The 56492-nt window shown below is 74.0% G+C and carries 52 protein-coding genes (2 of these 52 only partly in view); 37 read left to right on the top strand and 15 right to left on the bottom strand.

The features are described 5' to 3' along the window. Positions 1-567, top strand: partial view of a glycine betaine ABC transporter substrate-binding protein gene (locus tag K7640_RS15240; RefSeq protein WP_222955459.1) — the 3' portion only. Its footprint begins 435 nt before the window's first position; only the last 567 of its 1002 coding nucleotides appear in the window; the start codon falls outside the window, past its left edge; it ends in the stop codon at positions 565-567. 201 nt (positions 568-768) lie between these two features. Continuing rightward, on the top strand, positions 769-2556 hold the full coding sequence (locus tag K7640_RS15235; protein ID WP_222955458.1) for a hypothetical protein: 1788 nt from the start codon (positions 769-771) through the stop codon (positions 2554-2556). A gap of 75 nt (positions 2557-2631) precedes the next feature. On the opposite strand, the gene K7640_RS15230 is transcribed toward K7640_RS15235, so the two are convergent. After that, a complete protein-coding gene (locus K7640_RS15230) occupies positions 2632-3801 on the bottom strand; it encodes an NADH-quinone oxidoreductase subunit D (protein ID WP_222955457.1) in 1170 nt (389 codons plus the stop codon). Beyond that, the gene (locus tag K7640_RS15225; RefSeq protein WP_255609148.1) at positions 3798-4772 is read right to left on the bottom strand and encodes an SAM-dependent methyltransferase; all 975 of its coding nucleotides are present in this window, start codon (positions 4770-4772) and stop codon (positions 3798-3800) included. Before K7640_RS15225 ends, K7640_RS15230 begins: the two co-directional genes overlap by 4 nt. 195 nt (positions 4773-4967) lie before the next feature. Here K7640_RS15225 and K7640_RS15220 point away from each other — a divergent pair, with 195 nt between their 5' ends. The 7 genes from K7640_RS15220 to K7640_RS15190 all read left to right on the top strand — a co-directional run bounded on the left by K7640_RS15220 (position 4968) and on the right by K7640_RS15190 (position 11790). Continuing rightward, the gene (locus K7640_RS15220) at positions 4968-5939 is read left to right on the top strand and encodes a Rossmann-like and DUF2520 domain-containing protein (protein ID WP_222955455.1); all 972 of its coding nucleotides are present in this window, start codon (positions 4968-4970) and stop codon (positions 5937-5939) included. A gap of 58 nt (positions 5940-5997) precedes the next feature. After that, complete coding sequence (panC, locus tag K7640_RS15215) at positions 5998-6846, top strand: pantoate--beta-alanine ligase (RefSeq protein WP_222955454.1); 849 nt, start codon at positions 5998-6000, stop codon at positions 6844-6846. Positions 6847-6884: 38 nt separating this feature from the next. Further along, positions 6885-7304 carry an aspartate 1-decarboxylase gene (gene panD / locus K7640_RS15210; RefSeq protein ID WP_222955453.1) on the top strand — a complete coding sequence of 140 codons (420 nt, stop codon included), beginning with the start codon at positions 6885-6887 and terminating at the stop codon, positions 7302-7304. 155 nt (positions 7305-7459) lie between these two features. Continuing rightward, positions 7460-8353, top strand: a complete 894-nt coding sequence (locus tag K7640_RS15205) for a septum formation family protein (protein WP_222955452.1) — start codon at positions 7460-7462, stop codon at positions 8351-8353. 61 nt (positions 8354-8414) lie between these two features. Beyond that, positions 8415-10106, top strand: coding sequence for an L-aspartate oxidase (locus tag K7640_RS15200; protein ID WP_222955451.1), 1692 nt, complete (start codon positions 8415-8417; stop codon positions 10104-10106). Positions 10107-10125: 19 nt separating this feature from the next. Further along, entirely contained in the window at positions 10126-11022 is an 897-nt protein-coding gene (gene nadC / locus K7640_RS15195) for a carboxylating nicotinate-nucleotide diphosphorylase (RefSeq protein WP_222955450.1), read from the top strand. A gap of 9 nt (positions 11023-11031) precedes the next feature. Beyond that, positions 11032-11790: a type III pantothenate kinase gene (locus tag K7640_RS15190; RefSeq protein WP_222955449.1), complete on the top strand. Its 759-nt coding sequence runs from the start codon at positions 11032-11034 to the stop codon at positions 11788-11790. Positions 11791-11794: 4 nt separating this feature from the next. On the opposite strand, the gene K7640_RS15185 is transcribed toward K7640_RS15190, so the two are convergent. Then, positions 11795-12535: a class I SAM-dependent methyltransferase gene (locus K7640_RS15185; protein WP_222955448.1), complete on the bottom strand. Its 741-nt coding sequence runs from the start codon at positions 12533-12535 to the stop codon at positions 11795-11797. Positions 12536-12628: 93 nt separating this feature from the next. Between K7640_RS15185 and lysS the strand changes: the two genes are divergently transcribed. The 3 genes from lysS (at position 12629) to K7640_RS15170 (ending at position 17661) form a co-directional block, all read left to right on the top strand. Beyond that, positions 12629-14137 (top strand): lysine--tRNA ligase, encoded by a 1509-nt coding sequence (lysS, locus tag K7640_RS15180; RefSeq protein WP_222955447.1) that lies wholly within the window; start codon positions 12629-12631, stop codon positions 14135-14137. Between the two features lie 110 nt (positions 14138-14247). Further along, positions 14248-14598: an Lsr2 family protein gene (locus tag K7640_RS15175; protein ID WP_308042562.1), complete on the top strand. Its 351-nt coding sequence runs from the start codon at positions 14248-14250 to the stop codon at positions 14596-14598. Positions 14599-15126: 528 nt separating this feature from the next. After that, complete coding sequence (locus K7640_RS15170) at positions 15127-17661, top strand: ATP-dependent Clp protease ATP-binding subunit (protein ID WP_222955445.1); 2535 nt, start codon at positions 15127-15129, stop codon at positions 17659-17661. A 455-nt stretch (positions 17662-18116) separates the two neighbouring features. Here the strand turns inward: K7640_RS15170 and K7640_RS15165 are convergent, their stop codons facing one another. Next, on the bottom strand, positions 18117-19019 hold the full coding sequence (locus tag K7640_RS15165; RefSeq protein WP_222955444.1) for an A/G-specific adenine glycosylase: 903 nt from the start codon (positions 19017-19019) through the stop codon (positions 18117-18119). A 96-nt stretch (positions 19020-19115) separates the two neighbouring features. Between K7640_RS15165 and K7640_RS15160 the strand changes: the two genes are divergently transcribed. From K7640_RS15160 to K7640_RS15150, 3 genes are all read left to right on the top strand, one after another. After that, complete coding sequence (locus K7640_RS15160; RefSeq protein ID WP_222955443.1) at positions 19116-19628, top strand: glycine cleavage system protein R; 513 nt, start codon at positions 19116-19118, stop codon at positions 19626-19628. Then, a complete protein-coding gene (locus K7640_RS15155; RefSeq protein WP_222955442.1) occupies positions 19625-20191 on the top strand; it encodes a peptide deformylase in 567 nt (188 codons plus the stop codon). Before K7640_RS15160 ends, K7640_RS15155 begins: the two co-directional genes overlap by 4 nt. Before the next feature lie 153 nt (positions 20192-20344). After that, the gene (locus K7640_RS15150) at positions 20345-21181 is read left to right on the top strand and encodes a hypothetical protein (protein ID WP_222955441.1); all 837 of its coding nucleotides are present in this window, start codon (positions 20345-20347) and stop codon (positions 21179-21181) included. A gap of 38 nt (positions 21182-21219) precedes the next feature. Here the strand turns inward: K7640_RS15150 and disA are convergent, their stop codons facing one another. The 4 genes from disA to K7640_RS15130 form a co-directional block, all read right to left on the bottom strand. Beyond that, a complete protein-coding gene (gene disA, locus K7640_RS15145; protein WP_222955440.1) occupies positions 21220-22407 on the bottom strand; it encodes a DNA integrity scanning diadenylate cyclase DisA in 1188 nt (395 codons plus the stop codon). Between the two features lie 143 nt (positions 22408-22550). After that, positions 22551-23999 carry a DNA repair protein RadA gene (gene radA / locus K7640_RS15140; RefSeq protein ID WP_222955439.1) on the bottom strand — a complete coding sequence of 483 codons (1449 nt, stop codon included), beginning with the start codon at positions 23997-23999 and terminating at the stop codon, positions 22551-22553. A gap of 106 nt (positions 24000-24105) precedes the next feature. Beyond that, positions 24106-24897: a hypothetical protein gene (locus K7640_RS15135; protein WP_222955438.1), complete on the bottom strand. Its 792-nt coding sequence runs from the start codon at positions 24895-24897 to the stop codon at positions 24106-24108. A gap of 133 nt (positions 24898-25030) precedes the next feature. Next, entirely contained in the window at positions 25031-25870 is an 840-nt protein-coding gene (locus K7640_RS15130) for a UbiA family prenyltransferase (protein WP_222955505.1), read from the bottom strand. Between the two features lie 45 nt (positions 25871-25915). Between K7640_RS15130 and K7640_RS15125 the strand changes: the two genes are divergently transcribed. The 3 genes from K7640_RS15125 to K7640_RS15115 all read left to right on the top strand — a co-directional run bounded on the left by K7640_RS15125 (position 25916) and on the right by K7640_RS15115 (position 29072). Beyond that, the gene (locus K7640_RS15125) at positions 25916-26668 is read left to right on the top strand and encodes a methyltransferase domain-containing protein (RefSeq protein WP_222955437.1); all 753 of its coding nucleotides are present in this window, start codon (positions 25916-25918) and stop codon (positions 26666-26668) included. 46 nt (positions 26669-26714) lie between these two features. Next, entirely contained in the window at positions 26715-27881 is a 1167-nt protein-coding gene (locus tag K7640_RS15120; protein ID WP_222955436.1) for an acyl-CoA dehydrogenase family protein, read from the top strand. 129 nt (positions 27882-28010) lie between these two features. Beyond that, complete coding sequence (locus K7640_RS15115) at positions 28011-29072, top strand: type III polyketide synthase (protein WP_222955435.1); 1062 nt, start codon at positions 28011-28013, stop codon at positions 29070-29072. Between the two features lie 38 nt (positions 29073-29110). Here K7640_RS15115 and K7640_RS15110 read toward each other — a convergent pair whose 3' ends face one another. Beyond that, positions 29111-29863, bottom strand: a complete 753-nt coding sequence (locus K7640_RS15110) for a hypothetical protein (RefSeq protein WP_222955434.1) — start codon at positions 29861-29863, stop codon at positions 29111-29113. 328 nt (positions 29864-30191) lie between these two features. Between K7640_RS15110 and K7640_RS15105 the strand changes: the two genes are divergently transcribed. From K7640_RS15105 to K7640_RS15085, 5 genes are all read left to right on the top strand, one after another. Next, complete coding sequence (locus K7640_RS15105) at positions 30192-30677, top strand: CarD family transcriptional regulator (protein WP_007073334.1); 486 nt, start codon at positions 30192-30194, stop codon at positions 30675-30677. Positions 30678-30731: 54 nt separating this feature from the next. Further along, positions 30732-31427, top strand: a complete 696-nt coding sequence (ispD, locus tag K7640_RS15100; RefSeq protein WP_222955433.1) for a 2-C-methyl-D-erythritol 4-phosphate cytidylyltransferase — start codon at positions 30732-30734, stop codon at positions 31425-31427. Positions 31428-31792: 365 nt separating this feature from the next. After that, positions 31793-32275 carry a 2-C-methyl-D-erythritol 2,4-cyclodiphosphate synthase gene (gene ispF / locus K7640_RS15095; protein WP_222955432.1) on the top strand — a complete coding sequence of 161 codons (483 nt, stop codon included), beginning with the start codon at positions 31793-31795 and terminating at the stop codon, positions 32273-32275. A gap of 9 nt (positions 32276-32284) precedes the next feature. Continuing rightward, on the top strand, positions 32285-33385 hold the full coding sequence (locus tag K7640_RS15090; RefSeq protein WP_222955431.1) for a lipopolysaccharide assembly protein LapB: 1101 nt from the start codon (positions 32285-32287) through the stop codon (positions 33383-33385). Positions 33386-33507: 122 nt separating this feature from the next. Then, positions 33508-34548, top strand: a complete 1041-nt coding sequence (locus K7640_RS15085) for an NAD(P)-dependent alcohol dehydrogenase (protein ID WP_222955430.1) — start codon at positions 33508-33510, stop codon at positions 34546-34548. 93 nt (positions 34549-34641) lie between these two features. Here K7640_RS15085 and K7640_RS15080 read toward each other — a convergent pair whose 3' ends face one another. Continuing rightward, the gene (locus K7640_RS15080; protein WP_222955429.1) at positions 34642-35808 is read right to left on the bottom strand and encodes a homogentisate 1,2-dioxygenase; all 1167 of its coding nucleotides are present in this window, start codon (positions 35806-35808) and stop codon (positions 34642-34644) included. A gap of 95 nt (positions 35809-35903) precedes the next feature. Here K7640_RS15080 and K7640_RS15075 point away from each other — a divergent pair, with 95 nt between their 5' ends. The 7 genes from K7640_RS15075 (at position 35904) to K7640_RS15045 (ending at position 41238) form a co-directional block, all read left to right on the top strand. After that, on the top strand, positions 35904-36761 hold the full coding sequence (locus tag K7640_RS15075; protein WP_222955428.1) for a hypothetical protein: 858 nt from the start codon (positions 35904-35906) through the stop codon (positions 36759-36761). Beyond that, entirely contained in the window at positions 36758-37954 is a 1197-nt protein-coding gene (gene fahA / locus K7640_RS15070; protein ID WP_222955427.1) for a fumarylacetoacetase, read from the top strand. The genes K7640_RS15075 and fahA overlap by 4 nt, the downstream gene beginning before the upstream one ends. Before the next feature lie 92 nt (positions 37955-38046). Further along, complete coding sequence (locus K7640_RS15065) at positions 38047-38256, top strand: DUF397 domain-containing protein (RefSeq protein WP_222955426.1); 210 nt, start codon at positions 38047-38049, stop codon at positions 38254-38256. An 83-nt stretch (positions 38257-38339) separates the two neighbouring features. Continuing rightward, on the top strand, positions 38340-38822 hold the full coding sequence (locus tag K7640_RS15060; RefSeq protein WP_222955425.1) for an SRPBCC family protein: 483 nt from the start codon (positions 38340-38342) through the stop codon (positions 38820-38822). Positions 38823-38896: 74 nt separating this feature from the next. Further along, a complete protein-coding gene (locus tag K7640_RS15055) occupies positions 38897-40144 on the top strand; it encodes a PQQ-binding-like beta-propeller repeat protein (RefSeq protein ID WP_222955424.1) in 1248 nt (415 codons plus the stop codon). A 46-nt stretch (positions 40145-40190) separates the two neighbouring features. Next, on the top strand, positions 40191-40298 hold the full coding sequence (locus tag K7640_RS30995) for an LPXTG cell wall anchor domain-containing protein (protein ID WP_222955504.1): 108 nt from the start codon (positions 40191-40193) through the stop codon (positions 40296-40298). A gap of 61 nt (positions 40299-40359) precedes the next feature. After that, positions 40360-41238, top strand: coding sequence for an NAD(P)-dependent oxidoreductase (locus K7640_RS15045; RefSeq protein WP_222955423.1), 879 nt, complete (start codon positions 40360-40362; stop codon positions 41236-41238). A gap of 142 nt (positions 41239-41380) precedes the next feature. On the opposite strand, the gene hisC is transcribed toward K7640_RS15045, so the two are convergent. The 3 genes from hisC to hppD form a co-directional block, all read right to left on the bottom strand. Beyond that, the gene (hisC, locus tag K7640_RS15040) at positions 41381-42484 is read right to left on the bottom strand and encodes a histidinol-phosphate transaminase (protein WP_222955422.1); all 1104 of its coding nucleotides are present in this window, start codon (positions 42482-42484) and stop codon (positions 41381-41383) included. Continuing rightward, the gene (locus K7640_RS15035; protein ID WP_222955421.1) at positions 42481-43467 is read right to left on the bottom strand and encodes an RDD family protein; all 987 of its coding nucleotides are present in this window, start codon (positions 43465-43467) and stop codon (positions 42481-42483) included. The genes hisC and K7640_RS15035 overlap by 4 nt, the downstream gene beginning before the upstream one ends. 187 nt (positions 43468-43654) lie before the next feature. Next, positions 43655-44860: a 4-hydroxyphenylpyruvate dioxygenase gene (gene hppD, locus K7640_RS15030; protein ID WP_222955420.1), complete on the bottom strand. Its 1206-nt coding sequence runs from the start codon at positions 44858-44860 to the stop codon at positions 43655-43657. Positions 44861-45001: 141 nt separating this feature from the next. Here hppD and K7640_RS15025 point away from each other — a divergent pair, with 141 nt between their 5' ends. The 3 genes from K7640_RS15025 to K7640_RS15015 all read left to right on the top strand — a co-directional run bounded on the left by K7640_RS15025 (position 45002) and on the right by K7640_RS15015 (position 48798). Next, positions 45002-45508, top strand: a complete 507-nt coding sequence (locus K7640_RS15025; protein WP_222955419.1) for an Lrp/AsnC family transcriptional regulator — start codon at positions 45002-45004, stop codon at positions 45506-45508. A gap of 103 nt (positions 45509-45611) precedes the next feature. Then, positions 45612-47063, top strand: coding sequence for a PQQ-binding-like beta-propeller repeat protein (locus K7640_RS15020; RefSeq protein ID WP_222955418.1), 1452 nt, complete (start codon positions 45612-45614; stop codon positions 47061-47063). Between the two features lie 67 nt (positions 47064-47130). Then, the gene (locus K7640_RS15015; RefSeq protein WP_222955417.1) at positions 47131-48798 is read left to right on the top strand and encodes a fumarate hydratase; all 1668 of its coding nucleotides are present in this window, start codon (positions 47131-47133) and stop codon (positions 48796-48798) included. On the opposite strand, the gene K7640_RS15010 is transcribed toward K7640_RS15015, so the two are convergent. Beyond that, positions 48779-49969, bottom strand: a complete 1191-nt coding sequence (locus K7640_RS15010) for an acyltransferase (protein WP_222955416.1) — start codon at positions 49967-49969, stop codon at positions 48779-48781. The genes K7640_RS15015 and K7640_RS15010 overlap by 20 nt on opposite strands. Positions 49970-50376: 407 nt before the next feature. Here K7640_RS15010 and K7640_RS15005 point away from each other — a divergent pair, with 407 nt between their 5' ends. The 3 genes from K7640_RS15005 (at position 50377) to K7640_RS14995 (ending at position 55543) form a co-directional block, all read left to right on the top strand. Then, positions 50377-53358 (top strand): BTAD domain-containing putative transcriptional regulator, encoded by a 2982-nt coding sequence (locus tag K7640_RS15005; RefSeq protein WP_222955415.1) that lies wholly within the window; start codon positions 50377-50379, stop codon positions 53356-53358. Between the two features lie 35 nt (positions 53359-53393). Further along, the gene (locus K7640_RS15000) at positions 53394-54803 is read left to right on the top strand and encodes a class II fumarate hydratase (protein ID WP_222955503.1); all 1410 of its coding nucleotides are present in this window, start codon (positions 53394-53396) and stop codon (positions 54801-54803) included. 167 nt (positions 54804-54970) lie between these two features. Beyond that, positions 54971-55543: a GNAT family N-acetyltransferase gene (locus K7640_RS14995; RefSeq protein ID WP_222955414.1), complete on the top strand. Its 573-nt coding sequence runs from the start codon at positions 54971-54973 to the stop codon at positions 55541-55543. Here the strand turns inward: K7640_RS14995 and K7640_RS14990 are convergent. Next, positions 55503-56048, bottom strand: coding sequence for a CGNR zinc finger domain-containing protein (locus K7640_RS14990; protein WP_222955413.1), 546 nt, complete (start codon positions 56046-56048; stop codon positions 55503-55505). The two genes, K7640_RS14995 and K7640_RS14990, sit on opposite strands and share 41 nt — an antisense overlap. Before the next feature lie 79 nt (positions 56049-56127). Here K7640_RS14990 and K7640_RS14985 point away from each other — a divergent pair, with 79 nt between their 5' ends. Further along, positions 56128-56492 carry the 5' end (the start) of a DMT family transporter gene (locus K7640_RS14985; protein WP_222955412.1) on the top strand. 598 nt of this gene lie beyond the right edge of the window, so 365 of the gene's 963 nt are visible here — the first part of the coding sequence; its start codon is at positions 56128-56130; its stop codon lies beyond the right edge, outside the window.

Genomic DNA, 56492 nt, shown 5'->3' with positions numbered 1-56492 from the left:
ACCATCGCCGAGCTCTACAAGATCGCGCTCACCGCCGCCGGCTACCAGGTCAAGGTGCAGACGATCGGCAACCGCGAGCTCTACGAGCCCGCGCTGGAAAAGGGCGAGATCCAGGTCGTCCCGGAGTACGCGGCGACGATGGCCGAGTTCCTCAACACCAAGGCCAACGGCCAGAACCCGCCGCCGGTCTCCTCGCCTGAGCTGGACAAGACCGTCACCGCGCTGAAGGCGGAGGGCGACAAGGTCGGCATCGTCTTCGGCACCCCGTCCGCCGCGCAGGACCAGAACGCCTTCGCGGTCACCAAGGCGTTCGCCGACAAGCACGGCGTGCGGACCCTCTCCGACCTGGCGAGCAAGTGCTCCGGTCAGGCGACGGTGCTCGCCGGCCCGCCGGAGTGCCCGCAGCGGCCGAAGTGCCAGGCGGGCCTGGTCGAGGTCTACGACTTCAAGGCCGGCTCGTTCAGCTCGCTGGACGCGGGCGGCCCGCAGACCAAGACCGCGCTGCGGCAGGGCCGGGCGAGCGTCGGCCTGGTCTTCTCGTCCGACGCGGCGCTCGCCGGCAGCTGACCGGCGTCCGGCCACCGGTGGTTCCGGCCACCGGTGGCCGGAAGTCGCCCTCGGGCCGCGGTCCGGTCTCCGCCCGCCCGTCTGACCAGCCCGAAGGGCGATCAGGCCCGGTCGCCGGCCGGCCCGACGGTCGTCGCCGGTCCGGTTCGGGGCAACTGCCCCGTTCCCTCACCGGGGTGACTCTCGGTAGGCTGCGTTGCCGTGTCCACCCCGGTTGCCCCCACAGACAGGCGCGCGTCCTCGCTGCTGACCGTCCTCTTCTGGATCGGTGTGGCGTTCGCGCCCGTCGCGGCCCTCATCCTGCTCTTCGCCGACGGCAACGGCCTGCTGCGCTTCGGCGCGGTCCTCGCCGTCCTGGCCGTGGTGCTGATCGGCCTCTCCATCGCGCTGCGCGGCGACGGGACCGCCGGCCGGGCCGTGGACGAGCAGGTGTGGGAGGAGATCGAGCAGCTGCGCCGCGAGCTCCGGGCGGAGATCGTGGCCGCCGCCCAGCGCGGCAACCAGGCGCTCGACCAGGCCCAGCGGGCCCAGGACACGGTGGACGGGCTGCGCGCCCGGATGGACGCCGTCGCGGTGGCGGTGGCCGGCGGGACCCCCGCCCCGGCGGGTGAGCCGGCCGGCGCCGGCCGGGCCCGGGTGCCCGGGTACGACGACGGGGCGTCCGCGCGGGCCCGTCAGCCGGTCCGGGACGACGCCCGGGGCGGCTGGGGCCGGGCCGTGGCCACCCCCGACGACGCCGCCGAGCCGGCCCACCGGACGGCCGATGAGGACAACGAGCGCCCCGCCCCCCGGCCCACCGGTTCGTACGGCTCGGGGCAGTACGGCGCCGGGGAGCCGGTCGGCCGCTCCGCCTCGCACGCGGCGAGCGCCCGGGTGCCGGAGCCCGAGCCGCGGCCGGTCGCACCCGACCAGCCGGCCCGGCCGGCCGGCGTCTACCGGCACACCGAGACCGTGCACGTCACCCGGCATACCGTCGTGGATGGCGGTGACCTTCCCGGTGGCCGGCACGGCGGATACGCCGGCGGTTGGTCCGCGCCGAGCGGGGAGGACCGCCCGTGGGGCGGCGAGCGGTCCGCGACCGGCGAGCCGGACGCCCGCGGCCGCGACGACCGCCCCAGGACCGCACCGGTCGGCCCGCCCGCGGCCCGCGGCTGGCCCGACCGGGCCGACGGGCCGACCGACCGGGGCTGGGCCGGCCCGGATCAGGGGTCCGGTGACCGGGGCTGGGCCGGCCCGGCCGACGGGCCCGCCGGCCGGGGCCGGGCGGGACCGGTCGAGGCGCGCGGTGAGCGAGGCTGGTCCGGTGCGGCCGACGAGCCGAGCGACCAGCGCTGGGCCGGAGCGGGGACCGCTCGCGACGACCAGGGCTGGTCCGCCCCGCGTGACGACTTCGCGGGGCCGGGAGCGGCCGCGGACCGGCGGGGCCCGGACCGTGGCTGGCCGGGCGGCCACGACGACGGCGGCTGGTCACCGGGCGACGGCCGGACCGCCGAGCGTGGTCACCGCGCCGCCGAGGCGACCTGGGGCGCGCCGGCCGACGGGCCGGAGCCGGCGTGGCGTCCCGCCGAGCGGGACCGGTCCGCCGCGCCGGATGCTTCCCCGTCGGGTGAGTACTGGTCGGCGTTGCGGACCGGGGACCGGTGGGCCGAGGTGCGCGACGACGAGCACGGGCGGGAGGTACGGGTCGGCGAGCGCCGGGCCGAGGTGCACGCCGACGGCAGTGGCTACCGGATGCGGGACCGGTGGGCGGCCGTCCGTCAGGAGCACGACGAGCCACCCCCCGGGTACGGCTGGGCGGAGGCCCCGCCCGCCCTGCCGGCCGGCGGGGTGCCGGTGCCGGGGGAGTGGCGTGCGCCGGCGCAGCAGCCCGACCGGTGGGGGGCCGGCCAGCCGGAACCGGACCGGTCCGGCCGGCGCCGCGCCGAAAGCGAGCCGTACGGTAACCCGCCCCGGGACGACGTGCCCCGCGCCGGCGACCGCTGGCGCTGACCGCCCGTCCCTCGACGGTCCGGCCGCGGGGAAGCCGGCGGCCGGGCCGAACTCCGGACCGACGGCCCGGGCGGGTCACTTGTCGATGTCGCCGACCACGAAGAACATCGAGCCGAGGATGGCGATCAGGTCCGGCACCAGGCAGCCGGGCAGCAGCGTCGCGAGCGCCTGCACGTTGGCGTACGACGCGGTGCGCAGCTTGAGCCGCCAGGGGGTCTTCTCCCCCCGGGACACCAGGTAGTAGCCGTTGATGCCGAGCGGGTTCTCGGTCCAGGCGTAGGTGTGCCCCTCGGGCGCCTTGAGCACCTTGGGCAGCCGGGTGTTCACCGGCCCGGTGAGCCGGTCGACCCGGTCCAGGCACTGCTCGGCGAGGTCCAGGGAGGCGTACACCTGGTCGAGCAGCACCTCGAAGCGGGCGTGGCAGTCCCCGGCGGTCTTGGTCACCACCGGGACGTCCAGCTCCCCGTACGCCAGGTAGGGCTCGTCCCGGCGCAGGTCGAGGTCCAGCCCGGAGGCCCGGGCGACCGGCCCGGACGCGCCGAACGCGGCGGCGTCGGCCGCCGAGAGGACGCCCACCCCGACGGTGCGGGCCAGGAAGATGTCGTTGCGCCGGATCAGGTTGTCCAGGTCCGGCATCCGTCGGCGCACCTCGCCGATGGCGGCCCGGGCCCGCCCGGTCCAGCCGGCCGGCACCTCCTCCTTCAGGCCGCCGACCCGGTTGAACATGTAGTGGATCCGGCCGCCGGAGACCTCCTCGAGCACCGCCTGGATGGTCTCCCGCTCCCGGAAGGCGTAGAACATCGGCGTGATCGCGCCGATCTCCAGCGGGTACGAGCCGAGGAACATCAGGTGGTTGAGCACCCGGTTCAGCTCGGCCAGCGCCATCCGCAGCCAGGTCGCGCGCTCGGGCACCTCCATGCCCATCAGCCGTTCGACGGCGAGCGCCACGCCCAGCTCGTTGGAGAAGGCGGACAGCCAGTCGTGCCGGTTGGCCAGCACGATGATCTGCCGGTAGTCGCGGACCTCGAAGAGCTTCTCGGCGCCCCGGTGCATGTAGCCGATGATCGGTTCGGCGGAGACCACCCGCTCGCCGTCGAGCACCAGCTTCAGCCGGAGCACGCCGTGCGTGGACGGGTGCTGCGGGCCGATGTTGAGCACCATGTCCGTGCCGAGCTGCTCGCCGCCGGCGCCGGTGCCGACGGTCAGCTCGCGGAGGTCGGCGGCGTCGGTGGTCATGCCCGTCATCGTGCCATGGGCGGCGGCAGCGCGACGCCGACCGGTTGCAGCAGCCACCGGTGCCCGCCGAGGCCGGCCGGGTCGGTCAGCTCGGCCACCGCCGACGCGGCGGCCAGCGCCCGCAGATAGCCGGCCGGGTCGCGGGAGGCCAGGGCCAGCGGCGGCCGGCCGCCGTCGGCCCCGAGCGCGCGCAGCGCCTCCCGCTGCGAGACCAGGGTGTACGCGCACCCGGCGACCCGCTCACCGGCGGCGGCGACCGAGTCCATGGCGACGTGCGCGGTGACGTCGCAGGACCCGTCGGGCACCGGCGGCACCTGCCGCCCGTCCCGGTACCCGGTCAGCGTCCCGTCCACCGGCCGCTCCCCCCGCAGGTGCCCGTAGTCCACCGCCACCGCCACCCCCCGCGCCACGTTCCCCACCGCCCCCGCCCACGCCTCATCCCGCGCCCGCCCGATCTCCCCCCGCCGCACCGCCCCGGGCCACCAGTGGTGGAGCCAGTGCGCGTCCTGGGGGGTCAGCGGGGGGCCGGGGCGTTCGTTGCCGGTGGTGGGGTCCACCAGGAGGTAGTGCCAGCCGGTGGGGGTGGGGGTGGCGAGGTCGAGGGGGACGTTGTCGAGCCATTCGGTGGCCAGGAGGAGGCCGGTGATGTCGGCGGGGATGTCCGGGCGCCAGTCGATCTCGGGGGGCAGGTCGGCGGGCCGGGGGGCCTTCTCGACGGCGGTGAGGCGTAGCCGCCGGGCGAGCGCGGCCGGCGACTGTCCGGCGGCGAGCGACAACGCCCGCAACAGCTCGCCCCGGCCGGCCCCCACGTCGACCACCTCGAAGCGGGCGGGCCGGCCGAGCGCGCGGTCCACCGACTCGACCAGGCGCAGCAGGCAGGCGACGAAGACCGGCGACGCGTGGACGCTGGTGCGGAAGTGGGCGGCCGGTCCCCGGCCCGCGACGAAGAAGCCCCCGGGCCCGTACAGCGCCCGGTCCATCGCCACCCGCCAGGGCAGCCACTCGGTGGAGGTCACCCGCCGACGGTACGGCCCCCGGGACGGACACCCGCAGTGCCGGCCGAAACCCCTTTGGTACGGCCGGTGAAGGTTTTCACACATCCTTGTCTTCGTTCCGTAACCCCGGCGCATACTTGCCATCGACCGGTACCCCCTTCGAGGACTGGATCGATTGCCATGAGCGCACCGTCGCGCCCGCGTCCGGCCGCCCCGCACGGGGCCGCCGCGGCACCGGGCGGCGCCCCCTCCGGCGCCCCGTTCATGCCCCCTCGTACCCTCACCGTCGGCGTGCTCGGCGCCGGCCGGGTCGGTGCCGTGCTGGGCGCGGCCCTCGCCGCCGCCGGGCACCGGGTGGTCGCCGCCTCCGGCGTCTCCGGTGCCGCGAAGGCCCGGATCGCGCTGCTCCTCCCCGAGGCCCGCAACCGCTCCGCCACCTCGGTCGCCCGCGCCGCCACCGACCTGCTCGTCGTCGCCGTCCCGGACGACGCGCTGGCCGCCGTGGTCGCCGGCCTGGCCCGGACCGGCGCGCTCCGGCCCGGCCAGGTGATCGCGCACACCTCGGGCGCGCACGGGCTGGCGGTGCTCGACCCGGCCGTCGCCGTCGGCGTCCGGCCGCTGGCCCTGCACCCCGCGATGACCTTCACCGGTACGCCCGAGGACCTGGGCCGGCTGGCCGGCATCTCGTACGGGGTGACCGCCCCGGCCGAGCTGCGCCCGTTCGCCGCCCGGCTCGTCGCCGACCTGGGCGGGGTGCCCGAGTGGGTGGGCGAGGCGGACCGCGCGCTCTATCACGCGGCGCTGGCGCACGGCGCGAACCACCTGGTCACCCTGGTCAACGAGGCGGCCGACCGGCTGCGCGACGCCGGGGTGGACCGGCCGGAGAAGGTGCTCGCCCCGCTGCTGCGGGCGGCGCTGGAGAACGCCCTGCGGCTCGGGGACGACGCGCTGACCGGGCCGGTGTCGCGGGGCGACGCGGGCACCGTACGCCGGCACCTGGAGCGGCTGGCCGCGACCGCGCCGGAATCCCTGGCCCCCTACCTGGCGTTGGCCCGACGGACGGCGGACCGGGCGATCGCCGCCGGTCGGCTGCGCCCGGCGGACGCCGAACCGCTGCTCGACGTGCTGAGCGGGCTGGAGGTGGCCGCGTGAGCGCGCGGAGCGAGCCGGTTTCGCGAGCCCCGCAGTCGCGGACGAAAGGGGGCCGAGCATGACGGAGCTGGTGCACACGCGCGACGAGTTGGCCAAGGCGCGGGCGGGGCTGGCCGGCACCGTCGGCGTGGTGATGACCATGGGCGCGTTGCACGCCGGGCACGAGACACTGCTGCGGGCCGCCCGGGAGCAGGCCGACCACGTCCTCGTCACGATCTTCGTCAACCCGTTGCAGTTCGGCCCGAACGAGGACTTCGACCGCTACCCGCGCACCCTGGACGCGGACCTGGAGATCTGCCGGCGGGCCGGCGCCGACCTGGTCTTCGCGCCGTCGGTGGCCGACATGTACCCGGACGGTCAGCCGCGGGTCCGGGTGAACCCGGGTCAGCTCGGCGAGGATCTGGAGGGGCAGAGCCGGCCCGGCTTCTTCCACGGGGTGCTCACCGTGGTCCTGAAGCTGCTCCAGCTCACCCGCGCCGACCTGGCCTTCTTCGGCGAGAAGGACTACCAGCAGCTGACCCTGGTCCGGCGGATGGCGCGCGACCTCGACGTGCCGGTGGAGATCGTCGGCGTGCCGACCGTCCGGGAGCCGGACGGGTTGGCCCTGTCCAGCCGCAACCGCTACCTCGCCGGCCCGGAGCGGCAGGCGGCGCTGAGCCTCTCCGCCGCGCTGCGGGCCGGTGTCGAGGCGGCCGAACGGGGCGGGGACGCGGCCGCGGTGCTGACCGCCGCCCACCGCGCCTTCGACGCCGCTCCGGGCGGGGGCCGGCTGGACTACCTGGTGCTCACCGACGCCGAGCTGGAGCCGGGCCCGGTGGCCGGCCCGGCCCGGCTGCTCGTCGCGGCCTGGGTCGGCACGACCCGACTGATCGACAACGCGGGGCTCGAACTCGCCCCGCGCCCCTGACCGCCCCGCCACCCACCACCGCCGCTGAGAGGCAGCCGATGTTCCGCACCATGCTCAAGTCGAAGATCCACCGGGCCACGGTGACCCAGGCCGACCTGCACTACGTCGGTTCGGTGACGGTGGACCAGGACCTGCTCGACGCCGCCGACCTGCTGCCGGGGGAGCAGGTGGCGATCGTGGACATCACCAACGGGGCGCGGCTGGAGACGTACGTGATCCCGGGCGAGCGGGGCAGCGGCGTGATCGGCATCAACGGCGCCGCCGCCCACCTGGTGCACCCCGGTGACCTGGTCATCCTCATCTCGTACGGGCAGTTCGACGACGCCGAGGCGCGCGCGTACCGGCCCCGGGTGGTGCACGTGGACGCCGACAACAGGGTGGTCGAGCTGAACGCCGACCCGGCCACCGCCGCGCCCGGCACCGCCGGCGACCCCGTGCGCAACCCGCTGGCGGGGTAAGGAAGGGCCCCTTCTTAACGCATTTTGTATAGGAAGGGCCCCCTCCTAACATCTCCGCGCACCCCGCGCGCCGAATCCGGTCTGTCACGGGAAGGTCATTTCCGGTTACCCTGGGGTCGCCGTCGGGTGACGGTCGCCGGCTGGGGGAGGCCGCGATGCGCAGGGTGCTGACGTCACTGGCCGCGGCGATCACCGTGGCCGTGCTGACCGCCTGCGCCGCCCCGACCGGCCTCGACGGTGACCTGACCGATGACTGGGCCGCGCTGCCGGCGGCCGCCCCGTTCACCCCCGCCGCCGGGGAGTGCCAGGTGGCCGACTTCGTCGATCCGGTCACACTCGCCGGCTACCGGCCGGTCGACTGCGCGGTGCCGCACCGGGTGGAGACCGTCCACGTCGGCGCCTTCCCCGCCGGGCGGGCCGCCCCGCCCGCCGGCGGCTCGGCGGAGCTGCGCGGCGCGTTCGCCGAGTGCGACACCCGGGCCACCGGGTACGTGGGCGACGACTGGCGGGCCGGTCGGCTGCGGCTGGCCGTGGCGCTGCCCTCCCGCCTTGGCTGGACGGCGGGTTCCCGCTGGTTCCGCTGTGACCTCAGCGAGGTGAACACGGTGGAGGCGGCGGGCACGGTGGTGCTCCGCACCGGCAGCCTGCGCGACGCGTTGAAGGGCGCCTCCGCGCTGCGGCTGGGCTGCCAGCAGACCCGGGCCGGCGGGGGGCGGGACGTGCACCGGTTGCTCCCGGTGCCCTGCGGCACCCGGCACGACGCCGAGTTCGTCGGCGTGTGGCGGGCGCCGGACCGCCCGTACCCGGTGGCGCAGGCCGACTGGGTGCCGCTCTACGCCGGCTGCCGGGCGGTGCTCAGCCGGTACGTCGGGGTGCCGAACGACCGGGTCCTGCCGATCCGCAGCGCCGTCGTGGTCCGGCCGCCCGGGGCGGGCCGCTGGGGCGTCGGTGACCGCGGGGTCCGCTGCTACCTGTGGCTCAGCCAGCGTACGGTGACCGGCTCGCTGAAGGACGCCGGGCCGGCCGGGCTGCCGCCCCGGACGAGGTAGCCGAAACCACTCGTCCCGCCCCCGCCGCCCGGGGTGAGGGGCCTTCGGGTTGACTGTGGGCATGGACCTGTCGAGCGTCGAGCTGCCCGAGCTGCCGAGGCTGCTGGCCGCGCCCGCACCCGGCTGGGTGGAGACCACCGACGTGATCGTGGTGGGCTCCGGCGTCGCCGGTCTCACCGCCGCGCTGCACCTGCGCGAGGCCGGGCTGCACGTCACCGTGGTGACCAAGGTCGACATGGACGAGGGCTCGACCCGCTGGGCGCAGGGCGGGATCGCCGCGGTGCTCGACCCGGCGGACACTCCCGCCGCGCACGCGTACGACACCGAGCTGGCCGGCGTCGGGCTGTGCGACCCGGCGGCGGTGCGGGTGCTGGTCGAGGAGGGGCCGACCCGGCTGCGCGAGCTGATGCGGGTCGGCGCGGCCTTCGACCGGAACCCGGACGGCTCGCTGATGCTCACCCGCGAGGGCGGCCACCGGGCGGACCGGATCGTGCACGCCGGCGGCGACGCCACCGGCGCGGAGGTGCAGCGGGCGTTGCACGCCGCGGTCGGGCGCGACCCGTGGATCCGGCTGGTCGAGCACGCCCTGGTGCTGGATCTGTTGCGCGCTCCCGGTGCCGGGCCGGACGGGCTCGGCCCGGCCTGTGGGATCACCCTGCACGTGCTCGGCGAGGGCAGCGAGGACGGCGTCGGCGCGATCCTGGCCCGGGCGGTGGTGCTGGCGACCGGCGGCATGGGCCAGGTCTTCGCGGCCACCACCAATCCGGCGGTCTCCACCGGCGACGGGGTGGCGCTGGCGATGCGGGCCGGCGCGACGGTGACCGACGTGGAGTTCGTCCAGTTCCACCCGACCGCGCTGATCGTGCCCGAGCCCGCCCGGGTGCCCGGCGCCGGCCTGGCCCAGCAGCCGCTGGTCTCCGAGGCGCTGCGCGGCGAGGGCGCCCACCTGGTGGACGGCGACGGCAAGCGGTTCATGGTGGGCCGGCACGAGCTGGCCGAGCTGGCCCCCCGGGACGTGGTGGCCAAGGGCATCCACCGGGTGCTGCTGGACACCGGCGCGGACCACGTGTATCTGGACGCCCGCCACCTCGGCGGGGACTTCCTCGCCGGGCGGTTCCCCACCATCGTCGCGTCCTGCCTGGCGATCGGCGTGGACCCGGCGGTCGACCTGATCCCGGTCGCCCCGGCCGCGCACTACGCCTCCGGCGGGGTCCGCACGGACCTGCGGGGCCGCACCTCCATCCCCGGCCTGTACGCCTGCGGCGAGGTCGCCTGCACCGGCGTGCACGGCGCGAACCGGCTGGCCAGCAACTCGCTGCTGGAGGGGCTGGTGTTCTCCCGCCGGATCGCCGACGACATCGCGGCCGGGCTGCCCGAGCAGGCGAAGCCGGCGGAGACGGGCGCCTGGGTGGGCGGCGGGGGCTGGGTGGTCCCGGCGGCCGGTACGGCGTCCCTGCAACGGGCGATGACCCGGGGCGCGGGGGTGCTCCGCTCGGCGGAGACCCTGGCCGCGACCGCCGCCACGCTGACCGGGCTGGGCGCGGGCCGGGGCGCCCCGCGCACCGCCGACTGGGAGGCGACGAACCTGATCACCGTGGCGTCGAAGCTGGTCGCCGCGGCGTACGCCCGGCGGGAGACGCGGGGTTGCCACTGGCGGGAGGACTTCCCGGCGGCCGACGAGCGGTGGCGCGGCCACCTGGTCGGCGGGATCGGGCCGGCGGGGCGGTTGACCGAGCGCTGGCAGGAACAGTGAGCCGAGAGGGGAAACCGTCGTGAGGGAGTCCACGCAGCGGGAGCTGACCGCCGCCGGGCTGGACCCGGCGCAGGTCCGGCGGGTGATCGAGGGCGCGCTGATCGAGGACCTGGGGCCGGATTTCCTGGACGTCACAAGCGTCGCCACCATCCCGACCGGGCAGGCCGACACCGCGGATCTGGTGGCCCGGGCGGACGGCGTGGTGGCCGGGCTGGCCGTGGCGGCGGCCGTGTTCGAGCTGGTCGGCGCGGTGACCGGGGCGGAGCGTACGGTCGAGGTGTCGGTGGTGGCCCACGACGGGCAGCGGGTGGCGCGCGGTGACGTGCTGGCCACGGTGGCCGGCCCGACCCGGCTGCTGCTGACCGCCGAACGCACCGCGCTGAACCTGCTCTGCCGGATGTCCGGGGTGGCGACGCACACCCGGGCCTGGGCGGACGCCCTGGCCGGCACGAAGGCGATGGTGCTGGACACCCGCAAGACCACTCCCGGCCTGCGGGCCCTGGAGAAGTACGCGGTCCGCGCCGGCGGCGGCACCAACAAGCGGATGGGCCTGCACGACGTCGCCATGATCAAGGACAACCACAAGCTGGCCGCCGGGGGCATCGCCCCCGCCTACCGGCGGGTCCGGGCGGCGTTCCCGGACGTGCCGGTGCAGGTCGAGGTGGACACCCTGGCCGAGGCGGTGGAGGCGGTCGAGGCGGGCGCGGACTTCCTGCTGCTGGACAACATGACCCCGGCGCAGCTGCGCGAGGTGGTCGCGGCGGTGGGCGACCGGGCCGAGCTGGAGGCGACCGGCGGGTTGACCCTGCCGGTGGCCGCCGAGTACGGCGCCACCGGCGTCGACTTCATCTCCGTCGGCGCGTTGACGCACTCCTCGCCGATCCTGGACATCGCCCTCGATCTGCGCTCCGAATAGGCTGCCGCTGTGCTGCTCTGCATCGACATCGGAAACACCAACACCGTGCTGGCGACCTTCGACGGCGACAAGCTGGTGCACTCGTGGCGGATCAAGACCGACGCCCGCTCGACGGCGGACGAGCTGGGCCTGATGTTCCGCGGGTTGCTGGCCGGTGACGCCGTGGAGATCACCGGGGTGGCCGCCTGCTCGACGGTGCCCGCCGCGCTGCGCTCGCTGCGCGCCATGCTGTCGCGCTACTACACCGACCTGCCCAGCGTGATCGTCGAGCCGGGCGTCCGCACCGGGGTGCAGCTCGCCATCGACAACCCGAAGGAGGTCGGCTCCGACCGGGTGGTGAACACGCTTGCCGCGTACACCCTCTACGGCGGGCCGTCGATCGTGGTGGACTTCGGCACCACCACCAACTTCGACGTGATCAGCGGTCGCGGCGAGTTCCTCGGCGGGGCGTTCGCGCCCGGCATCGAGATCTCCTTCGACGCGCTGGCCGCCCGCGCCGCGCAGCTGCGCAAGGTGGAGGCGACGAAGCCCCGTTCGGTGATCGGCAAGAACACCGTGGAGTGTCTCCAGTCCGGTCTCTACTTCGGCTTCGCCGGCCAGGTGGACCGGATCGTCGAGCGGATGTCCGAGGAGCTGGGCGGGGTGACGGCGGTGATCGCCACCGGCGGGCTGGCCTCCCTCGTGATCAACGAGTGCGCGACGATCACCCATCACGAGCCGATGATCACCCTGATCGGCCTGCGGATGGTGTACGAGCGCAACACCTGAGGCGTCAGCGGCGGCGGGCGCGCAGCACCACGGTCCGGTACGGCAACTCGACGGTCTCCCGTCCGGTGAGCTCCGGATGGGAGGTGAAGAGCTCGCGCAGTTCCCGGTCGACCTTCCGCTGCTCGGCCGGGGACGCGGTCAGCCAGTACGAGCGGGTGTGGATCATGGCGATCAGGTCGTCCGGGGTGAGCGTGCTGGCGTGCCCGAACTCGCCGGTCTCGATCGCGGTGAACGCGGGACCGAAGTCGGTGTACCGGCCGAGCACGCTGCCGGCGCTGTCCCCGACGTGGGCGATCCGGGTCAGCTCGGCGACCCACGACACCCGCTCGTCGCGCAGGTTCCAGATCGGCGCGAACGTGCCACCGGGCCGCAGTACCCGGGCGATCTCGGCGTGCGCCGGCTCCCGGTCGAACCAGTGGTAGGCCTGGCCGACCAGCACCGCGTCCGCCGCGCCGTCCGGCAGCGGGACCGCCTCGGCGCTACCGGCCAGCGCCGTCGTGCCGGGCGACGCGACCGCCAGTTGCGCCCGCATCCCCGGATCCGGTTCCACGGGTACGACCCGGTGACCGAGTTCGAGTACGCCCCGGCTCAGGATGCCGGTGCCCGCGCCGACGTCCACCACGTCGGCGGGGGTGGGCAGGCCGTCCAGCGCGAAGCGCAGCGCGGCCCGCGGATAGCGGGGTCGGCGCCGGTCGTACTCGGCGGCGGCGGCGCCGAACGAGAGCGCCTGAGTGGGGTCCGTCATGGCCGGCAGGCTATCCGGTAACACCCGCCGGAGCGCTTGAGTACGCTCATGGGCTGACCCCGCCGATGTTCCCCAGGCCTGAGGAAGCGTGCCGTGACCGAGCAGAACGCTGTGCCAGTCGACCCCGCCGACGACCTTCCGGAGCAGATGAAGGTCCGCCGGGAGAAGCGGGACCGGATGCTCGCCGACGGCGTGCAGCCGTACCCGGTCGGCTTTCGCCGCACCGCCACCCTGGCCGAGGTCCGCGCCAGGTACGCCGAGCTGCCCACCGACACCGCGACCGGGGACAGGGTCTCGGTCACCGGGCGGGTGATCTTCGTGCGCAACACCGGCAAGCTCTGCTTCGCCACCCTCCGGGACGGCGACGGCACCGAACTCCAGGCGATGCTCTCCCTGGACCGGGTCGGCGCCGAGCGGCTCGACGACTGGAAGCGCCTGGTCGACCTGGGCGACCACGTCGGCGTCACCGGTGAGGTGATCACCAGTCGCCGGGGCGAGCTGTCGGTGCTGGCCGACGAGTGGGCGGTCACCGCGAAGGCGCTGCGCCCGCTGCCGGTGGCGCACAAGCCGCTGAGCGAGGAGGCCCGGGTCCGCCAGCGGTACGTGGACCTGATCGTCCGCCCGCAGGCCCGCCAGATGGTCCGTACCCGGGCGGCGGCGGTGCGCAGTCTGCGCGACTCGTTGCACGGCGAGGGATTCATCGAGGTCGAGACCCCGATGCTCCAGTTGCTGCACGGTGGCGCGGCGGCCCGCCCATTCGTGACCCACAGCAATGCGCTGGACACCGATCTGTATCTGCGAATCGCACCGGAGCTTTTTCTCAAGCGGGCGGTGGTCGGTGGCGTCGACCGCGTCTTCGAGATCAACCGCAACTTCCGTAATGAGGGTGTCGACTCTTCGCACTCGCCGGAGTTCGCGATGCTGGAGACCTACCAGGCGTACGGCGACTACGACACGATGGCGGAGTTGACCCGCAATCTGGTGCAGCGGGCGGCGATCGCGGTCAGCGGCTCGACGGTGGTCACGCACGCCGACGGCCGCGAGTTCGACCTGGGCGGCGAGTGGCGTTCGGTGACTCTGTTCGGTGTCCTTTCCGAGGCCCTCGGTGAAGAGGTCACCGTACGCACCGAGCGCGCCCGGCTGGTCGAGTACGCGGACAAGGTGGGCCTGGCCGTCGATCCCAAGTGGGGGCCGGGCAAGCTCGCCGAGGAACTCTTCGAGGAATTGGTCGTGCCGGGGTTGCAGGCGCCGACCTTCGTCCGCGACTACCCGGAGGAGACCAGCCCGCTCACCCGCGCGCACCGCAGCGAGCCGGGACTGGCCGAGAAGTGGGACCTGTACGTCCTCGGCTTCGAGCTGGGCACCGCGTACTCGGAGCTGGTCGACCCGGTGGTGCAGCGGGAGCGGCTGGTGGCGCAGGCGCAGCTCGCCGCGCGCGGCGACGACGAGGCGATGCGGCTCGACGAGGACTTTCTCCGGGCGATGGAGTACGGAATGCCGCCGGCCGGTGGGATGGGAATGGGAATCGACCGACTCCTGATGGCGCTGACCGGCCTCGGAATTCGGGAAACGATCCTCTTCCCGTTGGTCCGCCCCGAGTAGCGCCCGAAGCTTCTTCTCCGGCTCGTTACCGCATCCTATTGACGCGGCAACCATCGGGCGGGTTATTGTGCTCCCATTGCAGGACACCCTGCTCGAAAGGAATGTGGGACGTGGCCAAGCAGATCATTCACAAGCTGGTCGATGACCTGGACGGCGGGGACGCTGACGAGACCGTCAAGTTCGCGCTCGACGGAGTTCAGTACGAGATCGACCTGTCGGCCGCCAACGCCGAGAAATTGCGTGACGTATTCGCGCCGTACGTGGGGGCCGGCACGAAGGTGGGGCGCGGCGGTGTCGTCGTCGGCGGCCGGGCCGCGCGTGGCCGGGGTGGCGCCACCGCCGACCGCGAGCAGAACAAGGCGATCCGCACGTGGGCCAAGAAGGCCGGCAAGGATATTTCCGACCGGGGTCGCATCCCGCAGGAGATCGTCGACGAGTACCACTCGAAGGCGGGTCACTGAGCGGGGAGCATCACCGAGGCGACACGACGCCGGGCCGGACCTTGTCTCCGGGCCGGCGTCGCCCGTTTCCGCCCACCGACGGCTCCGGCGGCGATGTGTCCCGTCTGCGTGCTAAGTCCGGTCCGGCGCGCGGTCCCCGCCCGCTTCGGTCGGTCGGGAACAGGGTGGGGGCGGCGGGCGTTGTCCACAGCCGGTGGAGATTCCGTCCACAGCCTGTGGATGACCGCCGGCCGGCAACGTCGCCGGCCGCAGCGGTGCCCGGTCGCCACCGTGGGGCGCCCACCCGCCCCGGCGACCGGTGCGGCGAATTTCGCTCTGCGCGTACAGGTAGGCCCCCCGGAACACCTCCTGAGCGCGGATGGTTGACAGAAACGACGCGTACGCGGCTTTTGGCGGGGACACACGACCTCAGCGGAGTCGGTCCGCGGCGATAGAGTAATGAGGCACGGACGCCCGTCCCGGACGTCCGCGCACCGGCCCCGCCAAGATCCGGCATCAAGGCGCACGGCACGTGAGGAGCACGAGGGCATGTTCGAGCGGTTCACCGACCGAGCGCGACGGGTTGTCGTCCTGGCCCAAGAAGAGGCCCGGATGCTCAACCACAACTACATCGGTACGGAGCACATCCTGCTGGGCCTGATCCACGAGGGTGAGGGCGTCGCGGCAAAGGCCCTGGAGAGCCTCGGCATCTCCCTGGAGGGCGTCCGCCAGCAGGTCGAGGAGATCATCGGCCAGGGCCAGCAGGCGCCGAGCGGGCACATCCCGTTCACGCCGCGGGCCAAGAAGGTGCTGGAGCTGTCGCTGCGCGAGGCGCTGCAGCTCGGCCACAACTACATCGGCACCGAGCACATCCTGCTCGGCCTCATCCGCGAGGGCGAGGGCGTGGCCGCCCAGGTGCTGGTCAAGCTCGGCGCCGACCTCAACCGGGTGCGCCAGCAGGTGATCCAGCTCCTCTCCGGCTACCAGGGCAAGGAGCCGGCCGCCGCGGGCACCGCGCCGGGCGAGGCCGCGCCGTCGACCAGCCTGGTGCTGGACCAGTTCGGCCGCAACCTCACCCAGGCCGCCCGGGAGGGCAAGCTCGACCCGGTGATCGGGCGCGAGAAGGAGATCGAGCGGGTCATGCAGGTGCTGTCCCGCCGCACCAAGAACAACCCGGTCCTGATCGGTGAGCCCGGCGTCGGCAAGACCGCCGTGGTGGAGGGGCTGTCCCAGAAGATCATCAAGGGCGAGGTGCCCGAGACGCTCAAGGACAAGCAGCTCTACACCCTCGACCTCGGTGCCCTGGTCGCCGGCTCCCGCTACCGCGGTGACTTCGAGGAGCGCCTCAAGAAGGTGCTCAAGGAGATCCGCACCCGGGGCGACATCATCCTCTTCATCGACGAGATCCACACCCTGGTGGGTGCGGGTGCCGCCGAGGGCGCGATCGACGCCGCCAGCATCCTCAAGCCGATGCTGGCCCGTGGTGAGCTGCAGACCATCGGCGCCACCACGCTCGACGAATACCGCAAGCACCTGGAGAAGGACGCCGCTCTCGAGCGCCGCTTCCAGCCGATCCAGGTGGGTGAGCCGTCGCTGGCCCACACCATCGAGATCCTCAAGGGCCTGCGCGACCGCTACGAGGCGCACCACCGGGTCAGCATCACCGACGCGGCGCTCGTGGCGGCCGCAACGCTGGCCGATAGGTACATCTCCGACCGGTTCCTGCCGGACAAGGCGATCGACCTGATCGACGAGGCCGGCGCCCGGATGCGCATCCGCCGGATGACCGCGCCGCCGGACCTGCGTGACTTCGACGAGCGGATCGCCAACGTGCGCCGCGACAAGGAGTCCGCGATCGACGCGCAGGACTTCGAGCGGGCCGCCCAGCTCCGCGACAAGGAGAAGCAGCTGCTCGGCCAGAAGGCCCAGCGGGAGAAGGAGTGGAAGGCCGGTGACCTGGACGTCGTCAGCGAGGTCGACGACGAGCAGATCGCCGAGGTGCTCGGCAACTGGACCGGCATCCCGGTCTACAAGCTGACCGAGGAGGAGACCTCGCGCCTGCTGCGCATGGAGGACGAGCTGCACAAGCGCGTCATCGGCCAGGAGGACGCGGTCAAGGCGGTCTCGAAGGCGATCCGGCGGACCCGGGCCGGCCTGAAGGACCCGAAGCGCCCGTCCGGCTCGTTCATCTTCGCCGGCCCGTCCGGTGTCGGTAAGACCGAGCTGTCCAAGGCGCTCGCCGAGTTCCTCTTCGGCAGCGAGGACGCCCTCATCCAGCTGGACATGTCCGAGTTCCACGACCGGTACACGGTGTCCCGGCTGGTGGGTGCCCCTCCCGGCTACGTCGGCTACGACGAGGGCGGGCAGCTGACCGAGAAGGTGCGGCGTCGGCCGTTCTCGGTGGTCCTCTTCGACGAGATCGAGAAGGCCCACCCGGACGTGTTCAACACGCTGCTCCAGATCCTGGAGGACGGGCGGCTGACCGACGGTCAGGGCCGGATCGTGGACTTCAAGAACACGGTCATCATCCTGACCACCAACCTCGGCACCCGCGACGTCGCCAAGGCGGTCTCGCTGGGCTTCCAGGCCTCCGAGGACTCCGAGTCGAACTACGACCGGATGAAGCAGAAGGTCAACGACGAGCTCAAGCAGCACTTCCGGCCCGAGTTCCTGAACCGGATCGACGACACCATCGTCTTCCACCAGCTGCGTGAGCTGGAGATCCTCTCGATCGTGGACATCATGATCCAGCGGATCGAGACCCAGCTGCGCAACAAGGACATGGGCCTGGAGCTGACCGACAACGCCAAGAAGTACCTGGCGAAGAAGGGCTTCGACCCGGTGCTGGGCGCCCGTCCGCTGCGTCGGACGATCCAGCGCGACATCGAGGACAACCTCTCCGAGCGGATCCTCTTCAACGAGCTGACCCCGGGTCAGATCGTGGTGGTGGACTGCGAGGGCGACCCGGAGGACATCGACAAGTCCAAGCTGGTCTTCCGCGGTGCGGAAAAGCCGGTGGAGGTGCCGGACGCCGTTCCGGCCGACCTCGGCGCCAGCGCGGGGGCCGACGAAACGGCGGCGTAACGCCGGGCAGCTGTGACAGGGCGACGGGCCCCGGTTGGCGAGAGCCACCGGGGCCCGTCGCCGTCTCGCCGCCCCGGGCGTCGCCCAGGACGGCGGCAGGGGGCGGGCGAGACCGGTGCCCGGCGTGGGCTGGTGTGGCCAGCTCTGGCTCGCGTGGGCTGGCGTGGCCAGGTCTGGCCCGCGTGGGATGGTGTGGCCACTCGGCCCGCGTTGGGAAAACGAGCGTGATACCTCAGAGGTATAAATATTCCTCAGAGGTATCAGGCCTCCGGGAGTCCCTGACCCCTCCGGGCCAGGTCGGCCACCGGAGCGGGTCAGCGGCCAGCCGCCCGCGCACACTGGCCGACCCCGGCCAGCCACGGCCCCAGCCCGGCCAGCCCCAGCCCGGCCAGCCCCAGCCCGGCCAGCCCCAGCCCGGCCAGCCCCAGCCTGGCCAGCCCCAGCCCGGCGCGACGTCAGTGGGGCAGCGGCACCGGCGGGCCGTCGCCGACCAGGCGGAAGGCGTCCGCGCCGACCGGTTCGACCAGCCCGTCGGTGACCAGCCCGGACAGCGCCCGGGCCCGCTGCACGTCGTCCCGCCACACCTGGTCGAGGCGCTGGTGCGGGACCGGGCCGGTGGCCTCCCGCAGCACCGCGAGCAGCAGGCCGCGTACCTGCCGGTCGGTGCCGGCGTACCGCTGGGGCCGTCGGGTCGGGCCGGCGGGCGCCTCCCGGCCCGACGCCCGCCAGGCGCAGCTCGCCTCGACCGGGCAGGCCGGGCAGCGCGGCGCACGGGCGGTGCAGACCATCGCCCCGAGTTCCATGAAGGCGGCGCTGGCCAGCGCGGCGGCGGCCGGCTCCGTGGGCAGCAGCTCCTCGCAGGCGACCAGGTCGGCGGGGCGGGTGGCCGGGCCGGCGTCGGGCTCGCCGGCGATCGCCCGGCAGACCACCCGGCGTACGTTGGTGTCGACCACCGGGTGCCGCTGCCCGTACGCGAACGCCGCCACCGCCCGGGCGGTGTAGGTCCCCACCCCGGGCAGCGCCAGCAGCTGGTCCAGCCGGTCGGGCACCTCGCCGCCGTGCCGTTCGACGATCGCCACCGCGCAGTCGCGCAGGCGTACCGCCCGGCGGGGATAGCCGAGCCGTCCCCACATCCGGATCGCCTCGGCGGGGGAGTCGGCGGCCAACGCGGCCGGGTCCGGCCAGCGTTCCAGCCAGGCGTGCCAGGCGGGCAGCACCCGGACCACCGGGGTCTGCTGGAGCATGACCTCGCTGACCAGGATCGGCCAGGCGCCCACCCCGGGTACCCGCCAGGGCAGGTCGCGGGCGTTCTGCTCGTACCACCGGCTGACCAGGGTGGCGAAAGTGGGATCGGACATCGCGCCGCCGATCATGTCACGGCGGGCCTTCCCGCCCGTTGGGCGGGCGGGGCGGGCCGTCGCGGCCGCGCCGAGCCGATCGGGGAGAATGCCCGGATGAACGAGCTCGCGATCACCGTCATCGGCCGGGACCGGCCGGGCATCGTGGCCGACGTCGCGGAGGTGCTCGCCCGGCTCGGCGCGAACCTCACCGACTCGACGATGACCCGGCTGCGGGGACACTTCGCGATGACCCTGATCTGCGTCGGTCCGGCCGCCGCCGATGTCGAGGCCGCGCTGGCCCCGCTCGCCGCCGAGGGCCGGCTGGTGACGACCGTACGCGCGGTCACCCCGGACGGCGCGGCGGCGCCCACCGGCGAGCCGTACGTGATGTCGGTGCACGGTGCGGACCGGTTGGGCATCGTCGCGGCGATGACCCGGGTGCTGGCCGACGCCGGCGGGAACGTCACCGACCTGAGCACCCGGCTGGCCGGTGCGCTCTACGTGGTGGTGGCCGAGGTCGAGCTGCCGCCGGGCAGCGCCGACGAGCTGGCCGGGCGGCTGTCCCGCGCCGCCGCAGAGCTGGGTGTCGAGGTCAGCCTCCGGCCGGCGGACCCGGACCTGCTGTGAGCGATCCGGAGGAGTACGTCGGCCTCGGCGGCTGGACCCCGGCGGAGCTGGGCCGGCCCGGCGAGGTGCGGCCGGTGGTGTCGGCGCCCGACCCGGTGCTCAGCCGGCCCGGCCCGGAGGTCGACCCCACGTCCGACGAGGTGGTACGCCTCGCCGCCGATCTGATCGCCACCATGCGGGTGTCGCCGGGCTGCGTCGGCCTGGCCGCGCCGCAGGTCGGGGTCTCCGCGCAGGTCTTCGCGGTGGACGTGACCGGTCACCCGAAGACGCTGACCGTGCACGGCGCCTTCGTGCTGTGCAACGCCCGGGTGGTGGAGGCGAGCCGGTGGAAGGCCGGCCGGGAGGGCTGTATGTCGGTGCCCGACCTGACCGGTGACGTGAAGCGGGCCGGCCGGCTGGTGGTCGAGGGCGTGCTGCCGGGCAGCGGCAAGGCGGTGCGGCTGGTCACCGACGGGTTCGAGGCGCGGGCGTTGCAGCACGAGATCGATCACTGCGCGGGCCTGCTCTTCCTGGACCGGGTGGCCGGCGCGCACGCGGTCTACCAGCGCAAGGTCTACCTGTGAGCGCGAGGGCTCCGGTGAGCGGGGCGGCGCTCACCCACGGTGACGAGGTGCGGTGGCGGGTCGTCCCGAGTGGAGGGTCGGTGCGGTGAGCCGGGTACGGCCCGGCGCGTCGTCCCCGCCCGCCGGCCGGTACGCCGCTACGGTGGGGGCATCATGCGTATGACGGTCGGCCCCCTGCCACCCGCCGTGTACTGGCGGCGTCGCGCGGTCGTACTCGGAGCGGGGCTTCTCTTCCTGATTGTCCTGCTCTATTCCTGCCAGGGCTCCGATCCCGGCGGCACACCGGAGGGGCGCGGGACGCCCACTCCGGGGGCGACCGGCACCGCGGCCCCGGATCCGACCGGGTCGGTGCTGACCCCGCAGTCCGGCGGCCCGGGCGGGTCCGGCAACTCAGGCGACTCCGGCTCGAACGGCGGCACCGGCTCCAACGGCGGCTCGGGGACGAACGGCGGCACCGGCTCCAACGGCGGCTCCGGGACGGACGGCGGCTCGGGCACCAATGACGGTTCGACGGGCGGCTCGGGCACCAACGACGGCTCGACCGGTGGCTCCGGCACGGGCAACGTCGCACCGGTCGCCGACGAGGGGACCTGCACCGACGCGGAGATCTCGGTGCGGGCGACCGCCCAGCCGGCGGAGGCGACGCAGGGCAACCGGGTCGACCTGACCCTGGTCATCAAGAACAGCTCGTCGCGCACCTGCAACCGGGACGTCGGCGCCGACGCCCAGGAGCTTTTCGTCAAGGCGGGGGCGGCCAAGGTCTGGTCGTCGGACACCTGCGGCACCGGCAGGGGGTCCGAGGTGCGGTCGCTCGTCCCGAACGCCGAACGCTCCTACACCATCACCTGGAACGGGCGGGACACCTCCCGATGCGCCAGTGGCCTGGCCGCCGGCCCGTACGCCCCGGCCGGGACGTACGAGGTGTTCGCCCGGGTCGGCACGAAGCTCAGCGAGCCGGTGCAGTTGGTCGTCCACGGCGCCGGCAGCTGACCGCCGGCCGGGCCGGGATCAGCGCCGGGCCGGCGAGGTCAGACGTACCGCTCCAGGATGGACGCCTCGGCGAGCCGCGACAGCCCCTCCCGGACCCCGCGGGCCCGGGCGTCGCCGACGCCCTCCACGGCCTGCAGGTCCTCGACGGTGGCCCCGAGCAACCGTTGCAGGCTGCCGAAGTGCACCACCAGCCGGTCCACCACCGCCACCGGGAGCCGGGGCACCTTGGCCAGCAGCCGGAAGCCGCGCGGGCTGACCGCCGCGTCCAGGGCGTCCGAGGCGGACGGGTAGCCGATCGCCTTGGCGACCGCCACCAGGTCGATCAGCTCGGTGGCACCCAGCAGGTCCAGCTCGACGAGCGCCTCGTCCAGGGTGCGCGGCCGGCGGCCGGCGGGCAGGTAGTCCCGGATGACCAGGGTGCGGTCGGCGTCCACCCCCGCCATCAGCTCGTCGAGTTGCAGGGCGAGCAGCCGGCCGTCGGTGCCCAGCTCGACCACGTAGCCGGCGATCTCGTCGGCGATCCGGCGGACCATCTCCAGCCGCTGCACCACGGCCACCGCGTCCCGCACGGTGACCAGATCCTCGATCTCCAGCGCGGAGAGCGTGCCGGAGACCTCGTCCAGCCGCAGCTTGTAGCGCTCCAGGGTGGCCAGCGCCTGGTTGGCCCGGGACAGGATCGCGGCGGAGTCGTCAAGCACGTGCCGCTGGCCGTTGACGTAGAGGCTGATGATCCGCATCGACTGGCTCACCGAGATGACCGGGTAGCCGGTCTGCCGGGCCACCCGCTCGGCCGTGCGGTGCCGGGTGCCCGACTCCTCGGTCGGGATGGCCGGGTCGGGCATCAGGTGCACCGCGGCCCGCACGATGCGGGTGCCGTCGCTGGACAGCACGACGGCGCCATCCATCTTGCACAGCTCGCGGACCCGGGTGGCGGAGAACTCCACGTCGAGCGGGAAGCCGCCGGTGCAGATCTGCTCGACCACCTTGTCGTAGCCGAGGACGATGAGCGCACCGGTGCGGCCGCGCAGGATGCGTTCCAGACCGTCGCGCAGGGCGGTGCCCGGCGCCATCAGCGCCAGATTGGCGCGCAGCGGGTCACCCCCGGACCCGCCGCCGACGGCCCCGGTCACGCTGACGCTGATCGGACGGGCGGGAGAACCCACGGTCCCGGTGCGGGCGTGCGGCATCGCGCCGGCAGGCTTGGTGGCGTCGCGGTCGATCGGCACGGACACAGTCTACGGACTGCCCTGCGGTGGGTGCTGTCGCGGTTACTGTGATGTGTCACGATGTCCTCTTCGCGCCGTCGTGTCGTGCCACGGAGAGCTGCCCGGTATCACCCGGTCCGACCGTCCGACCCGTCCCACCGCGATCACTCCGCCGAGGCACGAGCCGCGGCCTGGAGGGCCGATCGGACGTTCGTGACCTCGATCACCCGCATGTTGTCCGGGGCGACCCCGCTGCTCTCCGGGCCGCAGCCGGGTGGCACCAGGGCCAACCGGAAGCCGAGCCGGGCGGCCTCGGCCAGCCGGCGGGGCACCGCCCCGACCCGGCGTACCTCCCCGGTCAGGCCGACCTCGCCGATCGCCACCAGGTGCGGGGCGATGGCCAGGTTGAGCCCGCCCGAGGCCACCGCCAGGGCGACCGCCAGGTCGGCGGCCGGCTCCACCACCCGGATGCCGCCCACCGTCGCCGCGAAGACCTCCCGGTCGTGCAGCGTCATCCGCTCGGTGCGCCGCTGGAGCACCGCCAGCACCATGGCCAGCCGCGCCCCGTCCAGCCCGGACACCGTGCGCCGGGGCGAACCGGCCACGGTCGCGCCGATCAGCGCCTGGACCTCGGTGACCAGCGCCCGCCGCCCCTCCATCGCCACCGTGACGCAGGTGCCGGGGACCGGCTCGGAATAGCGGGTGAGGAAGAGCCCGGACGGGTCGGCCAGGCTGCTGATGCCGCCCTCGTGCATCTCGAAGCAGCCCACCTCGTCGGCCGCGCCGAACCGGTTCTTGACGCCGCGCACCATCCGCAGCGAGGAGTGCTTGTCACCCTCGAAGTGCAGCACCACGTCGACCAGGTGCTCCAGCACCCGGGGACCGGCCACCTGGCCGTCCTTGGTGACGTGGCCGACCAGCACGGTGGCGATGCCGCGCTCCTTGGCGACCGCGACCAGCGCGGCGGTGACCGCCCGGACCTGGGTGACGCCGCCGGGCACCCCCTCGGTGCCGGTGGTGGAGATGGTCTGCACCGAGTCGAGCACCAGCAGCCCCGGCTTGACCGCGTCGAGATGGCCGAGCACCGCGCTCAGGTCGCTCTCGGCGGCCAGGTAGAGCTGGTCGTGCAGGGTGCCCATCCGCTCGGCCCGCAGCCGGACCTGGCTGACCGACTCCTCACCGCTGACCACCAGCGATGGGCTGCCCGCACCGGCGGCCCACTGCTGGGCCACGTCGAGCAGCAGGGTCGACTTGCCCACGCCGGGCTCACCGGCCAGCAGCACCACCGCGCCGGGGACCAGGCCGCCGCCGAGCACCCGGTCCAGCTCGCTGACGCCGGTGGCCCGGGCCCGGGCCGGGGCGGCGCTGATGGTGGCGATCGGCCGGGCCGGCTCGGCCGGCAGCCGCGAGCTGACCACCTTGCCGGAGACCAGCGGGCCGGTGACGGTGCACTCGACGACCGACCCCCACTCGCCGCACTCGGGGCAGCGCCCCACCCACTTCGGCGGCTGGTGGCCGCAGGCGTCGCACTCGTAGGCCGGCCGGGGCTCGCGGGCGGCGGCCCGCCCGCGGGAGCCGCCGGCCCGGGCGGAGGTGGATCGGGACGTGGTCACCTCAGGAAGCTATCCGCCCGCTACGACGAAATCCCACCGGAGACGAGAACACCGCCGGCGTGGTGTTCCCCACGCCGGCGGTGCGGTGACCTGTCGCCGGTCCGGCTCAGCCGTGGCCGCCCTCGCTGCCACCCTCCTTGCCGAGGTCACCCTCGCGCTCGATGATCGGGGAGGGCGGGGCGTTCGGGGTCAGCGGGACGCCGACCGGGGCCGGGGTGCTGACCGTCCGGCCGTTGCCGAAGTCGAAGGTCAGGTTGACCTGCTGGCCCGACAGCAGCTCGTCGTTGAGGCCGACCAGCTGGAGGAACTGGCCGCCGCCGGTGCTGTTGAGCTGCACGTAGCCGAGCGCCGGGATCTCCAGCCGGGCGGGCTCCCCGGCCGGGGCCGACTCGCTCGCCGAGGCCGACGGGCTGGCCGACCCGCTCGGGCTGGCCGACTCCGACGGGCTGGCCGACTCCGACGGACCCGCGCCCAGCGACTGGCTCGGCGACGCGCTCGGGTTGGTCGCGGTGGGCGACGCGGAGGCGGGCTCGGTGGACGACTCGCTCGGGCTGGCCACCGCGCCGCTCGGGGTCGCGCCGCTGAGCAGGATCTCCCGCGCGCTGTCGGTGGTGACGGTGACGGTGACCGGCTGCTCGCTGTCGTTGTAGATCACCACGTTGAGCGGGGCGCTGCCGCCCGCCCGGTAGCCCTCGACGCCGGGGTACTGCACGTAGAGGCCGCGCACCTTGTACAGGTTGTCGGAGGTCTGGACGTTGATGCCCTGGACCGACGGGATCTTGTTGGCGGTCTCGGCCACCTGGCCGGCGCCACACCCGGACAGCAGCAGGCTCGCCGCCGCCGCCGTACCGGCCAGCAGCAGGGCCACCCGCCCGGAACCCCTGATCGAGCGCGTCACGTCGGTCCTCCTCGTAGATCCTCACCCGGCGTCGTCCGGGAGCGGTGGCCATACCCGCGCAGACCGCGCTCCAGGGTAGTTGGACCTGATCGAGGGCCGCACGCCGACCCGGCAATGCCACCTGGGCGGGGCGTCAGACCACCCGGCCGCTCGCCACCAGCAGCGCCACGTCGATCAGCGCCACCAGCATCACCGCCCGGAACGCCGCCACCTGACGGCCGCCGGCGCGGGCCGTGGCGCGGCCCGCGTACCAACCGAGGGCCGGCGCGACGACGGCGGCCGCCACGGCCGCCAACCCGACCCACGACGGCGGCCCGGCCGGCCCCAGGACCAGGGTGGCGGTCGCCGCGAGCAGCAGCCCGGCGGCGGCCCACCGGCTGCCCGCCGCGCCCAGCCGGTGCGGCAGCCCGCGCACCCCGGTCCGGGCGTCGTCGGCCAGGTCGGGCAGCACGTTCGCGAAGTGCGCCCCGGCGCCCAGGCAGGCCGCCGCGGCGACCAGCCAGACCGGGGGCGTCGGCGCGCCGGGCAGCGCCAGCACCACAAAGGCGGGCAGGGTGCCGAACGACACCGCGTACGGCAGCACCGACAGCGCTGTCGACTTCAGCGGCCAGTCGTAGAGCAGCGCGGCGACCAGCCCGACGGTGGCCCAGAACGCCGCGGCCGGGCCGGTGGTCGCGGCGAGCACCGGGGTGGCCACCGCGGCCACCGCCGCGCCCACGGCCACGGTGCGCCGCCGGACCGCGCCCACCGCGACGGGCTTGTCGGTACGCCCCACCGCGGCGTCCCGCCCCGCGTCCAGCGCGTCGTTGGCCCAGCCGACGGCGAGCTGGCTGGCCAGCACGGTCAGCGCGACGGTGGCGACGCCGCCCGGCCGGTGACCGACGCCCCAGGCGAGCAGCCCGGCGACCGCGGTGACCGCGGCGGTCGGTTCCGGATGGCTGGCCCTGAGCAGCCCTGACACCGAGGACGACATACCGGAAGTCTGGCCGTTGGCCTCCAGTCGTGCCACGCTCGGTCCATGGGAGACGCGGCACCGGTGTCCAGTCCGCCCCGGGTGCTGCCCCGCAACGACCCCCGGCAGTACGACGAGCTGGCCGACGAGTGGTGGCGGCCGGACGGCGCGTTCGCGATGCTGCACTGGCTGGCCGAGGCGCGCGCCGCGCTGGTGCCGCCCGCGTCCCGGCCCGACGCCCTGCTGGTCGACCTCGGCTGCGGCGCCGGGCTGCTCGCCCCGCACCTGGCCGGCAAGGGCTACCGGCACGTCGGGGTGGACCTGACCCGGTCCGCCCTGGTGCAGGCCGCCGCGCACGGGGTGACCGTGGTCAACGGCGACGCCACCGCCGTGCCGCTGGCGGACGGCTGCGCCGACGTGGTGGCCGCCGGTGAGCTGCTGGAGCACGTGCCGGACTGGCGGCGCGCGGTGGCGCAGGCGTGCCGGCTGCTGCGCCCGGGGGGCCTGCTGGTGCTGGACACGCTCAACGACACCGCGGTGAGCCGGCTGGTGGCGGTCCACATCGGGGAGCGGCTGCCCACCGTGCCGCGCGGCATCCACGATCCACGGTTGTTCGTGGACGCCCGCGAGCTGGTGGCCGAGTGCGCCCGGCACGGGGTGTCGCTGCGGGTGCGCGGGGTCCGCCCCGGGCTGCGCGGGACGCTGGGCTGGCTGGTCCGCCGGGCCCGCGGGGCGGGGGCGCCGGGTCGTGCGCCCCGGATCGTGCCGACGTGGTCCACCGCCGTGTTGTACCAGGGGCACGGTCGCCGGCAGGGATAGCGCGACCGGGACCGGGTAGAGGGGACGCCGAGAAGGGGGCGGGGAAATGACGGTGCACGCGCTGGAGGCGGCTCGCCGGTTGGCGCCGCGGTTCGCCGCCCGGGCGGCCGGGCACGACCGGGACGGCACGTTCCCGGTGGACGACTTCGCTGACCTGCGCGAGGCCGGCCTGTTCGGCCTGATGGTGCCCCGCGAGCTGGGTGGCGCGGGCGCCAGCTTCGCCGAGTACGCCGCCGTCGCCACCGAGCTGGCCCGGGGCAACGGCGCCACGGCGCTGGTGTTCAACATGCACGCCTCGGTCACCGGCGCGCTGGGCGCGGTCACCGAGGAACTGGCCGAGGCGCTCGGCGTACCGGCGGAGGCGCTGGCCGCGCGGGACCGGCTGCTGCGGGCGGCGGCCGACGGGGCGTGGTACGCGGTGGCGATGAGCGAGCGCGGCGCCGGTGCCCGTCTGTCGCAGCTCAGCACGGTCTACGAGCCGGTCGACGGCGGCTGGCACCTCAAGGGCAGCAAGACGTTCTGCTCCGGCGCCGGGCACCCGGACGGCTACCTGGTGGCCGCGCGTAGCGCCACCGACCAGTCGGTGGTCTCCCAGTTCCTGGTTCCGGCCGAGGACGGGCTCACCGTGGAACCGACCTGGGACGCGCTCGGCATGCGCGCCACCGCCTCGCACGACCTGCACCTGGACGTGACCGTCCCGGCCGACCGGCTGCTCGGCGGGGTGGAGGGGCTGGCCCTGGTGGTCGCCCAGCTGATGCCGCACTGGCTGGTGGCCAGCTACGCGGCGGTCTACGTCGGGGTGGCCCGGGCGGCCGTCGACGCGGCGGCCGAACACCTGAACGCCCGGAACCTGGCCGGCCTGCCCGCGGTGCGTGCCCGGCTCGGCCGGGCCGACGCGGCGGTCGCGGCGGCGCAGCTCACCGTGGCCGAGGCGGCCCGCCGGGTGGACGAGGCGCCGGGCGACGCGGAGACCAACCGGTGGGTGTGGCGGGCCAAGCTGCTCGCCGGCACCACCGCCGCCGACGTCGCGGCGTCCATGCTGGAGGCGGCGGGCACCTCGGCCACCCGACGGGGTCATCCGCTGGAGCGGTTGTACCGGGACGCCCGCTGCGGCTCGTTGCATCCGGCCACCTCGGACGTGTGCGCCGACTGGCTCGGGATAGCCGCCCTGGGTGGCGACCCGGACCGCGACGGGTCGGCTCCTCGTTGGTGAGTACGCGGCCGGCCGGTGGCGGGCGCCGGATCTCGCCCGGGGGACGGGCCGGCAGGTGCAGGGGGACGGTGTGACCGCGCCGGCGGTGGGGCTGGTGGGCGTGCAGGGCCGACGAAAAGGGGTGGGGACATGGCGGTGCCGGTGATCGCGGGGCTCGGTACGGCCCATCCACCGACGGCCGGGCAGCGCGAGCTCTGGGACGGCTTCTTCGCGCGGCACTTCTCCGGCACCACCCGGGCGCTGGCCGAGCGGATCTTCGCCAATTCCGGGGTGGCCCGCCGGCAGGCGGCGGTCAACCCGTTGCTGGAGGACGTGTCGGACTGGCCGACCGAGCGGCGGATGCGGCGCTACCAGGTGGAGGCGCTGCCGCTGGGCAAGGAGGCGGTGGGGCGGGCGCTCACCGACGCCGGCCTGGACGCCGGGGACGTGGGCCTGTTCGTGGTCTGCTCGTGCACCGGGTACGCCACCCCCGGCCTGGACATCCTGCTCGCCCGGGACCTGGGCATGGCGCCGGACACGCAGCGGATGTTCGTGGGGCACATGGGCTGCTACGCCGCCCTGCCGGGGCTCGGCGCGGCGAGCGACTTCGTCACCGCCCGGGGCCGGCCGGCCCTGCTGCTCTGCGCCGAGCTGACCAGCCTGCACCTCCAGCCCGCCTCGGCCCGGATGGACACCCAGCAGATCGTCTCGCACGCCCTCTTCTCCGACGCGGCGGTGGCCGCGGTGCTGGTGCCCGGCAGCGGGGACGGGCCGGGCGGTTACGCGGTCCGCGAGGTCACCTCGGTCACCGACGCCTCGACCGCCGACCACATGACCTGGGAGGTCACCGACACCGGTTTCCGGATGGGGCTGTCACCGAAGGTGCCGCAGGTGCTGTCGACGCATGTCGCGCGCCTGGTCGACGACCTGCTGGCCCGGCACGGTGGCGAGCGGGCCGAGGTGGACGGTTGGGCGGTGCACCCGGGCGGCCCGCGCATCCTGAACGTGGTGGAGCGGGAGCTCGCCCTGCCGCTGGAGGGGCTGGCGGCGTCCCGGGCGGTACTGGCCGAGCACGGCAACTGCTCGTCGCCCACCGTGCTGCTGATCCTGGACCGGCTTGCCCGGTCCGCGGCGCCGCCCCGGCGGATCGTGATGCTCGCGTTCGGACCGGGGCTGACCCTCTACGCGGCGCTGCTGGAGCACACCGGCTGACCGTCCACGCGCCCCTGCCGGCCGGGCATCGGCCGAGCTCAGCCGGCCAGCCGGACCAGCTCCGACCGGTAGTCCTCGATCGTGCCGACCTGGGGCACCAGCTCGACCAGGATGCCGTACCGGTCCACCAGCAGCGCGGTCACCGTGTCGGGCCGGGGTGGCACTCGGACGAAGGCGCGCAGGCCGCCGGCCGGGTCGGCCAGGGCGCGCACGGCGGCCGCCGGGGCGGACGGGCCCCGCCCGGTGGGGCCGGGCTCGGACGGGGTGGGGGAGACCGTGCGGCCGGCCGCGACGGTGACCACGGACACGCCGGCCGGCGCGGCCGAGGCGGCCTCGCCGACCCGCTCCGGGCAGGCGCACCCGTCGACCAGGATGATCACCGCGGGCACCAGGCCGCGCAGCGGCAGCGGCCGCTGGTCGGGGTCGACCAGGTCCAGCGCCGGTAGCGGCCGGCCGGTCAGATCCGCCGCCGCGGACTGGGGCACCACGGTCGGCCGGGCGTTGCCGCGCGGGTTGCGGGGCCAGGTGACGGCCGCCAGGCCGGCCACGGTGGTGAGGACGGTCACCAGGAGGACCAGCAGCGGCATCCGGAGCGGGAGCCGGCCCTCGGCGAGCTCGTCCGGTGGGTGCCCGGCCCGGGTGGTGGCCCGGCGGAGCAGCTCCCGGCGCACCTGCGCGGCCTCCTCGGCGAGCGCGGAGGCGTCGTCCGGCACGACCACCCGGCCCCACTCGGGCGGCAGGTCGGGCAGCCCCTCGGGCGGCCCGTGGCCATCTGCGTCAGGCTTGCCCATCGGACCCCCTGGAACCGTCTCGGTGAGCGGACAGCGCATCGACCTCAAGCGTCCCGCACCGGCCCCCGTAGCGCTACACCGGGACGGCACGGCCGTCGGCGGGATACCATGGTGGGAGCGCATCGCCCGAGAAATCCACGCTCCGACGGCCCGTGTCGGGTTGTCATCCGTCGGTCACGGAGCGTGTCTGAATCATTGGTTTGACCGCCTGTCAAGCTGAAGAAATACCTCTCACAGGGCCCCTGAGCTGCGCCAACGGTCAGGACAGCGGTGGGACATCGGTGCCTGAGCGTGTTACCCTAGACACAGCGAAAGGGGTTTCGAACCTATGGTTTTCAGTGTCGGCGAGACCGTTGTTTACCCCCACCACGGGGCCGCACTCATCGAGGCAATCGAGACTCGGGTCATCAAGGGCGAGCCGAAGCAGTACCTCGTCCTGAGGGTCGCGCAGGGTGACCTGACGGTCCGGGTGCCTGCCGAGAACGCCGAGATCGTGGGTGTGCGCGAGGTGGTCGGCGAAGAGGGCCTGGGCAAGGTCTTCGACGTGCTCCGCGCACCGCACACCGAGGAGCCGACCAACTGGTCGCGACGTTACAAGGCGAATCTGGAGAAGCTGGCCTCCGGCAACCCGCTGAAGGTCGCCGAGGTCGTCCGCGACCTGTGGCGCCGGGAGCGGGAGCGGGGCCTGTCCGCGGGTGAGAAGCGCATGCTCGCCAAGGCCCGCGACATCCTGGTCGGCGAGGTCGCGCTGGCCGAGAAGAGCACCAAGGACGAGGCGGAGACGCTGCTCGACAAGGTGCTGACCGAAGCCTGATTCCCACGGCATGGTCGTACCCACCCGCAGCAAAAGAAATCCGAGGACCGCGACGTGACCGCGCAGCTCAATCCGCGCGGTGACGTCGCGGTCCTCGTTCCGGCGGCCGGTGCCGGGGTACGCCTCGGCCCGGGCGCGCCCAAGGCGCTCCGGCTGCTCGGCAATGAGCCGTTGCTGGTGCACGCCGTCCGACGGATCGCCGCGGCGCCGTCGGTGCGTACCGTCGTGGTGGCCGCCCCGGCGGCCGACGTCGAGGCGGTGCGTGCCCTGCTCGCGCCGGTCGCCCCGGTGACCGTGGTGCCCGGCGGGGTGGAGCGGCAGGCGTCGGTGGCCGCCGCGCTCGCCGCCGTGCCGCCCGGGCCGGAGATCGTCCTGGTCCACGACGCCGCCCGCGCGTTGACCCCGCCCGCACTTGTCGAGTCGGTCGCCGCCGCCGTGCGCGCCGGGCACGACGCGGTGATCCCGGTGCTGCCCGTGGTCGACACGATCAAGGAGGTCGACGCCGGCGAGCGGGTCCTCGGCACGGTCGACCGCTCCGCCCTGCGCGCGGTGCAGACCCCGCAGGGCTTCCGCCGGTCGGTGCTGACCGCCGCGCACGCCGCCGCCGGTGATCCGTTGACCGACGACGCCGGCCTGGTCGAGAAGCAGGGCGTCCCGGTGCGCTGCGTGCCCGGTTCGGAGTACGCCCTGAAGATCACCCGACCGTTCGACCTGGCGCTCGCCGAACACCTCCTGGCCTCCGGCGCCTGACGGCCGGGCCGCCGCAGGCCTCCCGCCGTGCAGGTTCCGGCAGGCCGACTTCCCGCCGTGCGGCCCGGGCCGCACGGCGGGTTGGGGTGTTCGGACGACTTGAGGGCCCGTGTTGCGGCATGTGGCTGTCGCGCTATGTCCGCGGTCCCGGGTTGAGGCAGGCCGGGTGCCAGGGGCCGATGGTGAGTCGTGCGGGATGTGGGGCGGACTCGAACGTCCGGGTTGCGGCAGGTGGGGGTGTCTTGGCGACTTGAGGGCCCGGATTGCGGCAGGTGGGGGCGTCGGGGTGGCGTGAGGGACTGGGTTGCGGCAGGGCGGGGTGTCCGTTGCCGGGGTGGCTCGGGCGGGGGCGTTACCCTCGGCGCATGATCGTTCCTCGGGTGGCCATCGGCACGGACGTGCACGCCTTCGCGCCCGGCCGGCCCTGCTGGGTGGCCGGGCTGCACTGGCCCGACCAGGACGGCCTGGCCGGGCACTCGGACGCCGACGTGGTGGCGCACGCCGCCTGCAACGCCCTGCTCTCCGCCGCCGGCCTGGGTGACCTGGGTGCCAACTTCGGCGTCGACCAGCCGGAGTGGGCCGGCGCGCCGGGGGTGTCGCTGCTCACCGAGAGCGCCCGGCGGGTGCGGGCGGCCGGTTTCCGGATCGGCAACGTCTCGGTCCAGGTGGTCGGCAGCTGGCCGAAGATCGGCCCGCGCCGGGGGGAGGCCGAGCGGGTGCTCTCCGAGGCGGTGGGCGCGCCGGTCACGCTCTCCGCGGCCACCACCGACGGGTTGGGGTTCACCGGGCGGGGTGAGGGGCTCGCCGGCATCGCGGTCGCCTTGGTGTACGAGGCGCCGGGCGCTTAGGCTCGCCGGATGTCCAGCGACACCACCCCGGACCGGTCGGCTGCGGACGGCTACCTCCAGCGCGCGCAGCTCCTGGCCGAGCTGGGCCGTTACGACGAGGCCGCCGACGAGCTGGGTTACGCCGTGGCGCTGGACCCGGCCAACAGCGAGGTGCTGACCGCGCTGGCCCGGATCCGGCTCGCCGCCGGCCGGGCCGCCGAGGCGTTCACCGCCGCCGAGTCGGCCGTCGCCGCGGCCCCGGGTGCCCTGCCGCCGCTGGTGGCGCGGGGACTCGCCCTGCTCGACCTGGGTGATTTCAAGGCCGCCGCGGCGACCGCGGACGAGCTCCTCGGGCTGGGGCCGGCCGACGCGTACGCGCAGCGCAGCGCCGCCGCGATCCTGGCCAGCGCACGCAACGGGCAGCAGGCGCTGAACGCCGCGTGGCGCGGTGTCGAACTGGCCCCGGAGGAGCCGCAGGCGCACCTGGTGCTCGGCCTGGTCGCGGCGAACATGCGGCTGTTCGACCTGGCCGAGCGGGCGTACCGGGAGGCGTTGCGGCTGGACCCGCGGCTCGCCGAGGCGCGGCACGACATCGGCGTGATCCGGCTGGAGCAGCGCCGTTGGAGCGAGGCGCTGGAGCACCTCGCCGAGGCCGCCGCCGTCGGCGCCGGCCCGGTCGAACCGCGCCAGGGCGAACCGGGTCAGGGCGAATCGCGCCCGGGGGGACCGGGTCCGATCGACCCGGACCGGGTCGCCGCGCGCCGGACCGTCTCGGCCGGGGTGCGTCAGCTGGTGGTCTACGGCGCCGGCTGGTCGCTGCTGACCGCCGTGCTGCTCGCCTGCATGGCTGCCGGCAATTCCGGGCTGTCCCGGTTCGCGGCCGCGTTCGCGGCGCTCGGCGGCGGGCTGCTGGTCTGGCGGTACGCCGCGAAGCTGCCCGGCCCGGCCCGTACGCTCCTGCCCGAGCTGGTCCGCGCGGACCGGACCCTGGCCCTGGCGGTCTACGCGGTGGCCGCCGCGCCGGTCATGATCCTGCTGTACGCGCTGGTCGGCTCCCCGTGGCCGCTGGTCCTCGCCATCGTGGTGGCGGCCCTGGCCGAGCTGGCCGTCTTCACCCGCCCGACCGCCTGAGCCCGGCCGCCCGAGCCGGCCGGCGTCACGCCGGCGTGACGCCGGATACGTGTTGGCGCCCCCGAGGGCCGGGTACGAATACCAGCTGACGACCCCGAACGTCCGAAGGAAGCGGAGTAGAAGTGCTCACCGTCAACGCCTACGCGGCCCCGTCCGCGACCGAACCACTCGTCCCGACCACCATCGAGCGGCGCGACCTCGGCCCGCACGACGTGCTCATCGACATCAAGTTCGCCGGCATCTGCCACTCCGACATCCACACCGCGCGCAGCGAGTGGGGTCCGACCACCTATCCGATCGTGGTCGGCCACGAGATCGCCGGCGTGGTGCGGGAGGTCGGCGCCGAGGTGACGAAGTTCGCCGTCGGCGATCGGGTGGGTGTCGGCTGCCTGGTCGACTCCTGCCGGGAGTGCGACAACTGCCGCCGGGGTCTGGAGCAGTACTGCCTCAAGGGCAACATCGGCACGTACGGCGCGGTGGGCCGGGACGGGCAGCCGACCCAGGGCGGCTACTCGCAGGCCATCGTGGTCACCGAGCACTTCGTGCTGCGCATCCCGGACGGCATCGAGCTGGACGCCGCCGCGCCGCTGCTCTGCGCCGGCATCACCACGTACTCGCCGTTGCGGCACTGGAACGCCGGACCGGGCCGCAAGGTCGCGGTGGTCGGCATGGGCGGGCTCGGCCACATGGCGGTCAAGCTGGCGCACGCGCTGGGCGCCGAGGTCACCGTGCTGTCGCAGTCGCTGAAGAAGCAGGAGGACGGGCTGCGGCTCGGCGCCGACCACTACTTCGCGACCTCGGACGAGGAGACCTTCACCAAGCTGGCCGGGTCGTTCGACCTGATCGTGAACACGGTCAGCGCGAAGATCGACCTCGACGCGTACCTGCGGCTGCTGGCCGTGGACGGCACGCTGGTCAACGTGGGCGCCCCGGAGGAGCCGCTGTCGGTGCAGGCGTTCTCGCTGATCCCGGCCCGCCGGTCGTTCGCCGGCTCGATGATCGGCGGCATCGCCGAGACCCAGGAGATGCTGGACTTCTGCGCCGAGCACGGGCTGGGCGCGGAGATCGAGGTCATCGGCGCCGACAAGATCAACGAGGCGTACGAGCGGGTGCTCGCCTCCGACGTGCGCTACCGCTTCGTCATCGACGCCTCGACGTTCTGAGCCGTCGAGGCCCGACGCTCTGAGCCGTCGACGCCCCGGCGTCCGGAACCACCGATAGAGGCCGCGTCCCGCCGGGGACGCGGCCTCGTCGGGTCAGACCTGGCGCGCCCAGGTCCAGGCGTACCCGTCGTCCTCGCACTCGGCCGCGGCGTCGCAGAGGTCCAGCGGGCGGAAGGTGTCCACCATGACGGCCAGCTCGTCGAAGAAGTCCACCCCGATCGAGCGCTCGGCCGCGCCCGGCTGGGGGCCGTGGGTGAAGCCGGACGGGTGCAGCGAGATGGAGCCCTGCTCGATGCCGGAGCCGCGCCGGGCCTCGTAGTTGCCGCCGGTGTAGAAGAGCATCTCGTCCGAGTCCACGTTGTGGTGGTTGTACGGCACCGGGATGGCGTCCGGGTGGTAGTCCACCTTGCGCGGCACGAACGAGCAGATCACGAAGTTCGGGCCCTGGAAGGTCTGGTGCACCGGCGGCGGCTGGTGGATCCGCCCGGTGATCGGCTCGAAGTCGTGGATGGAGAAGGCCCACGGGTACATGTGCCCGTCCCAGCCGACCACGTCGAACGGGTGGTGGGCGTAGACGTACCTGGTCCAGCCGCGCCGGTGGCGGACCAGCACCTCCACCTCCTCGCCCTCGACCACCAGCGGCGCGTCCGGTCCGCGGACGTCGCGCTCGCAGTACGGCGAGTGCTCCAGGAACTGGCCGCGCACCGACAGGTAGCGCTTGGGCGGGCCGATGTGCCCGTTGGCCTCGACGGTGAGCAGCCGGGTCGGCTCGTTGCCGGTCGGCACCAGCCGGTGGATGGTCGAGGTGGGGATGATGACGTAGTCACCGGCCACCGCCTCCAGCACGCCGAAGGTGGACTCCACCCGCAGCCCGCCGGCCTCCACGTAGAGGCACTCGTCGCCGGTGGCGTTGCGGTACAGCGGGGACGGCCGGTCGGCCAGCACGTACGCGATCCGCACGTCGTCGTTGGCGAGCAGGTAGCGCCGGCCGAGGACCGGGTCGGCCCCGGTGCCGTCCAGCTTGTGGGTGCGCAGGTGGCGCGGCTTGAGCGGCAGGTTCGGCACCCGGGTGTACGCCGGCGGCACGAACTCCTCGGCGGCCACGATCGCGGTCGGCGCGTGCCGGTGGTAGAGCAGCGACGAATCGGAGGAGAAGCCCTCCTGGCCCATCAGCTCCTCGGCGTAGAGGGTGCCGTCGGGCTGGCGGAACTGGGTGTGCCGCTTGCGGGGCACCTCGCCGACGCTGCGGTAGTACGGCATGTTCGCCTCCCGTTTCGTCCCGTTCTCCGGCCGATGGCGTCCGATAATCGGACGCTGTTGTCCGTTCCTTGTAGCGTCCCGTAGATTCTTGTCCCGTGTCAACGCAGGTGCCCCGACTCCTCGCCGGCCTCGTCGACGACGCCGCCGTCTTCCCGCCCGGCAGCGCGCCGCTGGCCGAGGCGGTCGCCGCGCACCGCACGCACCGGGCGGCCTGGTACGCCGACCTGGTCGGCCCGCTGCTGGTGCCCGCCTCGGCGCTGCCGGCCCTGCCCGACCTGCTCGGCCCGGACGAGCGGCTCGCCGTCGGCGTGATCGGCGACGTGCCGATCGGCCGGCTCGACGCCGTGCTGGCCGAGGCGGATCCCCGGCTGACCGTGCGGCAGGTGGAGGCGGCCGTCGCCAAGCGCGGCGAGGACCCCCAGCCCGGCCTGGCCGACCTGCTGAAACTCGCCGAGCGGCCCGGCGGCACCCCGGTGTACGCCGAGATCCCGCTGACCTTCGGCCTGCTCGGCGCGCTGGACACGCTGGCCGCGGCGCGGTCCGCCGGAGCGCCGGTGGCCGCGAAGTTCCGCACCGGCGGGCTGGCCGCCGAGCTGTTCCCGACCCCGGTCGAGCTGGCCGCCGTGATCTGCGCCTGCCGGGACCGCGAGCTGCCGTTCAAGCTGACCGCCGGGCTGCACCACGCGATCCGGCACCTCGACCCGGAGACCGGCTTCACCCACCACGGCTTCGGCAACGTGCTGGCCGCCACGCTGACCGCCGACGGCGGCGCCGAGGTGGCCGACGTCGCCACGCTGCTCGCCGCGACCGACCCGGTCACGCTGGTCGAGCCGGCCCGGGCGCACCGCGACGACGAACGCCCGCTCTGGATCGGGTACGGCTCGTGCAGCATTACCGAACCACTTACCGATCTGATCCGGCTGGGGCTGGTGAACGGGGGATACGAGGCATGACCTGGGTTGACGGCGTGAACGGCACCGGGTACGGGGTGACCAACCTGCCGTACGGGGTGTTCCACCGTGGCGACGGCGAGCCGCGGATCGGCGTACGCATCGGGGATTTCGTGCTCGACCTGGCCGGCGCGGAGGCGGCCGGTCTGGTGCTGGCCGGCGGCGCGCTCGGCCGGCCCACCCTCAACGACTTCATGGCGCTCGGCCGTCCGCAGTGGACGTCGGTGCGGCAGCGGATCGTCGAGCTGCTCACCGAGGTCGAGCACCGGCCGGCGGTGGAGCCGCTGCTGGCGCCGCTGGCCGAGGTGGAGTTGCTGCTCCCCGTCGAGGTGGCCGACTACGTCGACTTCTACTCGTCGGAGCAGCACGCCTCGAACGTCGGGCAGATCTTCCGCCCGGGCCAGCCGCCCCTGCTGCCGAACTGGAAGCACGTGCCGATCGGCTACCACGGCCGGGCCGGCACCGTGGTGGTCAGCGGCACCCCGGTGGTCCGCCCCACCGGCCAGCGCGCCACCCCGCAGGGCCCGACCACCGGCCCGTCGGTACGCCTCGACATCGAGGCGGAGGTCGGCTTCGTGGTGGGCGTGCCCAGCCCGCTCGGCGACCGGGTGGCCGTCGAAGACTTCACCGACCACGTCTTCGGCGTGGTGCTGGTCAACGACTGGTCCGCCCGGGACATCCAGGCCTGGGAATACCAGCCCCTCGGCCCGTTCCTGGGCAAGTCCTTCGCCACCTCGATCTCGGCCTGGGTCACCCCGCTGGACGCCCTGGCCGACGCGTTCGTGCCCGCCCCCGACCAGGACCCGCCGGTGCAGGAATACCTGGCCGACACCCCGCACCTCGGGCTCGACCTGCGGCTGAGCGTGGAGTGGAACGATGAGCGGGTCGCCGAGCCGCCGTTCGCCGGGATGTACTGGACGCCCGCCCAGCAGCTCGCCCACCTCACCGTCAACGGCGCGTCCCTGCGCACCGGCGACCTGTACGCCTCGGGCACCGTCTCCGGGCCGGAGCGCGGCCAGGTCGGCTCCTTCCTCGAACTGACCTGGGGCGGCGCCGAGCCGGTAAAGGTCGGCGACGGGGAGCGCACCTTCCTGGAGGACGGCGACACGGTCACCATCCGGGCCACCGCGCCCGGGCCGGACGGCACCACCATCGCCCTGGGCGAGGTGACCGGCACCATCCACCCCGCCCGCTGACCCGGCGGTCGCCGGTCGCACGCGATGTGCGATCGATGATCCGCGTTGCCGCGTTGATCGTCCGGAATCCCAGCGGACCGGAGGTTACCGGCATGACAGATCTCGTGGGCGCCGTGTGGCGCACCAGCAGCCGTTCCAACGATCAGGGCCTCTGCGTGGAGGTGGCGGACAACCTCGTCGACGTCGTCGGCGTCGTCGGCGTACGCGACTCCAAGGACCCGGAGGGACCCACGCTCGCGGTCAGCCCGCCGGGGTGGACGGCCTTCCTGGGCGCGATCCGGGACGCCCAGTTCCAGCCGTGATCGCCGGGCCCGCGGTGGAATTCCCGCCGTGGGCCCCCCATTTCGCCCTCACCCGCCGTACCGTGGACGACACGGGAGGTGTCATGTCGACGGTGGCGGTCACGGAGTTCATCGAGGCGTCGATCGGCGACGTCTGGCGACTCCTGACCGACCTGGCCGCCCGGCCCCGCTGGCTCTCCACCGCCGACCAGTCGGAGACCCTCACCACCGGCCCGTTCGGCCCCGGCACCAGATGGCGGGAGTGCCGCGAACGCCCCGACGGCGAGCTGCTCGTCGAGGAGTTCCTGGTGACCGACTGCGACCCGCCGCACCGGCTGGTGCTCAGCTCGGCCGGCATCGGGGTCGACTACCGGATCACCTGGACGCTGCGCACCGTACGCCGCCGCCGGCGGGCCTGCACCGCCGTGACCGTGGAGCAGGAGGCCGAGGCGACCGCCGCGTACGGTCGACTGGTCGGCTTCCTGCTCGGCGGCCTCGCCGCCCGCGCGGTGGAGAGCGCCCTGCGCCGTGACCTGGCGGACCTCGCCCACGCGCTGGGCCCCACCGACACCCCCGCCGCCGCCTGACCGTTCCCGCCGCTGTGCGGGTTGCGGGTCGGCGGCGGCGCTGCGCTGGGTAGGGTGCCGGGCGGAGGTGCGGCATGGGGTTGGTCAGGCGACGCGTGGCGGTGGCCGTCGTGGCGCTGCTCGCCCTGGCCGGGTCCGCCGTCGTGATCCATCGGGTGCTCGCGCCCGCCGAGGTCAGCACCGTGGCCCGGGGCGGCTGGCCGGCCCCCGTGACCCCCACGGTCGGGGTGGTCGGTCGGCTGCCCGCCGCCCCGCTGATCGTGGACGGCCGGCTCCGGGTCTACGCGGCCGCCCGCCAGGTCTACGCCGACCAGCCCGCCGACGCCCGCGCCCGGGTCACCCCCTTCTGGTCCTACCGCCGCTGGCCGGCCCGGTTGGCCGGGGTGCTGGCCGAGGAGACCACCGTGGTCAGCCGCTGGTCGGACGGGAAGCTGGTGGCGCTGGACGCGCGTACCGGGCGGGTCGTCTGGCGGGCCGACGGTCCGACGCCGGACGGCGACGACCGCGCCCGGCGCACCGGGGCGGCGACCGTGTGGGCGCCGGCCGGCCTCGCGGTGGGCCGGGGCGCGGACGGCGGCCCCGTGCTGGTCGTCTCCGGCGGCGGGCGGGCGCGCGGCTACGCGCTGGCCGACGGGCGCGAGCTGTGGCACGCCGACGGCGACCGGAGCTGCCGGACCGACCTCGGCACCACGGCGGCCGGCCAGGCGGTGGCGGTGGACGCCTGCGGCGGGCCGCCGGTGGTGGAGTTCCGGGACGTGACCACCGGGACGGTGGGGCTGCGCTGGCAACCCCCGGGGGCCTCGGCCGGGACGACCGTCACCCCGCTCGGTTGCCTCGCTCCCCGGTCGGGGTGCCGGGCCCTGCGCACCGCCGGGCCGGGTGACGGCGCCGGCCGGGGCTGGCTGGTGGGCGCCGGATCCCCGGTCGCCGCACCGGCCCTGGATGCCGAGGGTCGCATCCTCGCCGGTGAACTGGCGGTCGGCGGGAACGGACCGGTGCTGACCGGCTGGGAGGCGCGCACCGGCAAGGAGCGCTGGCGTCGGGGCGACCTGGGCCCGGTGCGGATCCTCGCCGCCCAGCCGGGCCGGCTGCACGTGCTGACCGAGGCCCGGGACCTGGTCACCCTCGACCCGGTCACCGGGGCGGAACGGTCCCGCTTCCCGTTCACCTGGTCCGACGAGGGGTTCGCCTACCAGCCGGGGATGGCGTACGCGGCGGACGGCTACCTGGCCGTGGAACGGCTCCGGGAAGACGCCACGCCGGACGACGACGACCAGGGCTGGTTCCTCACTCCCGAGCCGGTGCTGCTCGCCGCCACCTGACCATCCGCATGGCGGGCATGGAGCGCCCGAGCCGCCGCACTGCCGGCTGCCGGTCACCGGCGACCGGTGGGCGCCGGCCTGGCCGCTGGTCGGCGGCACCGCAAGCGTGCTGCTGGGCCTGGCCCTGACGCTGGTCCGCCGACGACGGGCCTGACCGGCGGCACTGGTTCCCCACGGGCCGGTCGGGCGCACCGGCGGTGGCCCGGTGTACGAGGATGTCGTCGGCGGCACCGGCGCGCCGCACCGGCATCGCGGCCACGGCGGACGGGGAGAACCTGATGGACGACTGCAGCACGGCGGACCTGCGCGACCAGACCTGGGTGGTGACCGGCGCGGCGGGGACCATCGGCGCGCGGCTGGTGGCGGACCTGGCCGGACGGGTCGGCCGGCTGGTCGCCACCGACCTGCACGCGCCCACTGTGCCGGACGGGGTCGAGTCGGTCGCCGCGGACCTGCGCGACCAGGACGCGGTGGCGGCGGTGCTGGCCGGGGCGTACGGGGTCGTGCACCTGGGCGGCATCGCCGACGAGGCCGACCTGCACGACCTGGCCGAGGTGAACGTGGTCGGCACGTACCACGTCCTGGAGGGGGCGCGGCGGACCGGTGCCCACCGGGTCATCTACGCCAGCAGCAACCGGGCAACCGGCTGCTATCCCTGTGACATGCCGGTGGACCCGTCGATGCCGCCGCGTCCCGACGGCGTGTACGGCGCCATGAAGGTGGCCGCCGAGGCGCTGTGCCGGCTGTACGCCGACAAGTTCGGCCTGGCGACGGTGGCGGTGCGGATCGGCAGCTACGAGGAACGCCCGGCCGACCTGCGCCAGCTCAGCACCTGGCTCAGCCCGGCGGACTGCCTTCGCGCGTTCCGGGCCGCCATGTCGGCCCCGGGCGTCGGCTACGCGTGCTTCTACGCGGTCTCCGCCAACACCCGCGGCTGGTGGTCGCTGGAACCGGGGACGGTGCTGGGGTTCGTGCCGCAGGACGACGCGGAGGAGTTCGCGGCGGCCGTACCGGACGCCGGGGAGACGATGGGGGGCCCGCAGGGCGGCGAGTTCGCCACGCCGGAGTACACCCTGTCCCGGCAGCGGCGGTAAGCCCTGCCCGGGTGGGCCGGGTCCGGAAGTGCCCGGACCCGGCCGGCCAGATGGACCGACCCGCCGCATGTCGCGCTGTCCCCAGCCGAGGGAAGCGCCAACAGGCGGCATGCCGCACCCTCGACGTGCGGAGCGCGGGCGGTCAGGCCAGCGCGGACTCCGCCGCGGCCAGGAAGGCGTCGTTCTCGGCCGGGGTGCCGATGGTGACCCGCACCCCGTCGCCCGCGAACGGCCGTACGATCACGCCGCGCGCCTCGCACGCCTTGCCGAAGTCGACCGCCCGGTCGCCGAGCGGTAGCCAGACGAAGTTGGCCTGGCTGCCCGGCACGTCCGGGACCAGCTTGCGCAGCGCCTCGGTGACCCGCTCCCGCTCGGTCACGACAAGCGCGCAGCGCCGCTCCACCTCGTCGGCCTGGGCCAGCGCGGCCAGCGCGCCGGCCTGGGCCGCCATGCTGGTGGAGAACGGGGTGACCACCTTGCGGACGGCCGCGGCCACCTCCGGAGCGGCGACCAGCCAGCCGATCCGCAGGCCGGCCAGCCCCCACGCCTTGGACAGGGTGCGCAGCACCGCCACGTTGGGCCGGTCGGCGTAGGTCAGGCCGTCCGGCACGTCCGGGTCGGTGACGAACTCCCGGTACGCCTCGTCGATGACCACCAGCACGTCGTCCGGCACCGCGTCGAGGAAGCGGTCCAGCTCGGCGCGGCGGACCGCCGTGCCGGTCGGGTTGTTCGGGTTGCAGACCAGGATCATCCGGGTCCGGTCGGTCACCGCCGCCGCCATCGCGGCCAGGTCGTGCCCGTGCCCGGCGTCGTTGGGCACCCGCACGCTTGTCGCGCCGCTGGTCGCCGCGATGATCGGGTACGCCTCGAACGAGCGCCACGAGTAGATCAGCTCGTCGCCGGGCAGGCAGGTGGCTCGGACCAGGTGCTCGGCCAGCGCCACCGACCCGCAGCCGGTGGCGATCCGGTCGGCGGCCACGCCGTACCGGCCGGCGAGGGCCTCGCGCAGCGCCACCACACCCATGTCCGGGTACCGGTGGGTGCCGGCCACCGCCTCGGCGACGGCCTCCACCACGCCGGGCAGCGGACCGTACGGCACCTCGTTGCTGGCCAGCTTGATCGCCTCGGGCAGGCCCAGCTCGCGGGCCAGGTCCGCCGGGCTGCGTCCGGGCACGTAGGTGGGCAGCGCGTCCAGGTCGGCGCGGGTCAGCCGGATCGCCGGCCGGTCGGGTCCGGTGTCGGTCATGGGGTGTCTCCCGGGGAGTCGTCGGCACGGTCGTGCGGGGTGGGACGGGGGGCGTTGCGCGGGACCTGCACCACCACGGTCAGGGCGCGCTTGTCGTGCAGGGCCTGCCGCAGCGGGTGGTCGAAGAGCGGGGAGACCGCGTCGACGAACTGGAGCACCAGCCCGAGGCCACAGCAGTACCAGAGCAGCGTGGGCAGGCCCATGGTGCTCCACCGGCGCAGCGCCCGGCCGAAGCCGAGCGGCTGGTCCGCCTCGATCGGCACCGCGCGGACCCCGGTCAGCCGCTTGCCGAAGGTCTGCCCGGTGGCCGCCATCGACGGCACCTCGTACGCCAGCCAGAGCGCCGCCGCGATGAGCAGGATGACCACCAGCAGCATCCCGGACTGCTCACCGGGCTGGGGCAGCGGATCGGTGGACCGTTCCTGCGACTGTGCCCGGCGCTGCGCCTCGCGCAGCAGCGGCGACAGCTCCTCCAGGTAGCGCCAGACGAACCAGCCGTTGACCAGCGCGTTGAGCAGGAACACGATGCCAAAGTCGATCAGCCGGGCGCCGAGCCGGGTGCCGAACGAGGCGAGCGGCAGCCCGTGCGGGCGGGGATTGTTCGGCGGTCCGGCCCAGCCCGGGTGGGGCGCGCCGAACGGCGGACCGTACCCCGGCGGGCCGTGCGGACCGGGCCCGGGCGCCCCGGGGCCGGCCGGACCGGGACCGGGTGTGCCCGGCCCGTACGGGCCGGGACCGGGTGCGCCGGGGCCGGCCGGTGGGCCGTACGCGGGGGGCTGGACCGGTGGTGGCGGCGGCCCGGCGTCGGCCGGGGTGGCCGGCTCGGGTGTCGCCGGCGGCGCGCTCGGCGGCTCGGGCGGCGGAGGCCCCTCGGGCGGCGTGGCGTCGGCCGGGATCGGCGCCCCGAGCCAGCCCTCCCCGTCCCAGTAGCGCCGGGTCTCGGGCTCGGCGGGGTCGATGTACCAGCCGGGGGCCACGCTCACGGTGCCACCTCGGCGCACCTGCTGTGTCGCTCGCTCACCTGCAACACCTTAGCGACGGGCGGTACGCGAACCCGGGCCGGCGGTACGTCGGCGCCGGCCGGGCGGGTGACGGCGCGACGCCGCCGGCGGCCGGGCGGGACCCGGCCGGCGGCGGCGTCGGACACGTCGGGGGTGGTGGCAGGCGGGATCAGAGGTTGCCGCGCTTCTCCTGCTCGCGCTCGATGGCCTCGAACAGGGCCTTGAAGTTGCCCTTGCCGAAGCCGAGCGAGCCGTGCCGCTCGATCAGCTCGAAGAAGACCGTCGGGCGGTCCTGCACCGGCTTGGTGAAGATCTGCAGCAGGTAGCCGTCCTCATCCCGGTCGACCAGGATCTTGCGGGACTGCAACTCCTCGATCGGCACCCGGACGTTGCCGATGCGGGCCCGCAGCTCCGGGTCCTCGTAGTAGGAGTCCGGGGTGTCGAGGAACTCGACGCCGGCCGCGCGCATGGCGTCGACGCTGGCCAGGATGTCGTTGGTGGCGACGGCGACGTGCTGGGCGCCGGGGCCCTGGTAGAACTCCAGGTACTCGTCGATCTGCGACTTCTTGCGGGCGACGGCCGGCTCGTTGAGCGGGAACTTCACCTTGCGGGTGCCGCTCGCGACGACCTTGCTCATCAGCGCGGAGTAGTCGGTGGCGATGTCGTCGCCGACGAACTCGGCCATGTTGGAGAAGCCCATGACCCGCTTGTAGAAGTCGACCCACTCGTCCATCCGGCCCAGCTCCACGTTGCCGACCACGTGGTCGACGGCCTGGAAGAAGCGCTTCGGCTGGAGGCCGGCGTCGATCATCGGCTGCCGGTCCACGATCGGCCCGCGGGCCACGAAGCCGGGCAGGAACGGGCCGGTGTAGCGGGACCGGTCGACCAGGGTGTGCCGGGTGTCGCCGTACGCGGCGATGGACGCCATCCGGACGGTGCCGTGCTCGTCGCTGACGTCGTGCGGCTCGACCAGCCCGGTCGCGCCCTGCGCGGTGGCGTGTGCGTACGCGGCGTCCACGTCCGGCACCTCCAGCGCGATGTCGGAGATCCCGTCGCTGTGCTTGGCCACGTGCTCCGCGCCCTCGGCGTCGGGGCGGACCACGCCGGTCAGCACGAACCGGGCGCCGCCGCTGGTCAGCACGTACTGGGCGTGGTCCCGGTAGCCCTGCTCCGGACCCCGGTACGCCACGCACGTCATGCCGTACGCGGTGGAGTAGTAGTGCGCCGCCTGCTTGGCGTTGCCGACCAGGAAGTGCAGGTGGTCGAGGCCCTTGACCGGGAACGGGTCGCGGGTGATGTCGTGGTCGACGGCGCCGATCAGGACGTCGGCGTCGACCTCCTCGGTCGACTGGGGTCGGTCGATCGCCTGGGTCATGGTGGCCTCCCTCGCGTACCGGCCGGCCTGGTGGGCCGCCGTCGGACGTGTCGTTCCGGCGAGGATCGCCGGACCGCCGCCGGTTGGGCAAGAGTTGGCAAAAACTGTGGTCAGCTTGCGCATTCGGTACGGTGATACCTCGTGAACACTGGTCAGGATGTACAGCTGGACGAGCTGGATGCGCGCTTGATCGAACTGCTCGCCGAGGAGCCCCGGATCGGGGTGCTGGAGTGCTCGCGGCGGCTCGGCGTGGCCCGGGGGACCGTGCAGGCCCGGCTGGACAAGCTGGTCGGCCGGGGGGTGATCACCGGCTTCGGCCCGGACGTCTCCCCGGCCGCGATCGGGTTCGGGGTGACCAGCTTCGTCACGCTGGAGATCAGCCAGCGGCACGGCCACGACCCGGTCACCGCGCACCTGGCCGCCATCCCCGAGGTGCTGGAGGCGCACACCATCACCGGCTCCAGCGACCTGCTCTGCCGGATCGTGGCCCGGTCCAACACCGATCTGCAGCGGGTGATCGATCAGATCGTCTCGTCGGAGGGGATTCGCCGGGCGTCGACGATCATCGCGTTGGCGGAGCAGATTCCGTATCGGGTGTTGCCGCTGGTCCGCTCCGCGGCCCAGCGGGAAGGAAGGGCACCTTATTAACGCCTTTTGTATAGCAGGGGCCCCCTATTAACACGGCAGCCGGCCGAGAAAGCGCCGCGACACGGGCGCCGGCGGGCTCGGCGCAGCGGTGATCGTCGCTACCGTGTGCGGTGTGAAGGGCCTAGGCGTACGCGGCTGGTTGCTGCTCGGGCTCGTCACCGTGGTCATCCTCGCCGCCACCGGGGTGTGGAACCCGTTCCCCGGCCTCTGGACCTGGCTGGACCGCAGCGAACCGATCTCCGCGCCGGACGTGGTCTGGCAGCAGCGGGTCGGCGGCACCCCGCGCAGCGTCACCTTCGCCGGCGACACCGTGATCGTCGAGCAGCGGACCCGGGTGGAGGCGCGCAGCCTGGCCACCGGCAGCCAGTTGTGGGAGCGCAAGGCCGACTGGGCGGCGGTCACCGGTGGCGGCCGGGACGCCGTCGTCGCGGTGGGCAAGCTCCTGGTCAAGGGGTACGAGCTGATCGACCCGACGACCGGGGTGGTGCGCCGGCGCGACGACGACGCGGTGGCCGTCTGGACGTACCGGAACCTGCTGCTGGACGCCCGGTGCGTCGAGGCCACCGACTGCACGCTCAGCGCCTGGGACCCGCGCGGCACCCGGCCGCTGTGGACGGCGTTCCTGCCCGGCGTGCGCACCGGGCTGCTCGGCGACAATCCGAACCTGCTCGACACCCGCCGGCTCACCGCCCACCGGGTGGACGACGGGGTGGCCGGCCCCGAACCGGTCCCGCCGCTGCTCGGGTTCCCGGTCGACGGGCGGGTGCACGTGGTGGACACCGCCACCGGCCGGGTGGTGCAGGACGTCCAGCCGGGCCGGGACGAACGGCTCGCGGTGATCGGCGGCCGGCTGCTGCGGATCACCGCCACCGCCCGCGACGGCGCCTGCTACTTCGTCGTCTCCGCCCGTGACCCGGCCACCGGCCAGGAGGTGTGGCGGCGCACCGGGATCAACCTGCGTACCTCCGACGACGGTGGCTGCGCGCAGCGCAACGACCCGCAGGGCGCCCGCAACGTGCTGATCGGCGTCGGACCGGACGGCCGGGAGGCGGTCCTCGACGGGTACGACGGGCGGCTGCTGCTGGTCAACGCGGAGGGGGAGCGGCTGCTCGCCGTCGACGACCGGTACGCGCTGGTGCGGACCGCCGACGAGGGCGCGATCGTCAGCCGGGAGCTGACCACCGAGCGGGGCCTGTGGACCCGGGCGGTGGACGGCCGGGCCGGCGCGGCGCTCACCCCGTACGCGGCGCTGGTGGTGACGGAGAAGCCGTCCCGGCTGGTGGCGGTGAACCCGCGCACCGGGCGGGCCTTGGCCGAGCTGCGTACCTCGGCGAACGCCCTGGCGGTCGGGCCCACCGGCATGATCATCGGGGAGGGGCGGGAGATCGGGTACGTGCGCTTCGGTGCCGGTGCGCCCGCGCCGCTGCCCGGCGACGACGCGCCCGGCACGCGCGGCGGCCCCGGTCCGGGCGATCCCGGCGGGGTGCCCGGCGGTCCGCAGGACAGTTGCGGTCCGAAGCGGGAGCTCTGCCAGCGGGACGACAAGGACGGGTGAGAGCACCGTCCCACGACCCACCCGGCGGGTGCCGGCGATCGACCGGTCTGCCCTAGGCTTTCCGGTCATGAGCAGTGCCGCCGCGTTCTCCTACGCCCCCTTGCTGCCGACCGGCGCCGACCAGACCGAATACCGCCTGGTCACCGACGAGGGCGTGGATGTCGTCAACGGCCCCGGGGGCCGCCGGTTCCTCACCGTCGAGCCGGCCGCGCTGACCGCGCTGACCGCCGAGGCGATGCACGACATCGCGCACTTCCTGCGTCCCGCGCACCTGGCCCAGCTGCGCGCGATCATCGACGACCCGGCGGCCTCGCCGAACGACCGGTTCGTCGCGCTCGACCTGCTGCGCAACGCGAACATCGCGGCCGGCGGGGTGCTGCCGATGTGCCAGGACACCGGCACCGCGATCGTGATGGGCAAGCGCGGCCGGCACGTGCTCACCGACGGCGCGGACGCCGAGGCGATCGCGCTCGGCGTCTACCAGGCGTACACCCGGCTGAACCTGCGCTACTCGCAGCTCGCCCCGCTGACCATGTGGGACGAGCGGAACACCGGCAGCAACCTGCCGGCGCAGGTGGAGCTCTACGCGGAGGACCCGGACGGGCACCCGGACGCGTACAAGTTCCTGTTCATGGCCAAGGGGGGCGGCTCGGCCAACAAGTCGTACCTCTACCAGGAGACCAAGGCGCTGCTGAACCCGACGCGGATGATGCAGTTCCTGGAGGAGAAGCTCCGGCTGATCGGCACCGCGGCCTGCCCGCCGTATCATCTGGCCGTCGTCATCGGCGGCACCTCCGCCGAGTACGCGTTGAAGACCGCCAAGTACGCCTCGGCGAAGTACCTGGACGCGCTGCCGACGCAGGGCTCGATGACCGCGCACGGCTTCCGGGACCTGGAGCTGGAGGCGCAGGTGCTGGAGCTGACCCGCAACTTCGGCATCGGCGCGCAGTTCGGCGGCCGGTACTTCTGCCACGACGTACGGGTGGTCCGGCTGCCCCGGCACGGCGCCTCCTGCCCGGTGGCGATCGCCGTGTCGTGCTCCGCCGACCGGCAGGCCGTCGCCAAGATCACCCCGTCGGGTGTGTGGCTGGAGCGGCTGGAGACCGACCCCGCCCGCTACCTGCCCGATGTCACCGACGAGTCGCTGGAGACCGAGGAGGTCGTCCGGGTCGACCTGAACCGGCCGATGAGCGAGATCCGGGCGGAGCTGTCGAAATATCCGGTGAAGACCCGGCTGTCGCTGACCGGCCCGCTGGTCGTGGCCCGGGACATCGCGCACGCGAAGATCGCCGAGCGGCTGGACGCGGGCGAGCCGATGCCGCAGTACCTGCGCGACCACGCCGTCTACTACGCCGGCCCGGCCAAGACCCCCGAGGGGTACGCCTCCGGCTCGTTCGGCCCGACCACCGCCGGCCGGATGGACGCGTACGTGGAGAAGTTCCAGGCGGCCGGCGGCTCGATGGTGATGCTGGCCAAGGGGAACCGCTCCGGCCAGGTCACCCGCTCCTGCCACCAGCACGGGGGCTTCTATCTCGGCTCGATCGGCGGCCCGGCCGCCCGGCTCGCCCAGGACTGCATCAAGCACGTCGAGGTGCTCGAATATCCGGAGTTGGGCATGGAGGCGGTCTGGAAGATCGAGGTGGAGGACTTCCCTGCCTTCATCGTGGTCGACGACAAGGGCAACGACTTCTTCGCCGAGGTCACCAAGCCGGTGCTCACCGTCGGCCGCCGGTAGCGGTTGGCCGTTCCTGAGGTGCCGTGCCCGCGGCCGTGCTTTTCGGCAGGCGGTCCGTTACTGCGCTGCGACGGGTGACGAGGGGCGTCAGTGCGGAGGTGAGCGAGTCGCGCAGGCGCGGTTGCAGCGGCACTTCGACCAGCCGGTTCATCGCCCAGGCCAGCAGGCAGAGCGCGGTCATCAGGGAGCCCAGCAGCAGCCAGCGGTTGACGGCGTCCGCGAAGACGTTGAGCACGGCGTAACCGACGGTGCCGTGGACGAGATAGAGCGGATACGTCAGATCACCCACCGGCTTCAGCCTGCGGCTGTTGAGCCGCGCCAGCTTGCCGGTGGCGACCAGGGTCATGACGAGGAAAATGGTGGAAATCGTCATGGTTATGATCAGGGGGTTGAGGTGTAGCAGATACAGGCGGGACCGCTCGTCGGCGTGCCGCACACCTTGATAGAGGGCGTTGCCGTATGCGCCGACGAGCAGCATGGCCAGGTTTGCGGTGAAGCCGTGCCGGCGTACCAGGTAGAGGGCCATCCCGGCGATGAAGTAGTGGCTGTACACCGGTTGGATGGCGAGCTCCAGTGCATGACCTATGCGGTAGGGCAGCGGCAGGAATTCGACCAGCAGCGTGGCGGCCAGCCATCCCCAGAGGAATGCATAGGTGCGTCTGAGCGTGATCCCGATGACGCTGAACACGACGAGCAGGAAATAGAACCGCCACTCCGCCCACAGTGTCCAGTAGACGCCCTCCACGTTGGGGACGCCCAGGGGCTGCGCGAACATCGTGAGGTTCGCCAGATATTGGCCGACGGTAACCCGCGGTAGATTCACCGCCCCGTAGAGCAGCACCAGGCTGGTTATCGTCACGCCGGCCCAGAAGGCGGGATAGAGGCGGGAGATTCGGGAGATGAGAAACGCGATCGGCGTACGCCCCCACAAACTCATGAAGACGACCATCCCACTGATCATGAAGAACAGGTCGACGCCCAGATAGCCGTATCGACCGAGCTGGCCCACGCTGTCCGAGTAGTCGAGCGTCGTGTGCCCGAGGACGCCGCCGGAGGACAGGTGCAGCACCACCACCATCAACGCGGCTATGAACCGTAGTAGGTCGATCTCGTGCATTCGGCGTTGTGGCAGGGTCGCCGCCGTGAGCGGATCGGACAGTTGCGGCCCCACGTGCACTCCTCGCGTCGTCTGATCAGCCTGGCGGCGATGGTTGCCTGGTTGGCGGTCGCCGGCAGAGACCTGACGAAAGGTGCGCTCTGGCGACAGATGGGACAACGTTCCAGCGCAAGGGCACGTAACGGAGGCGGAAGTTCCCTCGGTCGCCACGGCGCGCGGGGTGGACGCGGCGCGGGCTGTTTGCGGGGCGGGAGCCGAGGCGGTCGGCGACATCGGTGCGCCCGCCCGGAGTCGCCTCCGGTCGGGCGCACCGCCCCCGTCGGATGCCGTCACCGACAACCGGGACGAGTGTGCGACCCCGTGCCCCCGTTCCGCTATCGGATCACTATCGCCTCGCCCGGCCGACCGATGGCGGCCGGATTACCCTGCTGAGGAACGCACTTCGGGCATACGGGGGGAAGATGCGGTTCGGGATCCTTGGGCCGTTGCGGATCGGTGGCGGCGATGCCACCGTCACCGCAGGTCGGGACCGGGTCGTCCTCGCCATGCTGCTGTCCAGGGCGGGCCGGCTGGTGCCCGTCGAAGAGCTGATCGACGCGGTCTGGGAGGAGCATCCGCCGGCGACCGCGCGGGCGCAGCTGCAGAGTTGCGTGTCGCGTTTACGACAACGGATCACCGGCCTGGGCCTGCCCGCCGACATCATCATCACCGACCCGGTCGGCTACGGCGTACGGATCGATCCGGCCGATCTGGACGCCGACGTCTTCGACCGGGGGGTGGAGGCCGGCCGCGTCGCGGCGGCGGCCGGGCGCGCCGAGGAGGCCCGCCGTCACTACCGGGCCGCCCTGGGGCTGTGGCGGGGCCGGGCGTTCAGCGGCATCGCCAGCCGGAGCGTGCGGCGGCGGGCCCAGACGCTCGACGAGCAGCGGCTCACCGCGCTGGAGGAGTGCGTCGACGTCGAGCTGCGGCTGGGCCGGGCGCCCGACCTGATCGACGAGCTGACCGAGAGCGTCGAACGGCACCCGCTGCGCGAGCGGCTGCGCGGGCAGCTGATGGTGGCCCTGGCGGCTGTCGGCCGGCAGGCCGACGCGCTGGCCGTCTACCGGGAGGGCCGGCGGCTCTACGCCGAGGAACTGGGCATCGAGCCGGGCGCCGCGCTCCAGGAGCTGCACCAGCAGTTGCTCGCCGGGGAGTTGGCCGCGGCGGCCGGTGACCACCGGCCGGCCGTGCGGATCCGGGCCCTGCCCCGGGCGATCAGCGACTTCACCGGCCGGCAGGAGACGCTGGCCCGGCTGGTCGCGGAGATCGAGAAGGACGACGTACGGATCCATCTGGTCGACGGGATGGCCGGCAGCGGCAAGACCACCCTGGCGGTGCACGTCGCCAACGCCCTGGCCGACCGCTATCCGGACGCCCACCTCTTCGTCGACCTGCACGGGCACAGCGAACGCACCCCGCTGACCCCGGCCGCCGCGGTGGCCACCCTGCTGCGCCAGCTCGGCGTGTCGGCGGAGCGCATACCGCTGGACGTGGACGACCGGCTGGCGCTGTGGCGCACCGAGCTGGCCGGGCGGCGGGCGCTGGTGGTGCTGGACAACGCGGCCAGCACGGGCCAGGTGGCGCCGTTGCTGCCGAACGGCGCGGACAACCTGGTCCTGATCACCAGCCGTCGCCGGCTGGTCGGGCTGGACGGTGGCCGGCCGTCCTCACTGCCGGTGCTCGACGCCGACGAGGCGGTCGAGCTGCTCGGTCGGGTGGCCGGCACCGAGCGGGTGGCCGCCGAGCCCGCCGCCGCGGCCGAGGTGGCGCGCCGCTGCGGGCACCTGCCGTTGGCCATCCGGCTGGCCGGGGCGCGGCTGGCCCACCGGCCGCACTGGCGGATCGCCGACCTGGCCGAGCGGCTGGCCTCCGGGCGGGATCCGCTGGCCGAGTTCGCGGTGGGCGAGCGGTCCGTCGGCCGGGCGTTCGCCCTCTCGTACGCCCAGGTGTCGCCCGCCGCCCAGCGGGCGTTCCGGCTGCTCGGCCTGCACCCGGGCGTACGGTTCGACAACCGGGTGGCCGCCGCCCTGGCCGAGCTGTCCCTGCCCGACGCCCAGGACGTGCTGGAGGAGCTGGTCGACGCCCACCTGGCGGAGGAGGTGACGCCCGGCCGGTACCGGCTGCACGACCTGATCCGCGAGTACGCCCGGACCCTCGTCGCCGAGGCGGACCGGGCCGGCGAGCGGGAGGCCGCCCTGCACCGGCTGCTCGACCACCATCTCCAGGTGGCCGCCGCGATCGCCCGGACGTTGGAGCTGACCGGCAGCCGTGACCTGCGCCAGGTGCCGGTGTCGTTCCGTCCCGACCTGGTGGCCGCCACGGTGGATCAGGGGCGGGGCTGGTTCGACGAGAACCGGGCGGCGTTGACCGCGCTGGTGCGGCTGGCCGACGACGAGGGCTTTCCCCGGCACTGCTGGCAGCTGGCCCGGGCCTGCTGGAAGTCCCACTTCGACGGCGGGCACCTCGACGAGCTGATCGAGACGCACCTGGTCGCCCTGCGCGCCGCCGAGGGGTCCGGCGAGGACGAGGCGGTGGCGATGACGCTCAACTACCTCGCCTCGGCCCATTTCCGGCTGGCCCACTTCGCCGAGGCGATCCGGCTGATGGAGCGGTCCCTGGCGATCTACCGCCGCCTCGATCGGAAGGCCGATCTGCAGAGCATCCTCGGCAACCTGGGCGCCGCCCACATGGCCCACGGCGACTACCGCCGGGGCATGGAGTACTACGACGCCGCCGGCCCGCTCGTCCGGCGGCTGCCGGAGCTGAAACCGCTCGGCAGCCTGCTGAACAACCTCACGCTGGGGCTGCTCGCGCTGGGCCGGTACGACGAGGCGTTGCGGGTGGGCCGCCGGCACCTGGCGTTGGTCCGGCAGCTCGGCAACCGCCACCAACTGGCGAACGCGCTCGGGCACCTGGGGATGATCCGGCACCGGATGGGCGACCTCGGGCCGGCCCGGCGGCTGCTGCGGGCGGCGCTGCGGCTCAAGCGGCAGACCGGCAACCGGTTCGGTGAGGGCGAGGTGCTCAACGAGCTGGGCGCGATGGAGCGGGCGGCGGGCCGCCCGGAGCGGGCCGCGCTGCTGCACCGGGAGGCGCTGGCGGCGATGGTCGTGGCGGGCGACCGGTCCGGCCAGTACGCGGCGCGGAACCTGCTGGCCCGCGCGCTCGCCGAGGGTGGTGACGTCCCGGCGGCGCTCGACCTGCACCGCCGGGTGCTCGCCGACGCCACCCGGCTGGACGTGCGCTACGAACAGGCTCGGGCGCTGGACGGGATCGCCCGCTGCCTGCGCGACGCCGAGCCGGCCGCCGCCCGCGCACACTGGATCCGGGCGTTGGCCCTGCTGCGTCAGATGGAGTCGCCGGACCAGCAGGAGGTCGCCCGGCTGCTGGTCGAGCTGGGCTGAGCGATCATCTGCGAGCCGGCGTGCGGCGGGGCAGGATGGTACGCGTGACGACTCCAGAGGCGACCGGCTACCGGATCGAACGTGACTCGATGGGCGAGGTGGAGGTGCCCGCCGAGGCGCTGTGGCGGGCACAGACCCAGCGCGCGGTGCAGAACTTCCCGATCTCCGGCCGGGGGATCGAACCGGCCCAGATTAAGGCGCTGGCCCAGATCAAGGGGGCGGCGGCGCAGGTCAACGGCGAGCTGGGGGTGATCGACGCGGAGGTGGCCGCCGCGATCGCCGCCGCCGCCGCGCACGTGGCCGACGGCGGGTACGACGACCAGTTCCCCATCGACGTCTTCCAGACCGGCTCGGGCACCTCGTCCAACATGAACACCAACGAGGTCATCGCCACCCTGGCCGGCCGGGAGCTGGGCCGGGACGTGCACCCGAACGACGACGTCAACGCCTCGCAGTCCAGCAACGACGTCTTCCCGTCCTCCATCCACCTGGCCGCCACCCAGTTCGTGGCGGAGGATCTGATCCCTTCGCTGAAGCACCTGGCCGGCGCGCTGGAGGAGAAGGCGGCCGAGTTCGAGACGGTGGTGAAGGCCGGGCGTACCCACCTGATGGACGCCACCCCGGTCACCCTCGGCCAGGAGTTCGGCGGCTACGCCGCGCAGGTCCGCTACGGCGTGGAACGGCTGGAGTCGGCGTTGCCCCGGCTGGCCGAGCTGCCGCTCGGTGGCACCGCGGTGGGCACCGGCATCAACACCCCGCTGGGGTTCGCCGCAAAGGTGATCGAGAAGCTGCGCGACTCCACCGGACTGCCGTTGACCGAGGCGCGCAACCACTTCGAGGCGCAGGGCGCCCGGGACGCGCTGGTGGAGACCTCCGGCCAGCTGCGCACCATCGCGGTCGGGCTGTACAAGATGGCCAACGACATCCGCTGGATGGGTTCCGGCCCCCGGGCCGGCCTGCGCGAGCTGCGCATCCCCGACCTCCAGCCCGGCTCCTCGATCATGCCGGGCAAGGTGAACCCGGTGGTGGCGGAGGCGGTGCGCCAGGTGTGCGCGCAGGTGATCGGCAACGACGCCGCGGTCGCCTTCGCCGGCTCGCAGGGGGACTTCGAGCTGAACGTGATGCTCCCGGTGATGGGCCGCAACCTGCTGGAATCGATCAAACTGCTGGCCGCGTCGAGCCGGCTGTTCGCCGACCGCCTGGTGGCCGGCCTGGTCGCGGACGCCGAGGTCTGCCTGGCGTACGCCGAGGGGTCGCCGTCGATCGTCACCCCGCTGAACCGCCACCTCGGGTATGACGAGGCCGCGTCGATCGCCAAGGAGGCGCTGGCCAAGCAGGTCTCCATCCGCGAGGTGGTGATCGCCCGCGGGCACGTGGACTCGGGCAGGCTCACCGAGACCCAGCTCGACGAGGCGCTGGACCTGCTGCGGATGACCCATCCCTGACGCCGCCCGGGCCGCTCGCCGGCCTACCCCCGGCCGAGCCGCTCGCCGGTGTGGCGCGGCGCTCCGGGTTGCGGCATGTCGTGCTGTCAGCGGGCCGAGATGGCCCGTCATGCCGTATGGGCCGTTATTCGGTCGCCCGCCGGGGGCGCGGCCGGCATGATCGCCGCATGGCCGAGGACGTGTTGCTGGAGACCGCGCGGCTGCGGCTGCGCCGGTTCACCGCCGCCGATGTGGACCGGCTGGTGGAGCTGGACGGTGACCCGGAGGTCATGCGGTTCCTGACCGGCGGGGCGCCGACCCCGCGCGAGCGGGTCCGCGACGAGCAGCTGCCGCGGATCCTGGCCGGGTACGAGCGCCGGCCCGGCCTGGGCCGGTGGGCGGCGGAGGACCGGGCGGCCGGGGAGTTCCTCGGCTGGTTCGCGCTCGACCCGTCCGAGGACGGCGCGGAGGCGGAGCTGGGCTACCGGCTGCGCCGGTCGGCGTGGGGGCGGGGCCTGGCCACCGAGGGCTCGCGGGCGCTGGTCCGGCACGCCTTCGAAACGGCCGGCGTACGCCGGCTGTGGGCGGAGACCATGACGGTCAACGCGCGGTCCCGGTCGGTGCTGGCGAAGGCGGGGCTGCGCCACGTGCGCACGTTCCATGTCCACTTCGACGACCCGATCCCCGGCACCGAGCTGGGCGAGGTGGAGTACGAGCTGCTCAGGAGCGACTGGCGGCCTTCCGAGCCCGATACGCGCTGACCGCCGCGCGGTTGCCGCAGCCCGCCTCGCAGAACCGCCGCGAGCGGTTCTTGGAGAGGTCGACAAGCACGTTGTCGCAGTCGGGGTGCGCGCAGCGGCGCAGCCGGCTCAACTCGCCGCTGCGGACCAGGTCGGCGAGGGCCATCGCGGCCTCCACCGCCATCCGGGTGGCCAGCGGGGCGTCCCGGGGCACCGCGTGCAGGTGGTAGGGATGGTCGTCGTGCCGGATGAGCTGCGGTAGCGCGGAGGCGTCGCGCAGCAACCGGTTGATGATCTCGACGGTCTCGTCCTCTTCGGCGTGCCAGACGCGGCGGAGCCGGGGGCGCAGTGCGCGTACCGCACGCAGCTCCGCCTCGGTGCGCTCGTGCCGCCCGCTCCAGCCGTACGCGGTGAAGAAGGCGTCCAGGGCGGTCACGTCGGGCAGCCCTTCGCCGTCCGCCCCGTCGGTGTTCACGAGCGCGGCGGTGGCGAGCAGCCCGCATTCGGTGTCATGAGCAAAGAGCACCTTGACTCCTGTCGGAGAGGCGGCCTAGTGTCACCGGTGTAAGAGTAGTTCGCCCATGACGCCACGCCAAGGAGCGCCCATGCGTCCACGCCCCGCCGCCGGTGCCGGCCTGCTGCTGGCGCTGCTCTCGGCCGTCACCTTCGCGACCTCCGGCACGTTCGCCCGATCCCTGATCGACGCCGGCTGGTCGGCCGAGGCGATCGTGGTCGCCCGGGTCGGCATCGCCGCCGTGGTGCTGCTGGTGCCCGCGGCGCTGGCCCTGCGCGGCCGGTGGCACGTGCTGCGCCGCAACCTCGGCGCGGTGACCGTCTTCGGCCTGCTCGGCGTGGCCACCGCCCAGGCGTGCTTCTTCAACGCGGTCCGCTACCTGCCGGTCGGCGTGGCCCTGCTGCTGGAGTACCTGGGCATCATCCTGGTGGTCGCCTGGATGTGGGCGATGCACGG

Source organism: Micromonospora sp. PLK6-60 (assembly GCF_019890675.1).
In the GTDB taxonomy this organism is placed as follows: Bacteria; Actinomycetota; Actinomycetes; order Mycobacteriales; family Micromonosporaceae; genus Micromonospora.
This window is presented reverse-complemented; position numbering and strand designations above follow the sequence as displayed.

Excerpts from the sequence above, each read along its gene's own strand:
- K7640_RS15015 (WP_222955417.1), top strand. The coding sequence starts at position 47,131 with ATGAGCAGTGCCGCCGCGTTCTCCTACGCCCCCTTGCTGCCGACCGGC.
- panD (WP_222955453.1), top strand. The coding sequence starts at position 6,885 with ATGTTCCGCACCATGCTCAAGTCGAAGATCCACCGGGCCACGGTGACC.
- K7640_RS15150 (WP_222955441.1), top strand. The coding sequence starts at position 20,345 with ATGCGTATGACGGTCGGCCCCCTGCCACCCGCCGTGTACTGGCGGCGT.
- K7640_RS15115 (WP_222955435.1), top strand. The coding sequence starts at position 28,011 with ATGGCGGTGCCGGTGATCGCGGGGCTCGGTACGGCCCATCCACCGACG.
- K7640_RS15205 (WP_222955452.1), top strand. The coding sequence starts at position 7,460 with ATGCGCAGGGTGCTGACGTCACTGGCCGCGGCGATCACCGTGGCCGTG.
- K7640_RS15120 (WP_222955436.1), top strand. The coding sequence starts at position 26,715 with ATGACGGTGCACGCGCTGGAGGCGGCTCGCCGGTTGGCGCCGCGGTTC.
- K7640_RS15160 (WP_222955443.1), top strand. The coding sequence starts at position 19,116 with ATGAACGAGCTCGCGATCACCGTCATCGGCCGGGACCGGCCGGGCATC.
- K7640_RS15000 (WP_222955503.1), top strand. The coding sequence starts at position 53,394 with ATGGTACGCGTGACGACTCCAGAGGCGACCGGCTACCGGATCGAACGT.
- K7640_RS15200 (WP_222955451.1), top strand. The coding sequence starts at position 8,415 with ATGGACCTGTCGAGCGTCGAGCTGCCCGAGCTGCCGAGGCTGCTGGCC.
- K7640_RS15130 (WP_222955505.1), bottom strand. The coding sequence starts at position 25,870 with ATGTCGTCCTCGGTGTCAGGGCTGCTCAGGGCCAGCCATCCGGAACCG.
- hisC (WP_222955422.1), bottom strand. The coding sequence starts at position 42,484 with ATGACCGACACCGGACCCGACCGGCCGGCGATCCGGCTGACCCGCGCC.
- K7640_RS15165 (WP_222955444.1), bottom strand. The coding sequence starts at position 19,019 with ATGTCCGATCCCACTTTCGCCACCCTGGTCAGCCGGTGGTACGAGCAG.
- K7640_RS15170 (WP_222955445.1), top strand. The coding sequence starts at position 15,127 with ATGTTCGAGCGGTTCACCGACCGAGCGCGACGGGTTGTCGTCCTGGCC.
- K7640_RS15060 (WP_222955425.1), top strand. The coding sequence starts at position 38,340 with ATGTCGACGGTGGCGGTCACGGAGTTCATCGAGGCGTCGATCGGCGAC.
- K7640_RS15220 (WP_222955455.1), top strand. The coding sequence starts at position 4,968 with ATGAGCGCACCGTCGCGCCCGCGTCCGGCCGCCCCGCACGGGGCCGCC.
- hppD (WP_222955420.1), bottom strand. The coding sequence starts at position 44,860 with ATGACCCAGGCGATCGACCGACCCCAGTCGACCGAGGAGGTCGACGCC.
- K7640_RS15090 (WP_222955431.1), top strand. The coding sequence starts at position 32,285 with ATGTCCAGCGACACCACCCCGGACCGGTCGGCTGCGGACGGCTACCTC.
- K7640_RS14995 (WP_222955414.1), top strand. The coding sequence starts at position 54,971 with ATGGCCGAGGACGTGTTGCTGGAGACCGCGCGGCTGCGGCTGCGCCGG.
- K7640_RS15185 (WP_222955448.1), bottom strand. The coding sequence starts at position 12,535 with ATGACGGACCCCACTCAGGCGCTCTCGTTCGGCGCCGCCGCCGCCGAG.
- fahA (WP_222955427.1), top strand. The coding sequence starts at position 36,758 with ATGACCTGGGTTGACGGCGTGAACGGCACCGGGTACGGGGTGACCAAC.
- K7640_RS15105 (WP_007073334.1), top strand. The coding sequence starts at position 30,192 with ATGGTTTTCAGTGTCGGCGAGACCGTTGTTTACCCCCACCACGGGGCC.
- K7640_RS15230 (WP_222955457.1), bottom strand. The coding sequence starts at position 3,801 with ATGACGGGCATGACCACCGACGCCGCCGACCTCCGCGAGCTGACCGTC.
- K7640_RS15005 (WP_222955415.1), top strand. The coding sequence starts at position 50,377 with ATGCGGTTCGGGATCCTTGGGCCGTTGCGGATCGGTGGCGGCGATGCC.
- K7640_RS15065 (WP_222955426.1), top strand. The coding sequence starts at position 38,047 with ATGACAGATCTCGTGGGCGCCGTGTGGCGCACCAGCAGCCGTTCCAAC.
- K7640_RS15055 (WP_222955424.1), top strand. The coding sequence starts at position 38,897 with ATGGGGTTGGTCAGGCGACGCGTGGCGGTGGCCGTCGTGGCGCTGCTC.
- K7640_RS15225 (WP_255609148.1), bottom strand. The coding sequence starts at position 4,772 with ATGGACCGGGCGCTGTACGGGCCCGGGGGCTTCTTCGTCGCGGGCCGG.
- K7640_RS15110 (WP_222955434.1), bottom strand. The coding sequence starts at position 29,863 with ATGGGCAAGCCTGACGCAGATGGCCACGGGCCGCCCGAGGGGCTGCCC.
- K7640_RS15080 (WP_222955429.1), bottom strand. The coding sequence starts at position 35,808 with ATGCCGTACTACCGCAGCGTCGGCGAGGTGCCCCGCAAGCGGCACACC.
- K7640_RS15125 (WP_222955437.1), top strand. The coding sequence starts at position 25,916 with ATGGGAGACGCGGCACCGGTGTCCAGTCCGCCCCGGGTGCTGCCCCGC.
- ispF (WP_222955432.1), top strand. The coding sequence starts at position 31,793 with ATGATCGTTCCTCGGGTGGCCATCGGCACGGACGTGCACGCCTTCGCG.
- K7640_RS15045 (WP_222955423.1), top strand. The coding sequence starts at position 40,360 with ATGTCGTCGGCGGCACCGGCGCGCCGCACCGGCATCGCGGCCACGGCG.
- panC (WP_222955454.1), top strand. The coding sequence starts at position 5,998 with ATGACGGAGCTGGTGCACACGCGCGACGAGTTGGCCAAGGCGCGGGCG.